The sequence below is a fragment of the Neolewinella aquimaris genome, from assembly GCF_014197245.1.
Lineage (GTDB): Bacteria > Bacteroidota > Bacteroidia > Chitinophagales > Saprospiraceae > Neolewinella > Neolewinella aquimaris.
In genome coordinates, this window is record NZ_JACIFF010000004.1 from 1 (window position 1) to 57671 (window position 57671).

The window sequence follows — 57671 nt, forward strand, 5'->3', positions numbered from 1 at the left end:
TTCGAGGATTTTTCAGGTATATACGGACGATTAGCCGAGCTCTTTGGCGTACAATTGGTCTGATTACGTGTACACCTTACCTGGGGAACTGCTGCTCCCGCCCCACGTTCGTCGAATAAGGTGGTGGATGCTAATCAATTAGCGGGGCCACGCAGTTAAGAAGAGAAAAACACTCAATGATCTCGGTTTTCCCGCTCTCCCAGGATAATATGCTCGGCTTCACCCTCGACGGTGAGGTGGATGAAGAAGGCATGCGCCGGCTGCTGATGGCCGTAGAGGCCAAGGTCGTGACCCACGGCCGCCTGCGCCTACTTGGCAACATCAAGAACGTAGGTGGCTTCCCCAGCTACCAGGCGTTCTGGAACACCATAAAGGCTAAAAAGGAGTTGCTGGACAAGATCGAGAAGTACGCCATCCTTACCGATCACGGGTGGCTGACTACCCTTTCCGGCGGCATCGACTGGATCACGCCGCGGATGGAAGTGAAGACCTTTCGCCTCGACGAGGGTGAGATAGCACACCGCTGGCTGAAGATCGACAAGGAGCCGCTGGTATCGAATGGAGTCAAGGAGATCGACCTCGGCAGCAGCCGGCTGTTAGGGCTGGCGATCGTGGGCAAGCTCAATACGGCCGATTACGACCGCATCAATGCGCTGGTAGAGGAAAAGGTCCGTCACCACGGCAAGGCCCGCATCCTGCTCGAGATCGTCAGCACGGACGGCATCAACGCCCGTACCCTCTGGGAAGACCTCAAGACAAGCATCAAGTACTATAAAGACCTAGAACGGGTGGCCATCGTGGGCGATCAAACGTGGCTCAAGACCAGCGTCAAACTAAGCGACCTTCTCACGCCCGGGCTCGACCTGGCCGCCTTTTCTACCGTAGAGCGCAACCGGGCAATTGCCTGGCTCGACTAGCCGCCTACCGGGCTTTGGCGGGTCGGATGATCAGTCGGAGGCTCTGATTGTAATTGATGTAGTTATACAGCCAGTTGAGGAAGACGAAAATCTTGTTGCGGGTCCCCAGGATCGCGAACAGGTGCACGATCAGCCACACCAACCAGGCCAGTACTCCGGCAAAGTGGAATTCGGGCTTCGGGATATCGACGACCGCCCTGCCGCGCCCGATCGTAGCCATGCTGCCCTTATCGCTGTAGTGGAACGGCTCCCACTCCTCGCCGCGTTCGTGGCGGTACCGGAGGTTCTTGGCCAGGTGTTCCCCCATTTGTATCGCTACCTGGGCCACCTGTGGGTGTCCCTGGGGGAAATCCGGCTCCTCCATGTAGGCTACGTCACCGATCGCGTAGACGCAGTCGGTACCCTTCACCCGATTGTGGCGGTCAACCGCCAGACGATTGCCGTAGGTGATGGCTTCTTCCGGTAGTCCGGGAATGGGTTGTCCCTTGATGCCCGCCGCCCAGATCACCTTCTGGGTGGCGATGGTCCGGTCGTCGTCGAAGGTTACGATCCGGCCGTCGAAGCCCGTCACCCGGCTATTCAGGAGGACCGTGACGCCCAAATCTTCGAGGTAGCGGAGCGCCTTTTCGCTGCTGTTGGCACTCATCCCTTTGAGCAGGGCATCCCCGGATTGTACCAGGTAAATGTCGAATTCCTCCTGTACAGCCAGTTCGGGGTAGTCTTTCGGGAGCACGTGCGTCTTCATCTCTGCGAGCGAGCCGGCCAGCTCCACCCCCGTGGCGCCGCCGCCGACGATTACGATGTCGACCAGTTCCTGCCGGTCGTCGTAGGCGGGGGTCGTGAGGGCATCTTCGTAGTCGTCGAGGATCGAGTTGCGCAGGTAGAGGGCTTCCGAGACCGATTTCATGGGCAGGGTACGGCGCTCGAGCTCCTCGTTTCCGTAGTAGTTGGTATCGGCGCCCGTGGCCACGATCAGGTGGTCGTAGTTGCAGTGGCCGAGGGGCGTCTGCAGTTGCTTGGCGGTGGTGTCGACGTGGGTTACTTCCGCCATGCGGATGTACAGGTCCTTGCGCCCCTGGAAGAGTTTGCGGAAGGGAAAGACGATGCTGCTCGGTTCCAGGCCCGACATGGCGACCTGGTAGAAGAGCGGTTGGAATTGGTGGTAATTGTTCTTATCGATCAGGACGACCTGGAAGTTGGCTTTGTTCAACTTGCGGGCCAGTTGCAGGCCACCGAAGCCACCGCCCACGATGACGACGCGCTCCAGTGCGCTTTCCGGAATGTTGATCTTGGTGGTTGGATCCATGCCTGCTCTAATCGGTTCCTTCCGAATAAGGTTCGCGGGCCGACGCGGCCTTCTGACCGATAATGGCGAAAAGGCATAGTTGCTTATCTTAACCGCACAATTAGCAATCAACGATTATGCCAAAACAAAGCATCTCCAATCGCCGGAGATTTCTACGCACCGCAGCCACCGCCGCTGCCGCATTCACCATCGTACCCCGCCACGTCCTCGGCGGAAAGGGTTTTAAGGCCCCGAGCGACACCCTCAACATCGCTGCCATCGGTGCCGGAGGCAAGGCCACCGGAACCCTTCAGGCGCTCATGAGTGAAAACGTCATGGCCCTCTGTGACGTCGACGACTCCCGCGCCGCCGAAACCCGCGGACGTTTTCCCAAGGCGAGCTACGACCGCGACTTCCGGGTCATGCTCGACAAGTACGGCAAGGACATCGACGCCGTAGTAGTGACCACCCCCGATCACATGCACGCGACGGCCGGCCTGGCCGCCATGAGCCTCGATAAGCACCTCTACATTGAGAAACCCCTGGCGCGTACCATCGCCGAAGTGCGGATGCTCACGGAGATGGCCAAATCCAAACCCCAACTCGTGACCCAGATGGGCAACCAGGGCGCCAGCGGGGAAGGAATCCGCAAAACCCAGGAGCTCTACGAATCCGGTGCGATCGGCGACGTACACACCATCTACGCGTGGACGAACCGCCCGATCTGGCCCCAGGGAGGTAAGGTGCCGACGACCACCGACCCCATTCCGCCCGATTTCGACTGGAACCTCTGGCTCGGCATCGCCGAAATGCGGCCCCACAATAAGGCCTACCACCCCTTCTCGTGGCGGGGCTACTGGGACTTCGGTACCGGCGCACTCGGCGATATGGGCTGTCACATCATCGATACGCCCTTCTACATTTTGGAACTCGGCTACCCCGAAAGCGCGGAGGCCAGCGTAGTGCAGGTGTACAGCCAGGACTGGGTGGCCGACTACAACCCCGGCACCGCGCCCCCGGCCTCGAAGATTCACGTCAAGTTTCCCGCACGCGGCAATAAGCCCCCCGTGGAACTGATCTGGACCGACGGCGGCATTCTCCCCGGTCGCCCCGAAGAGCTCGGCGTCGACGAACAGATGGGCGACGGCGGCAGCGGCATCATCATGGTCGGAGACAAGGGCAAGCTCATGGCCAACACCTACGGTCAGAACCCCCGCCTGCTTCCGACCTCCCGAATGGAGGAGTCAACCGTACCGGAAACCCTGCCCCGGGTCGAAACCTCCCACGAGATGGACTGGGTCAACGGCATCAAGGAAGGCTACCAGCCCAGCAGCCACCTCGGCAAGGCCGGTCCCCTGACCGAAACGATCCTCATGGGCAACCTGGCCGTACGCGGCTACGACTACCGCTTCCCGAAGGCGGACGGTACGGAGGACGAGTACGAAGTACGCGGCCGCACCAAACTGCTCTGGGACGGCGAGGAAATGAAGGTGACCAACGTCGACGAAATGAACGAATTCGTTGCGCCCACCACCATGCGCGAGTTCTAAAGCGATTACACTGGCTGAGAAGGCCGAGGGCACGGAGGATAACCTCCGTGCCCTTTTTCATTGCTTAATCAAGCATCCGCCAGCTGGCTCCCAATCGTAGTGCGGCATCCGGATAGGGATGTTCCGCCGTCAGGTAGAGGAGGCGATCCGGTGAGAGCAAGGTCTGCGCCTGAACGAACTTGACGAAGAAGCGAAACCTGGTCACCCGTAGGCTGAAAAACGGATCCACCTGTACCGAAAAATCGGTTGCCTGCCGGTCCTGCAACTGAAACTGCTGAAGTATCGGATTGTAGTAGTAGGGCTGAAAACCGGTGAAGTAGCGGACGTCGAGCCCAAGGTTGACGTTAAGCACCCCGAACCACTTACCGGCGTAGTACAGGCTGTGTTCCCCGTACACCCGGGGGAGCCGAAAGACCGACTGATCGGCCTCCTGGAGCAGGAGCCGGTTGTCGATGCGGTAGTTTCCCAGGGTAAAATTGCGCTCAGCCGTGAGCTGTACGATGCTGTTCGGACCGTCGCTCTGTACCGGCAGGCCGTCCTCGTTGAAGTAGATGTAGTTAGTCACGAGACTGTACGCCACTCCGGCCCGTATCCCGAGGAAGGGAAGCGTGTAGGCCCCCTCCAGGCGCAGCTCCAGCGTTTTGCCGAAGTCGCGGTCGTACAGTTCGCTGCCGTTCAGCAGATAGGTGCGCTGGACCAGGTCAGGGGAATAGAGCTGATTGACCGCCGATACTTCCAGTTTGCCCCCTACCCCCAAGTCGAGCGCTCCCTCAGCCGCAATGCGGTAATCTCCGATTTGGCCGACCAGGTTGAGCTGTCCGTCCACGAGCAGTTGCAGGCGATCGCTGGGCCGCAGACCGATGCTCGCCCGCGCCAGCACGATGTTGGCCGTGCTATCCCCCGTTTCCCTACCGACGCGGTGCAACTGGTGGATCAGGCCAACCTCCAGGAGGTCACGCTGCACGGTTTCCTTTCCCCCCGCCGTCGATCGTCGGAAGGTAGAGAAGCCCAGCTCGTTGCTGATGACATTGTGGGTGATGCGACTGCGCAGTCCGCGCGCGTCAAGGTTCAGCAGCGGAAAACGATTGTAAAAATTGCTGTCCAGGGCTACACGAAGGCTACTCATTCGGTAAGTCTCCTCCCGAATCTTGAGTTGGTGCTTGAGGGTGAAGGCCCGTCGCTCGCGACCCGAAAGCGTATCCATTGCCGCGCCAAACTGCAGGTATTGCGTAGCCGAAGCTTCCCGAAAGGCGTAGCGCACGTAAGTTTCCTCCAAAAAGGGAAGCTGGTTCTCTAGATTGTCGATCTCCCCGCCGGCGTCGGTCCGTGCATCGGCAATGCCGCCGTTCTGCTGATTTTCGAAGGTATTGGCCAGGTAGCTGAAGTACCCGCTGTACCGACTGCCCGGTGGCCGTACGGAGATTCCCGTTGCAACGGTGGTATTGCGCACGGCGGTCGAGGGATACTGGTCCTGGGTGCCCAGTTGGAAAATGCGGTCGTAATCGAGAAGCAGGTTCACCCCGTCGGCGAAGTTGCGGCTGAAGCGTGCCGTCAGGCGACCGTCGTTCTGTTCACTGCCCCGCAGATACCGCAGGTAGGTAAAGGGCCGCTCGAGACGGTAGAAGTCGAGTTCGTCCGCATCTACCCGGTAGAGATCGAATTGCCGCAGCCCTACCTCCAGCCCCTTACGGTGTACGGGGGTGTACCGAAGGGCGTAAGCCGCCGAACCGATTGCCCCCAGCGTCCCGTAATCGTAATCGGTCGCCCGGTCGGGTTCATATTGCTGAAATCCGTTCAGCAGACTATCCCTAAACGTTTCCTCCTGATTGGGATTATCTACCCTATAGATGAAGATCCCGAACGTATCCGGCAGGGTCTCCCGCTGGTCCTGGGGCCGCGCCCGCCGATCCGTCGCCTCGTCGTAATCCGGATCGCCGGGATCGAGCCGCCCCGTATCGCTCGGATCGATCACCTGAGCCTGTACCCCACGGTAGCAATCAGGACCGAGCACCAGCAACAACGCCAGCACCAGGCCTACCCGACACCCCCAACCCTTCCACCGATGACCTCCGTCTCTTATCATGCTCCTTACTCACGCACTGACCCTACCGATCCACCCAGAGAGTCTCCCCGAGCCACCGATCGTTGTACCCATACCCCAGCCCTAAAATACTATCCGACTAGAAGACTAACCGACCAACTTCGGATTCATCCCCATATTCGAAAATCCTCCGTCGTGGTAAAGGTTTTGCATCGTTACGTAGCGCGTATGGTCGCTGAAGAGGCTCGCACAGTACTCGCCGCAGGCGCGGGCGGTCGCGTTGCCGAGGGGCGACATCTTGTCGGCGTAGCCGAAAAATTCGTCGAAACCCTTTACGCCCTTCCCGGCGGTGGTCATGGTGGGCGACTGGCTGATGGTGTTTACGCGGACCTTATTCTTCTCGCCGAAGTGGTAGCCGAAGCTGCGGGCGAAGCTTTCGAGCAGGGCCTTGGATTCGGCCATCTCACTGTAGTCGGGGAAGGTGCGCTGGGCGGCGATGTAGCTGAGTCCCAGGATGCTGCCCCACTCGGCCATGTGATCGCCCTGGTAGAGCACCTGACACATCTTGTGAAAGCTGATCGCGCTGATGTCGAAGGTCTTCAGCATCCACTCGTGCTTGATGTCGGTGTAGCTTTTCCCCTTGCGTACGTTCAGCGACATCCCGATGGCGTGGAGTACGAAGTCGAGTTTGCCGCCGAGGATCTCCTCCGATCGCTGGAAAAGGTTTTCCAGGTCTTCCACGCTCGTCGCGTCGGCGGGAATGATCTCCGCGTTCAGCTTTTCGCCCAGTTCGTTCAGGGTTCCGAAACGCAGGGCGACGGGGGCATTGGTGAGGGTAAAGGTGGCGCCCATTTCGGCGCATACTTCGGCTACCTGCCAGGCGATGCTCTGGTCGTCGAGGGCTCCGAAAATTACGCCGCGTTTTCCGGCAAGTAGTTGGCTGCTCATGGTGGGTTGCTTTTTCTGGTGGCGGGCAAAGGTAGTAGATATACTACGCTTTTCAGTTTGCCCGGTGGACACTAACTTGAGCGTAAGTCTACCACCAAAATTTATACCATGGCAAAAGTCAGAAAAAAGCGCAAGCGTAATGCCGAATCCGCCCGGCAGACCAAACGGTTCTTCCTAATTACTGCGGCAATCGTGGGCGTTATTCTGTTCCTGATGTACCTGGTATTCTCACGAATTTGAGGCCACCCGGAGCCGCTCCGCAACCTTACCGATAACGGCAGGCAGCTGCTCCGACTCCATGATCCGATTGTGCACCACCACCGGGGTGATGAACCGGGGTACGCCCTCGCGACTGGCCGCCTGCACCCGCATATCGTACAGGTTCGCGGTCCGTACCACGTCGTAGCGGTAGCACTGCTTCTCGTTGTCGTAGGTCAGGGTGAAGTAAAATTCAAGGGGCAGGGGGCGTCCGATGAGCAGCAGTTGGGGAGCGTCCAGCATCAGGTTGTCGCCTTCCCGGGTGGGGCGAAACCGTCCGGTGAAGGAAGGGTACTCCCGAAATTCCGCCGGAATGCCGGCCGCCTTTAGCGCATCTAGGGCTTCAAACAGTTTGGTCCGGTTTACTTCCAGGGGGTCCGTTGGTCCCGACTCAGACTGGGTGGGGTGAGGGATCCAGCATCCGGCCGAGATATCCCGAAATTCCATCTGGCCAAGGGTCAATTTGTAGTCGAAGGCGGAAAAGGTGGGCGAGTAATAGCCCGGATAGTAATAGTCGTATTTCCATCGCTGGGCCAGATCCACCTCGAGTAGCATGGTGTAAATACCCAGGCTGTCCGCTGCGTAGGCCGGATCGTAAATTCCGGCTTTGGAGTAGACGACCCGCTGGCCAACGTCAAAGTAACTAAAGGCCACCAGTTTGTCGCCGTCGTAAATGCGGATCAGTTGGGTGTTAAGTACCCGCTGTCCCTCGTCGGTAATGACGTTATACTCCAAATCCGACCGCGTTTTTTCGGGATGGTGGGCCATGTAAAGCCGGTTGACCCGCAACAACTCCCCGTCGGGAATCTTGGCCCGTTCGTACACCGTCCTGAAGCGACGCTGGTTGCGGCGCATGAGCTTGCGGTGGCGTTTTTTGAAGGTAAATCCCCGGAGCGGCAACCGAATTTGCAGACAGCCGTGTAGCTCGTCGTCGTCGGTGCGCAAAAAATCGGAGGTATAGATCGATTGGCCGGTAGGTCGCCATCCGCGATCCAGGTATCCGTCCAGTTCGCCGGGCGCGATTTGCTTGGTAGGATGAATAATATGAGTGGCCAAGGGGCGGGGGGTTACTAATCGTCTGGGGCTAAACTATACTGGAGAACCCCGGAGGGTGTCCTATTTGTTTGTTAATGTACCCCTAATGTAAGTTGTATCGTCGTAAAACTGTCTTTTTCAGCACCACAAGTCCAACATCGGTAACCGACGGGCAGGTCCGCAAAGGGGGTGCCGGGCGCGATCTCGGACTCCGGTTCGCCCAGCGCGGGGTCGTAGACGCTCAGACACCGGCCGCACTGCTGCACGTCACGCCCCGGTGCCTGGCTTTCGGCCTGCGGCTTGCTCTCGATCACCTGTTCGAGTTGCTCGTTGAGCTGATCGAAGTACAGCTGACTGATCTCCACCATAAGCTCCGCCAACTCGGATCGGTCGACCCGCCTAGCGTACTCCGCATAGACCCGGGTGTTGGGATCGAAGTTGCGGGCACACTTTAGGGTATACAGTGGGCGCACCACGAATCCGTCGACGAATCCGGCACGCAGTTCCTCCCGCTCGATCACGATGCTGGTAAAGGGCACATCGCTTCCCCGACTGATGCCGAACGTGAGTCCGTAAGTGCTGATGTCCCGCCGATCGAATTCCCGCACGAGGTAGCGCTTCAGCTCGAGGGCATCACCATCGGCGACGGGCAGGTGCCAGTTCAGCTCCAGGCTACTGTGGCGGGCGTTGATGCCGAAGCGCCCGAGCAGTTTTTCCCAGCTGAGGCGCTCTCCGTCCGGGATGCCGCTGACGATGAAGCTTTTCCACGGCGTGATGCTGATCTTGCCGATCCGGTGCTCGAGACAGAGCTCGCAGGCGGCCGCCATGAAGTCGAGGGCGTACCAGTTGTTGCGCCAGTATAGCCCCAGCCAGTAGTGATCGGTGTCGAGGCGGTTCATGCCCTCGTAGTAGGGAAAGGGGCGGAAGGTAATGGCCAAGTCGCGCTGCAGGTCCCGCAGGTTGAGGTTCTCGTTTTCGTGCACGATGGCGATCACCTCCTCGAGATCTTCGGGGAGTTCCGCGGCACACAGGCTGCCCGCTACCCGGCCCAGGTCCCAGCCGTGAATGAGGGCGGGAAAGGTGCGCATCTCCGTCCATCCGGGTAGCTTGAGGTAGAGGTACCAGTAGTCTTCCTCGTCGGAGGCCACGAAGTTAAGGTGACCGGTAAAGAGGGGTACCAGCCGCTGCCGGGGATCGGTGAGATTGATCTCCAGCGGAGTGGGGAAGGAAAACTGTTCGAGGATGTAGAGGTAGGCGGAGCTGGTGAGCCAGGGCGTGGACGGAAAAATATCCGCAGCAACGTAGCTGCACATTATGTTGGCGTGGTGTCCGTTGGCCGGCGATTCCACCTGCAGGCGGGGGTACTTCCGTAGAATGTCAATCTGATCCGGACGCACCGGAAACAGAATATCCTGTCGCGAACCGAAGTGAATGCCGTCGAGCCCCAGTTCGCGGGCCAGGTCGATCACGGTGAGCAGTTCGCTGGGGGCCAGGATGCCGCCCCGGACAGAAACGCGGTGAAGGTCGGAGGTCATGTCGTTTGTAGTTGGTGGTCCAGGATGGTTTTTACTTCGGGTTTGCAGCTGCCGCAGCCGAGTCCGGCACCGGTCTGAGCCACGAGTTCGTCGAAACCATGACACCCCTTGGCGATAGCGTTGGTAAGGTTGCCTTCTCCGACGTTGTTGCAACTGCAGACCACGCGGCCCCGCAACGGCTCCCGACTGCTCCCCGAGCGCAGCAGTTCTTCCCGCCGGTCGCCAAGCTCCAGCCGGTCTTCGATGAGGGCGCGGTATTCGGCAAATTCGTTTTTATCGCCGATGAGCACCGCCCCGACGAGCCGGTCCTGGTACACGACGCACTTTTTGTAGTAGCGCCGGCTCAGATCCCGGAAGATCACCTCCTCGTAGTCGGGGTCATCGGGCGGCGGACTCACCTCGCCCAGACTGCACAGGTCGAGGTCCCGGAATTTCAGGATGTTCATCGGTACCGAGCCGCCGTAGGCGGCGGTGAGGTCGCCGGACAGGTAAGCGGCCAGTACCTGGGCCTGTTGTTCGGCCGCGGCGGTGATGCCGAAGCGCTTGCCCCGCCATTCGGCTACTTCGCCGATGGCGTGAATGTGTGGGTCGCTGGTGGTCAGCCGGTCGTCGACCTGGATACCGCCACCGCATTTCAGGCCGGCCGTGCGCCCGACCTCCAAATTGGGCCGGGTTCCGATGGCGTAGACCACCGCGTTGCATACTAGGGAAATACCGCTTTTAAACGTAACCCGCATTGCTCCTGCGTCCCCGCCCGCTTCTCCCTTCGGTATGCGGAAGATGGTGTCGACCTCGTTGCGAAAGTAGGTTTGAATGCCGCGCTCGCCCACGTCTTCCGCCAGCAAGTGACTGGCCGTTGGGTCGAGCTGCCGCTCCATGAGCCGGTTGCTGCGCTGGACGAGGGTAATGCGTACGCCGATGTCCTGCAGTGCCGCGGCAAGTTCCAATCCCAGCAAGCCGCCCCCCACGATCAGCACGTGTGCCTCCCGCGGCTGCTTGCCCAACTGTAAATAATCGCTGAGGCCATCCGCATCCTCGCGGCGGCGCATGGTGAAGACGCCCGGCAGATGAAGGGGAACGTCGCGGGGTACGAAGGGTCGGCTGCCCGTGGCGATGATGAGGCGGTCGTAAGTGTGGGCCTCCCCGGCGGCGGTGTACAGGGTGCGGTTTGCGCGATCGATGCGCTCGATTGAGGTTTCCAACTGCAGGTCGAAATCGAGGCGACGGCGCTCCTTTTCCCGCAGTTTTTCCAGCTGTTCCCAACTTAGGTGGTCGGTCACGTACTCCGGCAACAGGACGCGGTTGTAGAATGCGTGGGTCTCCTTGGAAAATACCGTGATGCGGTCGCGGGTATTCAGTTCCCGGTAGCGGGCGATGAAGCGGTAGGCAGCGGCCCCGGCTCCGATGACGAGGATATGCTCCCGGGGCTTTTGGTAGGCACGCACCCCCACGTGGCAAAACTTGAAGTTCGGTTGCTTGCTGTAGGGATCGACGGCGTCGTCGGTGAGATTATTGGCGCGCGTAAGGTCGGAACCGAGGGTTTTACCCCAGTGCATGGGCAGGAACACGACGCCCCGGCGCAGGTCGCGGGTGTAGCGGACCTTAACCCTCACCTCCCCTCTTTGCGAATGCACCACGGCAAGCTGGTCATTCTCCAGTTTCTCCGCGGCGGCGTCCAGCGGATGGATTTCGAGGTAGGGCAGGTCGATGTGTTTGCGCAGGCGAGCCACCTTGCCGGTACGCGTCATGGTATGCCACTGGTCGCGGATGCGGCCGGTAGTAAGGATTAGCGGGCGGTCGGGTGGCGCCACCGGAGGTGCATCGGCGTGGGATATGGTCGACATGAATCGCGCCCGCCCCGTCGGCGTATAGAAGCGGTGGTCGGTAAACAGGCGGGGCGTGCCCGGGTGAACGGGTGAGGGGACGGGCCACTGAAAGGTACCCTCGCGCTGCAGGCGGTCGTGGCTCAGGCCGCTGACGTCGATGCGGGTGCCGGCGGTCAGGCGGGCGTATTCGTCGTACACTTCGCTGACGTCGCGGTAGTCAAATCCAGAATACCCCATGCGGCGGGCGAAATCGATGATGATGTCCGCGTCTGGCCGTGCCTCACCGGGGGGTGCCACCAGGGGTTGGAGTAGGCTTACGCGGCGGTCGGAATTGGTCATGGTCCCGGTCTTTTCGAGCCAGCCGGCGGCGGGAAGCAGGAGGTCGGCGTAGTCGGCGGTGTCGCTGCGGTTGCTGATGTCCTGTACGACCACGAATTTCGCCCGCTTCAGGGCGGCGTCGGCCTGCAGGGCATTCGGCAGGCTCACGGAGGGGTTGGTGCAGATGATCCAGACGGCCTTCACCTTTCCGGTTTCCAGGCCGTCGAACAGCTGTGTTGCGGTCAGTCCGGGCTCCGCGGGAATTCGGTCGACCCCCCAGAAGCGGGCGATCTCCTCGCGGTCGGCGGGATTGGAAAGTACGCGGTGGGCAGCGAGCAAACTGGCCATGCCTCCCACTTCTCTTCCCCCCATGGCATTGGGTTGGCCGGTCAGGGAGAAGGGGCCGGCACCGATTTTCCCGATCTGGCCGGTGAGTAGGTGCAGGTTGATGAGGGCACCGTTCTTTTCCACCCCTACCCTGCTCTGGTTGAGGCCCATGGCCCACATGGAGAGGAAGGCGCGGGCGTCGCCGATGTAGTCGGCGGCCAGCTTAATTTCTTCCAGGGTCACGCCACAGGTTTTTGCGGCGGAGCGCAGGTGCAATGACTTCAGGATGCGCACGTAGTTTTCTCCCGCCTCGGTGTGCTGGCGGATAAACTCGAGATCCATCCGGTCCGTATCGTACAGCCGGCGCGCGATGGCGTGGTAAAGCAGCACGTCCGTACCGGGGACGATCTGTAGGTGGAGGTCGGCCAGGGCGCAGGTATCGGTACGCCGGGGGTCTACGACGATGACCTTCAGGTCGGGATAGACGGCCTTGCGGGCTTCGACGCGCCGCCAGATGATGGGGTGGCACCAGGCGGGATTGGCCCCGGCCACCAGCAGGCAGTCGGTATGATCGATGTCTTCGTAGCTCACCGGCACGGCATCCTCTCCCAACATCTTGGTGTAGGCCACGACGGCGGAACTCATGCAGAGGCGGGAATTGGTATCGATGTTGTTGGTGCCGAGGTAGCCCTTGACCAGCTTATTGACCAGGTAGTACTCTTCGGTAAGGCACTGTCCGGAGATATAGAAAGCTACGCTATCCGGTCCGTGCTCCGCGATAACCGATCGGAAGACGGCGGCCGCCCGGTCGATTGCCTGTTCCCAACTTACCCGCTGCAGGGGGTGGTCGCGGTGCAGGCGAAGCTGGGGGTAGAGGAGGCGGTCCGATTGGTCCTGTACTACGTAGTTAAGGGTTCGGCCCTTCGAGCACAACTGCCCCTGGTTGGCCGGGTGGTCGGGGTCGCCCTCGACGGTCAATCGGCCGTGCAAGTCACGGCGGGCGATGATGCCACAACCGACGCCACAGTAGGAGCAGGTGGTCTTTACTTCGGTTGCAGTGCCCATGGGGAAGGAATTAAAATACGTAGAAGCGTGACAATTATCTGGCCGTAAAGGTAGGCAAACCTAAGGAATGAAATAAAAATACTTAGTTAAATACGTATTTTATTACGTAGTTGTCTTGGAAGTACGTAGATTTGTACCATCGGACCTACAGGCAGGGCCGAGCTACTCTTCACTAGCCGCTTCTCCCTATGAAAACAATCGCCTACCTCTTCCTGCTTTTCGTCTGCAGCTCGCCCCTGCTTAGCCAGTTTAAATTGAGTGCCGAGGTGCGTCCCCGCACGGAATTCCGCAACGGCTTCAAGACCCCGCGCTCGACGGACAGCGACCCGGCCTTCTTCGTCGAGCAACGCAGTCGGCTGTACCTGGACTACGCCGAGGAGAAGTACACCTTCCGGCTTGTCTTCCAGGATGTTCGCCTGTGGGGGGAAGTACCCCAAATCTTCAAAAGCGAGAATGGAAACACCTTCCTGAGTGAAGCGTGGGGACAGTACAACGTGAGCCCCCGCTTCTCGGTCAGGGCCGGGCGTCAGGTCATCAGTTACGACAACGAGCGTATTCTGGGAGGTCTCGAATGGGCCCAGCAGGGGCGGCGCCACGATGCCCTGCTCCTCCAGTTCGAGGACGAAAAGAAGGTGAATCGCCTTCACGTCGGCCTGGCCTATAATGCCGACGACGACCGCCCCGAGCCCGTCTACCTCCAGGCACCCGCGGCAAACTTCTACTCCGTAAGCGGTAATTACAAAAGCCTGCAGTACGCTTGGTTCAACCGCACCTTCGCGGAAGAAAAAGGAACCGTGTCGCTCCTGGCCCTGAACGCGACACTGCAGAACGCCGATTCCACCCACTCCAATAAGCAAACCCTCGGCACCTACCTCAATTACCGGGCCGGCAAGTTCACCCTCACCGGCGACCTCTACGCCCAGACCGGCAGCCAGAACGGTCAATCCGTTGGCGCCCTGCTGGCGGGCTTCAGTGCCACCTACCCCACCAAAGCCACTCCCCTCACCCTCGGCGTCGAGTACATTTCCGGCAAGGACGATACCGACGAAACCGGCCGCGTCACCTCCTTCATGCCCGACTACGGCACCAACCACGCCTTCAACGGACTGATGGATTACTTCTACGTCGGCCCCGCCAACGGCACCGTAGGCGTCACCGACCTTTACCTGAAAACCAAGTGGAAGCTGGGATCCGCCGCCCTCCTCGCCCACGCTCACCACTTTCTCACGGCCTCCGAACAACTGGACGCAGCCGGCGATAAACTGTCCGCCTCCATGGGCACCGAGATCGACCTGGTGTACGTCCGCCCCCTCGCCACCGGCGTCACCCTCCACATCGGCTACTCCCACTTACTCGGTACCGAGACCCTCACCGCCCTCCGCCCCGGCAACGAAAAATCCAACAACTGGGCCTGGACCATGCTCACCTTCAAGCCCACCCTCTTTGAATCCGACGCCAAAAAGAAGAAGTAATCGTCGATAATCGTCGGCCGGTCGCGAGCTCGTCCGCCGACTAAGGTTCCCAGGCCCAACCGCCAAATAAGCCAACCCCCCGTCTTTCGGCGGACGAGGCTCGTGCCTCGCTCGGCCGACGAATAAAAACCCAAATGCTAAATCAATGAAGTACCTACTCCTACTCCTGCTCCCCCTTGCCCTCCTCCTCAACTCCTGCGGTGAAAGCAACGCCCAGACCAGCACCGTCGCCGAAGGCGCACCGAATATGGCCAAGTTTGCCGCCATCGAAAAGCCCCAGCTCACCTTTGGCTTCATCAAGCTTACGGATATGGCCCCGCTAGCGATCGCGAAGGAACTCGGCTACTTCTCCGACGAGGGACTGTACGTCACCATCGAGGCGCAGTCCAACTGGAAGAACATCCTCGACCGCGTCATCGACGGCCAGCTCGACGGAGCCCACATGCTGGCCGGACAGCCCATCGCCGCCGGAGCCGGATTCGGACGGCAAGCGAAGCTGATCACCCCCTTCAGCATGAACCTCAACGGCAATGCCATCACAGTAAGCAACGAGGTGTGGGACAAAATGAAACCCCACGTTGCCATGGACGACAGCGGCAAGCCGGCCCACCCTATCTCCGCTGCCGCCCTCGCCCCCGTGATCGAGGAGTACCGCAACGCCGGCAACCCCTTCAAAATGGGCATGGTCTTTCCCGTCTCCACCCACAACTACGAACTCCGCTACTGGCTGGCCGCGGCCGACATCAACCCCGGCTTCTACACGGCCGATAACATCCAGGGACAGGTCGACGCCGAAGTGCTCCTCTCCGTTACGCCCCCGCCCCAGATGCCCGCAACCCTCGAGGCCGGCACCATCTACGGCTACTGCGTGGGCGAACCATGGAACCAGCAGGCCGTCTTTAAGGGCATTGGCGTACCGGTCGTCACCAACACCGACATCTGGCAGAACAACCCCGAAAAAGTCTTCGCCCTCCGCGCGGATTTCGCTACCAAGTACCCCAATACCACCAAGGCCATAACTAAGGCTCTTATCCGCGCCGGCCGTTGGCTCGACGACCCCACCAATCGCGCCCGGGCCGTCGGCATCCTTTCCCGCCCCGATTACGTCGGCGCCGACTCCGTCGTCCTGGCCAACTCCATGACCGGCACCTTCGAATTCGAAAAAGGCGACAAACGCGCCATGCCCGACTTCAATGTCTTCTACAAGTACCACGCCACCTTCCCCTTCTACTCCGACGGCATCTGGTTCCTTACCCAAATGCGCCGCTGGGGCCAGATCCCCGAAGCCAAACCCGCCGACTGGTACCACGAAACCATCGCCGACATCTACCGCCCCGACCTCTGGCGCCAGGCCGCCCAGGAACTCGTCGCCGAGGGCATCCTCCCCGCCACCGACCTCCCGGACACCGACGGCTACAAGCCCCCCACCTCCGCCTTCATCGACGGCCTCCCCTACGACGGCAAAGACCCCATCGGCTACCTCAACAGCTTCAACCTCGGCAATAAGGACGGTGAATTGTAGGGGTGTTGAGTTGTTGAATTGCGCGCAACCCAACAACCCTACAACCCAACAACTCCCTCCTCAATCCTTCCCCCCCCTTCAATCCCTCACCCCTCCCCCCCTCAATCCCTTCCCCCCCATGGGCCACCCCACCACCACCCCCGTAGCACCCGCCCCCCGGGCCACCTTCGCTACCCTCGCAAAATTTCTGCCCCGCCGGGCCAAACTCGCACAACGGCTACCCGATACCGCCCGCACCCTCGGCATTTCGCTGGCTTCGATGGCGGTGTTCCTGCTCGTGTGGCAACTCAGCGCCAGCTACCTGTACGGCGTGGAGGCCGAAGCGCGCATCGAACGCACGACACAAGAGCAGGGCGGGGACGCAGGAGCGGAGATGGCAGCCTGTATCGCCTCCGGTAACGTGAGCTGTAAACCCAACACCCTGCCCTTCCCCAGCGAAGTCGTTCGGGCAGCGGGGCTTTTGCTGGCCGACCACCGGGCCATCCGGGCGAAGAAAGCGGAGTTCCAAGCCGAAACGGAAGCCGTCAATGCCGCCCGCAGTGCGCAGGGCCTGTCGGCGATCACCTATACCGGCCGTCCCTCCTTTGTTGATCAGATCGGTACCAGCCTGAAGACCGTCGTGGTCGGCTTTCTGATTTCCCTGCTGATCGCGGTTCCGCTCGGAGTCGTCATCGGACTCAACAACAACCTGCGCATCGCCTTCAACTGGATGATCCAGGTCTTCAAGCCCGTCTCACCGGTGGTGTGGCTGCTGCTGGTCTTCATGATCGTCAAGACCCTCACCCTGGGCTCCGACACCGATACGTCTTTCCTCATTTCTTCCATCAGCGTCGGGCTGTGCGCCATGTGGGCCACCCTGGTCAACACCAGCGTCGGCGTATCGTCGGTCAATAAGGACTACATCAACGTCGCCCGCGTCCTTAATCTCGGCATCGGCAAGAAGATATTCAAGGTCATACTGCCCTCCGCCATCCCGATGATCTTCACCGGCATGCGCATCACCGTCAGCGTCGCCTGGATGGTCCTCATCGCCATCGAACTGCTCGCCCAGAGTCCCGGCCTCGGCTCCTTCGTCTGGGAAGAATTCCAGAACGGCGGCTCCGACTCCAACGCCAAAATCCTCGTCGCCATGTTCGTCATCGGCCTCGTCGGCTTCCTCCTCGATCGCCTCATGTTCTACGTCCAGCGCCGCGTCTCCTTCGAAACCGTCGTCGCCTAACCCCCTCACCCCTTCAATCCCTCAATCCCTCAATCCCTCAAACCTTCACCCCCTCACCCCTCCCCCATGACCCCCATCATCCAATTCCGCAACGTCAGCCACTGGTACGGAGAGGGCGCTTCCCGCACCGAGGTACTTTCCAACATCAACCTGACGGTCACCGAAGGTGAGTTTCTGGCCATCGTCGGCTTCACCGGCTCCGGCAAGACGACCCTGGTCAACCTTATGACGGGCCTGCTGCAACCGAGCGAAGGGGAGGTGCTCTATCGCGGCAAGCCCATCACCGGCCCAGCCCCCGAGCGTGGGATCATTTTCCAGAATTATTCCCTGCTGCCCTGGTATACGGTCTACCAAAATGTGGCCCTCTCGGTTAATGAGGTGTACTCCGCCTGGACGAGCGACCAACGCGACGCCCACATCCGGAAATTCGTCGAGATGGTCGGCCTGTCCCACGCCATCGATAAGCATCCCGGTGAGCTGAGTGGTGGCATGCGGCAACGCGTCTCGATCGCCCGCGTCCTGGCCACCGATCCCGATCTGCTGCTCATGGACGAGCCCCTCGGTGCCCTCGATGCCCTCACCCGCGGCAACCTGCAGGATGAGATCCTCCGCATCTGGAGCGCCAACCAACGTACGGCAGTCCTCATCACCAACGACGTGGACGAAGGTATTTACATGGCCGATCGCATCATCCCCCTCGACCCCGGACCCGCCGCCGGCCTCGGACCGGAATTTAGCATTGCCCTAGACCGTCCGCGCGACAAGACGGCCATGAACCACGACCCTCACTTCAAGCGGGTACGCACCGACATCCTCAACTACCTCGTTGCTCTCGGTGAATCGGACCGGCCCCAACGCGACGAATCCCTCGCCCTGCCCGCAATCCAACCCATTAAACCCGGCAGCCGCAGCTTCGTGTCTAAGTGGCGCCGCGCCTAAATTTAACGCCCATGTCTACCCTGCCCCCTACCGCTCCCTTTTCCCTGCGGGACGTCGTCCTGGATTTCCGTGACCTGACCAAAATTTACCCTACCCCGACCGGGGAGTACGTCGTCCTGGAAAACCTGCAATTGCAAATCAAAAAAGAAGAGTTCGTATCCATCATCGGACACTCCGGCTGCGGCAAGACCACCCTGCTTACCATGATCGCAGGACTCAACGACATTTCCCGGGGTGAGATCCTCCTCAATGAGTTTCCCATTGACGGACCCGGTCCCGACCGCGGCGTCATCTTCCAGTCGCCCAGCCTCCTGCCCTGGATGACCGCCCTGGAGAACGTCAGGCTCGGCGTCGAACAAGTGTACCCCCACGGCACCCGGAAGCAGAGAGAAGATATTTGCAAGTATTACCTGGACAAGGTCGGTCTCGGTCAGGCGCTCCACCGCCGGGCGTCGGAGCTTAGCCAGGGCATGCAACAACGGGTGGGTATCGCGCGTGCTTTCGCCCTCAAACCCAAAATCCTATTGCTCGATGAACCCTTCGGCATGCTCGATTCCCTCACAAGGGCCGAGCTTCAGGACGTGCTGCTCGAAGTATGGGAGAAGGAAAAGATTACTGCCATCCAGATTACTCACGACGTCGACGAAGCAATCTTCCTGGCCGATCGGGTGATCATGATGACCTCCGGCCCCCGCGCACAGATTGGGGATATTCTGGAAATTGATTTTGCCCGGCCCCGGCTGCGAAAAGACATCCTGCGGCATCCCGACTACTACGGATACCGGGAACACCTGATCGGATTTTTGGAGCACTAGAGCAGTCCCAGCTCCCGGACCCGGCGATTGAGTTCGCTGCTGTTGCTCACGCCGAGCTTCTTCATCATATTGAAGCGGTGGGTTTCGACGGTACGGCGGCTCAGCTCCAACTGGTCAGCAATTTCTTGGTTAGTGGCACCCTGTAAAATGATGGGAAGAATCTGTCGCTCGCGGCGGGTCAGCACCACGTCTTCCTGAGCGGTAGCCACGGGCGTATTCCGTGATCCCTCCGGTTTCGTCAGTTGTCGAATCAGGATATTGGAGAGGTCGCCGCTGAAGTACCGGTCTCCCCCGACGATGGTGTGTACCGCCCGGAGAAATTCTTCCCGGCTGGCATCTTTGAGCAGGTACCCGAAGGCACCGGCATCGATCGACTGAAGTACGTATTCCTCGCTGTCGTGCATGGAAAGCATGAGGCAGGGGGTAGGATCTCCGTCCCGACGAAGCTTACGAACGGCATCGATCCCGTTTAGCTTGGGCATCCGGATGTCAACGATGGCTAGATCGGGCTTCACGTCCCGTATCAACTGTAGCATCTCCTCGCCGTCGTTTGCCTCACCGACAACTTCGAGGTCGGCATCGTCTTCGAGCAGCCGCCGAATACCATCGCGCACCAGCGCATGATCGTCGGCGAGGAGAATTTTAGTTGGCATAATCGGTACGGGGTCTTTAGCAGGCGACAAAATACAGGATTACCCGTTTAGCCGCTGCCGAGGGGTACGTTGATGGTGATCCGCGTACCCGTTTCGGGAGAACTGCGAATAAACAACCTCCCCCGGAGTTGGGCGATACGGTCCTCCATTGAGGCAAGTCCCAGACCGGAACCGTCGGTGCGCGACTTCACGGTTTCCGGATCGAAGCCCCGCCCATCGTCGTCTACGGTAATGCTCACCAACTCCTCACCGGCCGACAGGGTCACGAGGATGTAGTTGGCACCGGCGTACTTGATGGCGTTGTTGACGGCCTCCTGGGTGATGCGGTATAAATTGAGTTCGGCGGCGGGGGACAGCTTGGCACTAAAGTTGTCGTTTTCAAATACGACCCGTTCACCGGTAAGCCGGCTGAGCTCGCGGGCCATTCGTTCGAGGGTAGCGGCCAGTCCGTAGTCACTGAGCTCGGGCGGGCGCAGGTTAAAGGTGGCCATTCTGACGCCCCGAATGATCTCGCCGGCAAGTTCCTTGAGGCGATCCAGATCGGCGCGACTTCGCTCGGGGTCGTCCAGTTTCATACTCTCCAGACTGAACTTGAGGGCGGTCAGGTTTTGTCCGACTCCGTCGTGCAGGTCACGGGCTACCCGCAAGCGCTCCTTTTCCTGGGCCTCCGTCGTCTGCTGGGCGCGCTGCAGCACCCGCTCCTTTTCCTTGGTAATCTGTTGTTCGGTGAGGGTGCTGAGCGCATCCCGGGCCATACGGTTCTCGGTGACGTCCGTTGCTAATACGAATAGGTCGACCTCCGCTCCAGCTCGGCGCGCCGGCAGAATGCTCATCTCTAGGTAGCGTACCGCGCCGGCCCGATCCGTCAACTGCCATTCCCCACGCCAGGGAGTGACCGTGACGTTACGGAGCAATTCGGCCATCCGGATCTGCCGCCCTTCGTTGCGGTTGAGTACCTGCGCGAAGGGCCGGTTTGCCACCGAGGCTTCGGGGTCGAGGAGGTCGCGGAATTTTTTACTGAGGTGAATGATCGTCCCGTCCGCGCGCAATGACGCAAAGAGAGCCGCTTCGTCGATGGCGCTATTAAGGGCGTAAAGTTGGCGTAGCGTGGCATTTTTTTCGGTGACCGCATCCTCCGCCGCCGCACGGGCCGACTCCTGTGCCCCTCGTTCGGAGTCGATGCGCTCAAACTGTCGGCGCACAAAGTGACCGATCGGGCGAAAAATAAAGATCAGTTCGAGCAGCAAAATCCCCAGGGTGAATACGGTTAGCCACCGGTTTACCTGTTGCAAGCGATTGACCTTGCGCGTTGCCGCAACCGATAGGTGGCCCACAATGGCATCCATGCTGACCAGGAAATCTTCGGAAAGTCCGTTCACTGTATCGACACGATCTCGCGTATTCGAACTAGCTACCTGCGAGAGTACCGCAACGAGGGTATCGAGCGTACGCAGGCTATCCAAAACGGGTTGTCCGGCCAGTTCCGTTTTGAGCCACTCGTGCCGGTCCTGCCAGGCGGCTATTTCGGTGGCTACGGCAGGTTGTTCGAGCGCCACCATCTTAGCGATACGCTGACTGAGCATCCGCTGCCGTCCGGCCACGTTGATGATCTCGGCGTCCTTCTTTTGATCGATGAGGAATCCGTCGACCAGCAACAACTCCCCCACTAGCGACAGGGCAATGAGCGAGAGGGCCAACAGGTAGGCGCGGCGGAGTCGGGAGAAGATGCGGTTCTCTCCCATTGCCTACGATATTTCCATCGCCTCACCCACCATGGCACGGACGGCCGGGGGCAGGTCGGAGGCAAGGGCAGCTTCCTTACCCCGCTCCGACATTTTCCGCAGGGTCTTGTGCAGGATGTCCACCACCTTTTCGCGGGGATGCTCCGCGGCAAACTCCGCCGCGTAATACTTCAGGAACACGATGCAGATCACATCTTCCAGGGTCTGGGTATCCTCATCCCGTTTGAGGCGTTTTTTCTGCAGGAGGAACGCGACGCGGTCGAGTACTTCGTCCGTATATCCGACCGCCGAAAGGAGCTCCCTGGCCCGTTCCGCGTGAAATTTCTTCAGGTCTTCCCGCCACCGCAGGTAGCCCGTCCGGTCCATGGGGTAATCTTCCCGCGGGCTTCGCCAGCGTTCGAGGTGTTGGGCGCGGGCGGCGAGGCGCAGGGGCAAGGGGGCATCGGGAGAAAAGCGGTCCAATTCCTCCGTCATCCGGCGGGCATAGAGGAGTTCGTAGGGCACCTCGTCCCCGCCGGTCGCAACGTGACGGGGGTCGGCCGCATTGGCGGCATCGAGGGTGGCGAAAGCGGCGGCAAGTTGTTTTTGTTGATCCGGTGCAGGCATGCGGGAAAGGTACGGGCTAATCGATAAAACCGACGTACACGTCCCCCCCTTCAATTCGCACGGGAAAGACGGCTACGGGGGGGCAGTCGCCGTTGAGGTTCTCCCCGGTTTCGAGGCTAAAGGTCCGTTTGTGCAGGGGACAGGCCACCTTAGGCACGCCATCCTGCTCGCCGATGAGGCCGCGCCCCAGTACGTTTTCCAGTTTATGGGGACACAGGTTCTGGCAGGCGTACCACCGCTGGGTGCGGTTGAAGTAAAAAACGGCGATCTGACGCTGACCGTACTTGATGGTCGCGCCGGCCCCCACGGGAAACTGATCGGTGCGCCCGGCGCGGAACCAGGTAGTCACTTGATTGGGAAGGATGGTTTGGTAAGCGGTCATAGGTTCAGGATTTGGAGTTACCAGGGTTTGGGCATTTTTTGCTCCCGTAGGGCTACGAATTCGAGTTCTTCCGCTTCGTCCGTGTTGACAAAGGGGCGGAAGCGGGCCCTCAGGGCGGGATCGTTCACGGCTTCCTTCCACTCGCAGCGGTAGCCGTTCACGAGGCCCTGCATTTCGGTTTCCAGCTCCTCATTGATGCCCAGGACGTCATCGACCACTACACTCCGCAGATAGGCGATGCCGCCCTCGAGTCCCTCCAGCCACTTGGCGGTGCGGACCAGCGGGCCGGCGGTGCGCAGGTAAAACATCAGGAAGCGATCAAGGTAGCGTACGGCCGTTTGGCGATCCACCGGTCCGGCCAGTAGTTCCGCATGCTTCGGGCGGGCGCCTCCGTTGCCGCAGACGTACACGTTGTACCCTTCCTCGACGGCGATCAGGCCGAAGTCTTTCCCCCGTGCCTCGGCGCACTCCCGGATGCAGCCGCTTACCCCGCCCTTCAGTTTGTGGGGGGAGCGAAGTCCCTTGTACCGTTCTTCGATCTCGATGGCGAAGGTGACCGACTCATCCATCCCGTAACGGCACCAGGTACTGCCTACGCAGCTCTTGACGGTCCGCAACGATTTACCGTAGGCATGACCGCTTTCGAAGCCGGCCGCGATGAGTTCTTCCCAGATCGGGGGCAACTGGTCCAGGCGGGCACCGAAGAGGTCAATGCGTTGTCCGCCGGTGATCTTGGTGTACAGCCCGTACTTTTTGGCGACGGCCCCAATGGCAATCAGCTTGTCGGGCGTGATCTCGCCGGCGGGCACGCGGGGTACGACGGAGTAGGTACCGTTGCGCTGAATGTTAGCGAGGAAGCGATCGTTCGTATCCTGAATGGCGGCCTGGGGGTTTGCCGTTTCGGCGTAAACGGTGGCGAAGATGCCGGCCAGCGCCGGTTTGCACGTTTCGCATCCGTGGCCGTGGCCCAGTTCATCTAGCGCTTCGTCGTAAGTGCGCAGTTGCTTCAGCACGATCAGGTCGCGGAGTTCCTGGCGGGTGTAGGCGAAGTGTTCGCAGAGGGTGTTGCGGACCACCCTACCCTGCGACTTTAAGTAGTTCTCTACCAGGTCGGAGAGAATCGGCTTACAGCCCCCACACCCGGTTCCGGCTTTGGTGCAAGCAACCAGGTCCTTTACCGAATGAGCTTGCTCTGCTGAGAGGTGACCGCAGAGGGTACCCTTCGTGACGTTCTCGCAGGAACAAATAACCGCAGCGTCCGGAAGGTCCATGATCCCTGCACCTGCGTCCCCGCCCGAACCCCGCGTGCCGAGAATCAGGTCCTCCGGCTGGGGCGGCAGCGCCATGGCGTTTTTGTAGATCTGGTGGAGCATGTTGTAGTCCGCCGCGTCGCCGACGAGGATACCGCCCAGCAAACGACTTCCGTCGGGAGAAACATTGATGCGCTTGTAGATTCCGGCGGCTTCGTCGTGGTAGACAATGGAGCGGGCCGTACCCGGTTCCGGGAAGCACTCGCCGAAACTGGCCACGTCGGTACCGATCAGTTTGAGCTTCGTGGAGAGGTCGATTGACTCCGGCATGCACCCTCCGTCGGCGTCGGCCATAATGGTACTGAGCGACACCCGCGCCATATCGTAGCCGGGGGCCACCAGGCCGTAGATCATCTCGCGGTAGAGGGCCGCTTCCCCGATCACGAAGACATCCGGTGCGCTCGTGCGCATGTATTCATCGGCCAGAATACCGCCCCGGGGACCGACTTCAATTCCGGCCTTTCTGGCCAGCTCATCCCGCGGCCGAATGCCCGCCGAAATAATGAGTAGGTCGGCCTCCAGTTGGCTTCCGTCGCTAAAATCGAGGTGAGTGATGCAGCCGTTGCCCCCGACGGCCGAGGTAGATTTGGATAGGTGAACGCCCAATCCGAGCCCCTCCAGTGTCGACGTAAGGGTGGCGGCCCCGCCCTCGTCCAGTTGTCGGGGCATAAGCCGCGGGGCGAACTCTACTACATCTGTCGGCAGTCCCATGTCGAGGGTGGCCTTCGCCGCTTCGAGTCCGAGCAGACCGCCACCCATGACCACCGAGCGGGCTCCGGGCAACTCCCGAAGTTTGGCGGCATAGTCGAGAATGGCGTCGAGGTCTTCGATGGTGCGGTATACGAACACCCCCGATTTTTCCTTTCCCGGAATCGGCGGGACGAATGGTACGGAGCCGGTGGCGAGCACCAGGTAATCGTAGTGCATCTCGTAGCCCAGGTGGGTACCGAGTTGGCGGTTTGCCGTGTCGAGCTCGGTGACCAGTTCGCCGGTGCGGAGCTCGATCTGGTTTTCGGCGTACCACTCCCGGGTGGCGAGGGAAAGCTTGTCGGCGTCGCGGTCGGTGAAGTAGGCGCTCAGGTGGACGCGGTCGTAAGCCGGTCGCTGCTCCTCCCCGAATACGGTGAGTTGAAACGCATGACGACGCGGGTGGCGGGCGAATAGGTCGCAGAACTTGTGTCCTACCATTCCATTGCCGATGACGACGATCTGTTGCATGTGGGCGCGGCTTAGGGTTACGTAATTAACTACGTAGGCAAAAATACGTACTATTTACGTATATACGCAAGCTTTTGGGCAGAAATATCGACACCGTCCAACGGCTTAAGCCGTCGGACGGTGTCAGAAACCCGCAGAATTCCGTAGTACGTAAATACGTAGGCCACCCTTTTCACGCGATCACCCCAGCAACTCCTGCACCCGCCGCCGCTCCTCCGGGGTGTTGGCGTTGGTGAGGGGCTCAAGGTCCTCGAGGTCAACGATGGCGGTATTGCTGTTGATGAGCAACTTGCGCGGACAGGAATACCCCAAAGCCAGAAACTGCAGCAAACGCGGATACGCCCGCGGCTCGTAAATGGCCACCAGCGGCTCGGGCCACTCCCGACCGGGACCACGAACGGCGGTGGCCACGTGATCCGGCCGACGGGCGGAAATCAATTGACGTAAAGTCGGTGCTTCGAGCAGGGGCAGGTCGCAGGCGAGAACCAGCCAGGCCGCATCCGGATCAATGAGGAAGGCGGAGCAGATGGCACCGGCCGGGCCGAGCCCCAGAAAACGGTCGGTAACTACCGGTATGGGGAAACGATCGCCGTCCTCCGCCTCACGAACCGAGACGCTGGCCGCAACACCCAGATCGGCGCAGACCTTCGCCAGTCGCTCGACTTCCGTATTCCCGTCGCGGTACACGAGTTTGCTTTTGTCCTCTCCCATTCGTTCACTCCGCCCCCCGGCAAGGATCAATGCCCGCAAGCGGGGCACGGCGGCACGCAATTCGTCGGCAATGAGCGGAAGCAGCTCCCCCACCCGCTCCAGCGGGTACACCGGCGCCGCGGGCAGCCATTCGGGCAGTTCGCCACTCACGTGCACGACCGCGAACACATCGCTCAGTTGGTCCCTTCTTCGCTCCAGCGTTCCCGCCTTATTTTCGTCTACGAAGACGATCTGCCGGGCGGCCGGATAGTGGTTGCCGTTGACAAGTGCAAGATCGTACGCCTGACCCAGCAGCCGGTCGTCGAAGTCGTTCCAGGATGCGTCCGGAGCGGTAAAGTGCTTGCGGTCATAGCGCACGGATGTCGGCACGTCGGGTTCGTGGTGCTCGCCGGTGACCAGCAGACAGCGGAAGTCGCGCGAGAGCGAATCGGCCCACGCCCGCATCAATTTTTCCATGCGTTCGCAAGTAGAACCGACGAGGGCAAATTCGGTACGGGCGTAATTTCCCAGGGCGGGGCGGGCGATTTTCGGGTGCTTCTGGTGCATGGCGGCCGGAGTTAGAGGAGGCGGAGGGGTAAGTATGGAAAACTTTCGCCGGCGGGAAAGTTGGATCGGTCGGCGGAAAGCACGGCAAATCCGTCGGTACGGAGCAGACTTACGAGGTCTCCACTGCCACTGCCGACCACCGGTCGGGCGCTCAGCACTTCGGTAGAAGCATCGACCGTTACGGATAAAAACAGCGTAAGGGCGGGCAAAAAGCTTACCTCCTCGGCCAGGCCAACGGCATATTTGTCATCCGCTACTCCCAGTTGTCGCCGCAACCACGGTCCGACGTACGCCACCGCACCTACTAGGCTCGACACCGGATTTCCGGGCAGGGCAAACACCATAGCGTCCGCATTGCGGCCTACCCACAGGGGTTTTCCCGGTCGCTGGGCCACGCGGTGGAAGAGTCGTTCGATGCCGGCCGCGGCCAGCCAGTCGGGCACGTGATCCAGCTTGCCCTTCGATACGCCACCGCTGAGGAGGAGCAGGTCGTGGCGATCGATCAGGTTGCGGAGTTTTTCCTGTCCCCGGTCGGCGGCATCGGGCAGGTGGTCCAGGGTGGGCTCGATGCCGACGGACCGGAAAAGTCCCGCCAGCTGGTGCACGTTGGAACTGCGGATCTGGTGATCGAGGGGCGTGCGGTCTACCGGTACCACCTCGTCTCCGGTAGAGGCGATCGCGACGCGGGGCAGGCGACCCACTTTTACCTGTGCCACGCCGTAGGTGGCAAGTATCGCCAGTTCCGCCGGCCCGATCTTTCGCCCCGCTTCCATCATCAGGTCACCAGCCACGGCATCCTTGGCCCTCCGGTGAATGCTATTGCCGTCCGTAACCCCCTCCGGCAACCGGAAGTCCTGTCCGTCTTTTTCGAGGTCCTCGTAGCGGATCACCGTGGTGGTGCCGGGTGGCAGGGGCGCGCCCGTCATGACTTCCACGCACTGCGTTTTATCGCGCAGGACTTGGGGGGCGGTACCCGCGGGAGCAAGGTGGGAAACCGAAAAGCGACGCTGACCGGCGGCATACGCGGTGTAATCCACGGCAATGCCGTCCATGGCCACGCGGTCGAAAGGGGGCTGGTCGCGGTCGGCGTGCACTTCCTGGCGTAGGACGCGGCCGGTCGCCCGGTCGAGGGGGACGGTTTCGGTGCCCCAGTCGAAGGATTGCTGCAGGACAAGGTCGAGGGCGGCGCTGTAGTGGATCATGGGGGTAAGGTAGGCTACTCGGCGTGCAAGGTATCCACTTTGGTTACGCGGCGTGCAACGCCTCGACCTCAGAGGTAGCGGCTGACGATTTCCGCTGCACGCTCCTGCACTTCCGTGTCCCTCACCAGTCCGGGTGCGTGCCAGGGCTTCACGCGAGCGTCGATCACGACCGGACCCCGGCAGCCCCAGTGCTTGTGCTCGGTGAAGGCGTCGATGCCGTGTACGTCGTGACTCGGGTTGCTGCGGGTGAAGGTGGCCCAGACGAAATTGGAGAAGTCGGCGGCGAGGAAGTCGCTGTCGTCGCAGAGGATGAGGAGGGGGTGGGTGAGGGAGTGAAGGAGTGAAGGGGTGGAGGAGTGAAGGAATGAAGGGGTGGATTCCAGCCGTTTGACATCTTCGTAGCTATTCTTGTCATTGAAGGGGGGCGCTTCGATGGCCAGGATGCCCGGGGCGACCATGCGGGGGTTGCCGAAGCCTGCGGGTAGCTGCAGCTGATCGGGGATTTCGGTGGCCAGCTCCCGTCGTTTTTCGCCGCGACAGGCCCAGATGAGTTTGGAGCCCGCGTTCCAGCCGGAGCCGGAGTAGTCCAGGGTATCGATGGTGGTGCGGGTCTGGAAGTGGAGGTCGCGGGTGGGGTCGAAGCGTTCGAGTAGGTGCTGAAAGAAGGCCGGTTGGTCGTTGGCGTCGAGATCGGGGTTGTCCTCTTCGGCGACGATGAGGCAGTACTTGGCGAGGCTCGTCTGTCCCGAGCCCAGAATGCGGTTGGCCTGGGTGATAATTTCTTCCGGCACCCGCTCGCGGAAGGGCATGTAGCGTTCCGATCCGATGGCCAGGAGGAGGGGGTGAACGCCCGCTTCGTCGACCGCATTGATCTGGCGGATGCCGGGAAATTCACCCGGAGTGAGCTCCTTGACGATCTTGTGGATGAGGTAGCCAAAGTTGGAATCCTCCGCCGGCGGGCGCCCCACGACCGTGAAGTGCCACAGCGGGTCCCTGCGGTGCCAGACGGCCTCTACGTCCATGACCGGAAAGTCGTGCTGTAGGGAATAGTAGCCCAGGTGATCGCCGAAGGGCCCTTCCGGTTTTTTCTCTCCCTTGCGAATGGTGCCGGTGATCACGAAGTCGGCGTCGGCGGAGAGCAGGTGATCGCCGTCCCAGGCATATCCGAAGCGGCGGCCGGCCAGCATTCCGGCGAAGGTCATTTCGCTCAGTCCCTCGGGCAGCGGCATGATGGCGCAGAAGGCGTGGCTCGGCGGTCCGCCCACGAAAATCGAGCAGCGGAAGGGCTCGTCCGACTTCAGGTACTCGGTGTGGTGCACGCCGATGCCGCGGTGCAACTGGTAGTGGAGACCAATTTCTTCGTTCGGCCGGTAGTCGTTGCCGGTGAGCTGGATGCGGTACATGCCGATGTTGCTCTGCATCACTTTTTTGCTGCCGGGTGGCAGCGTACACACCTGGGGCAGGGTCACGAAAGCACCGCCGTCCATGGGCCACGATTTGATGAGCGGCAGCTGGTCGATCGTCGTTTTAGCGTACTGGACGGCGGGGCGCAGGTGCCGGCGCGGGAAGGCGGAGAGCGCAGTAAATGGGCTTCCAACGTAGCGCAGCGGGTTCTTTGCGAAGTTGGCGGGGTCGGCCTTGAGCTCTACGACCTTTTTGACCCGCGGCAGGGTATCGCGGAAGAGGAAATCGGTGCGCTCCCGGGTGCCGTAGAGGTTGGAGAGGGCCTGAAAGGGACTGCCCTTCACGCGCTCGTAGAGGACGGCCGGGCCGCCGGCAGCGAATACCTGGCGGTGGATCTCGGCCATTTCCAGGTCGGGGTCGACGGTTTCGGTGATGCGGATCAACTGACCCGTGCGTTCGAGGTCGGCGGCGGCGGCGCGGAGGGAGGCGTACATGCCTGCAACAATGAGGGGGGAGCGGATTTGGTTGCGAGGGGGAGGATGCTTCCCGAAGACCCGGCCTAAAAAAGCCAACCCCCGGCCTAACGGGCCGGGGGCATTTGGGATCTGAGAGACACTTTAAAAAAACACTAATCCAATCTAAAAATTCTATAGGCTGATCATAAATCTACCGCACTTACACCAAATTGGAGCACTTTGGATTTACCCGCACGGAAAAAATCCGGCACTTTTGGCGCGTCGCACACTGGGCGCGGAACCGTTTAAAGTCCGTTACCTACCTTTTCGGCGCCAACGGACACCGCTTACAGTACTTTCCCTTCTTCAGGTATTTTTCGCAGCATTTCTTCTTTTTCCCTTTTTTCTCCTTCTTTTTCTTTCCCATGCTTCCCATAACCCGCCAGCGCATCAACCTGTGGTCATCACCGCGTAATATTAGTACGGCAATTATGTACGCCTTTGCCCAGCGGTCGGACACCCACGTCGTCGATGAGCCCCTCTACGCCCACTACCTGCTCCACCAGCCTACCGAAGCCAGTCATCCGGGCCGAGAAACCGTGCTGGCCAATCAATCGGGAGACGGCCGGGAAGTGGTGCGACAGATGCTACACGAGGACTACGGAAAGCCGACGGTCGTATTCAAGCAGATGACCCACCACCTGGTCGACCTTCCCCTGGATTTTCTGGACGAGATGACCAATGTCCTGCTGATCCGTGATCCCCGTGAGATCCTGGCCTCCTTTTCCCAGGTCATCGAACGGGTTACCGCGGAGGACATCGGCTTACCCCAGCAGGCCCGGCTTTTTGCCCATTTGCACGGCACCCGCGGCCCCGCCACCGTGGTTGACAGCCGCCGTTTGCTGGAAAATCCGGCGGGCGTTCTCGAAAAACTTTGTCACCGTCTCGCACTTCCCTACGACCCGGCCATGCTCAGTTGGCCCCCGGGCCCCAAACCCTACGACGGCAGCTGGGCCGAGCACTGGTACGCCGGCGTTCACGGGAGTACGGGCTTCCGGGCATACCGGCCCAAACCCATCCGACTTTCCCCGGCGCTGAACGATATTGCGGAGCAGTGTCGACCCATTTACACAGAACTGCTTGCCCACGCACTTTAGGAAATTAGCTATGCTACAAGGATTTAACCCCGCCAACAAGGACATCCAGGTTTACATCGACGGCGAACTGCTGCACCGCGACGAGGCGAAAATCAGTGTCTTCGACAGCAGCGTACAGGGCGGTGATGCCGTCTGGGAAGGACTGCGGGTGTACGACGGCCGGGTGTTCTCGCTGAATGCTCACCTAGACCGACTCTTTGACTCCGCCCACGCGCTGTGGTTTCAGGGTGTACCGCCCCGGGAAACCGTCGTGGAAGCTATTCGTCAGACGCTCGAAGCCAACGACATGCACGACGACGTTCACATCCGGCTCACCCTTACCCGCGGCCGTAAGATCACCTCCGGCATGGATCCCCGTCTCAACCAGGCGGGCTGCACGCTGATCGTACTGGCCGAGCACAAGCCCCCGGTATATCCCGAATCGATCACCCTGGCGACCAGCTCCGTACGGCGCAACAGTCCGATGAGCGTCGACTCCAAGATCCACCACAACAACCTGATCAACAACATTATGGCCAAGATCGAAGCCAACCAGGCGGGGGCGGATGCCGGATTGATGCTCGATAAGGACGGTTTCGTGTCGGAAGCCAATGGCGTCAACGTTTTCCTCATCCGTCGCGGAAAAGTACGGACCCCCTGGGCGGATTACTGTCTGCCGGGCATCACCCGCGCTACGGTGATTCGGCTGTGCAACGCCCACGGCATTCCCTGCGAGGAAGCCCGCCTCTCCCCCAGCGAATTTTACGTGGCCGACGAGGTCTTCACCACCGGCACCATGGGCGAGCTGACGAGAGTACGGGCCATCGACGGGCGGGAAATCGTGAATAAGTACGGGGGGTCGGTACTGGAGCAGGTGCAGGAGATGTTTCGGGAGCTGACGCGGTCGGCGGGGACGCGGTTGGTGTGATGGGGTAGGACGAGCGGCCTTTGGTCCGAGACTTTTTTTAAACGCAGATTTAGGCAGATTTTTTTCGCGGATTTTCGCAGATTCAGGCAAAGCATAAGGTAGAGCGGCCTTTGATCCGAGACACTTCACCACGGATGGCCACTGATTTTCACGGATTTTTGTCCTCCGCCGAATGCTTCGGCTGGCGCCATAAAGCGGTAGCTGAAGTTCGTCGGCCGATTAGGGCTGTTTGGGAGACAGGTCGTGCGGTGGCTGGTCCGGTACATTGACCGCGGATCACGTAAAAGTCGCAGATTACGTCGCGGGTTCGAATCCAGCGGCTTCCGATTCGAGTCATAGAGCACAGTTGCCTACTGCATTGAGTAAATGCTTAGTAGTCTGCGGAACTTCGTATACTTGGTAGCTCAAGTCGAATCCGCACCATGCACCGAAACCCCCGGAAATCGAACTCCCTTTTGCCCTGGTTAGCCGTAGCGGTGTCGCTGCTTTGGATGACCGGCTGCGGTAGGGGTACCGAGGAGGACTGGATCGCCGCGGTTCCGGATCAGCCGGATTTTACTTATGACGTCAAGCCTATTTTGTCCGATCGCTGCTTTACCTGCCACGGTCCGGATCCGACAAAGCAGAAGGCCGGACTCGCCCTGCATACCGCGGAGGGTGCTTTCGCGGAGCTGTCCGATAGTCCCGGACGTTTTGCCATCGTACCCGGAGATCCCGCGGCAAGTGAAGTGTACCGGCGCATCACCAGCGAGCGGGCAGATATGGTCATGCCCCCACCAGAGAGCCACCTGACTACGGACGCTTACGAGCGCGAAGTGATTCGGCGGTGGATCGAGCAGGGGGCGACCTACCAGCCCCACTGGGCGTTTACGGCACCGCAGCCGGTTGCCGTGCCGGAGGTGGACGATGCAAATAATTGGGCCCGGAGTCCGATCGATAAATTTGTACTCGCGACCCTGAAGAGAAAGGGGATGGAGCCCAGTCCTGAAGCGGATAAATCCACCCTCCTGCGTCGGGTGACCTTTGACCTCACCGGCCTGCCGCCGACCCCGGAGGAGATCGAAGCCTTTCTGGCGGACAATTCCCCGGACGCCTACGATAAAGTGGTCGACCGGCTGCTCGCTTCCCCCCACTACGGCGAGCGGATGGCCTCCATCTGGTTGGATCTGAGCCGCTACGCCGACAGTCACGGGTACCAGGACGACCGTCCGCGCACCATGTGGCCCTGGCGCGACTGGGTCGTAAGTGCCTACAACCAAAACCTGAATTACCGCGACTTCGTCACCTGGCAACTGGCCGGCGACCTGCTGCCCGACGCGACCTACGCCCAACGGCTAGCTACCGGCTTCAACCGCAACCACCCCATCACCCAGGAGGGCGGGATCATCCCGGAAGAGTACCTGGCCGAATACGCCAGCGACCGTACCCACGTCTTCGGCACCGCTTTCCTCGGCCTTACTGTGGAGTGCGCCAAGTGCCATACCCATAAGTACGATCCGATCCTCCACACCGACTACTACCAGCTCACCGCCTTCTTCAACAACATCAACGAGCGGGGTGCGGCCAACGGCTACTACGACGAAGCCCCCGTACCGAATATGCCGATCGAGGATCCCGCACTAGTGGAGCGGATGGACGGGGTAAAGCAGTACATCGCACGGTTGGAAAGCACCCAGCGGGAACTGGAGCAGTCCCGCGGTGTGCCGACCGTACATGCACCGGAGGAGTCAGCGGCGGAACTCCTGGACCGGGGGCTGATCGCCCACTACCGCCTCGATGACAACCGGGGAAAACGCACCCTTGCTACGGTGCCGGAAGATGGGATCGGCTGGATGAACTACAACCTGCCACCAACTTTTGCGGACGTCAAGGTAACTGAGGGGAAGAGCGGCGATGCCCTGGCGTTTGACGGAGAAAACTACGTCTCCCTCGGCCTGGTCGGCGATTTCGAGCACCACCAGCCCTTCTCCGCGACCGTCTGGATCAAGCACAACGGGCGGGGTGATTCGCGCGCGATCTTCGGCAAGCGCATGGACGAACTGCGGCATAATGGCTACGACCTGGTACTCACCGGAAACAACAAACTGGCCTTCCGCCTGGCGGGTTACTGGTGGCAACCGGACCAGTATCCTGAGGGCCTCGAAGCCGTGGAGGTGCAGAGTGTAGCTTCCGTCCCCGCCGGTTCCTGGCAGCAGGTGTCGGTCACTTACGACGGCTCCGGGCGGGCGGACGGCATTCAGCTATACCTGGGCGGACGAGCGCAGGAGCAACGAACCTTGGTCGATAACCTGCGGGGCAACACCATCCTGAACGGCAACCACTTTTCTCTGGGCAACTGGAACCAACGCGGAAAAATAAAGGGAGCGCTGGGCGGCTTTGCCGGCGGCGCGATCGACGAACTGCGGCTGTACGACCGTGAGCTTAGTCCGGTGGAAATAGCACTACTGGCCCGGACGACCACTCCCGAAGACTACCCGGAAGGCCCGCTTTCCCTGGATCGGTTTGCACCCGCGTCCGCGCATAAACATAAGCTGCTGCACTATTCGGACGTGTACCGCCGCAATGTGGAGCTGCTGGATAGCCTACGGGCGGTGGATCAAAGCCTGCCCTCCGTCATGGTGATGGAAGAACGCGACACGGTGGCCCCGACCTACCTGCGACTGCGGGGGGAATACGACAAGCTTGGAGAGCGGGTCGAGCGCAAAGCACCGAGTGCCCTGCCTCCCCTACCGGACGACGCGCCGAAGAACCGCCTCGGACTGGCGCAGTGGCTGTTCTCCGAAGAGCACCCCCTCACCGCACGGGTTGCCGTGAACCGATTGTGGCAGCAAATTTTCGGCCGCGGACTCGTCAAAACCGCCGACGACTTCGGCAACCAGGGGGAGCTGCCCACTCACCCGGAACTGCTGGACTATTTGGCCCTCGAATACCGCGACGGGGGGTGGGATACAAAAGCGATGCTGCGAACGATGGTGCTCTCCAGCACCTACCGGCAGAGCGGACACCTACGTCCCGGCGACCGCGAACGGGACACCGAAAACAAGTGGCTGGCGCGCGGACCGGCCGGCAAACTCACCGCCGAAATGCTGCGTGACCAGGCGCTTGCCGCCAGCGGACTACTCAACGACGAGATCGGCGGAAAGTGGGTAAAGCCGTACCAACCCAAGGGGCTCTGGAACGAAATGGCCTCCGAGATTGGGGAGCCCGTCTACCGTCCGAGCCGGGGATCCGACCTGTTTCGTCGCAGCCTCTACACCTACTTCAAACGCACCATCCCGCCCCCGGATATGCTCACGATGGACGCCGCCGAGCGGACCGTCTGTACGGTGAAACGACAGGAAACGAGCACACCGCTGCAGGCCCTAGTGATCCTGAATTCGAAGCTGTACCAGGAAGCCTCGCAGCACCTGGCGCAGAAGCTCCTGACCGAAGAAGCCGACGATAACGCACTAATTGAGCGCGCCTTTCAACGCATTGTCTCGCGCCCGCCCCGGGCGGAGGAGCAGGCCATCCTGAACGAAATGCTGGAGGAGAACATATCTTATTTTTCTTCCGATTCGAACGACGCCGACGAGCTGGTCGCCGCGAGCCTGGTCGTAAGTGCCATCTTTAACCTCGACGAAGCCCAGCGAAAGTGAGCCGCGCCCAAATCATCGAACCATGCTACTAGATCCTACCGATGAGGCCAGATTACGGATGAACCGCCGCCACTTTTTCGGCCGGGCCAGCCTGGGTTTGGGGTCACTGGCTATGGGTACCCTGCTGGGCTGTAGCAAGGAAAAAACCGCCCTCCTTCAGTCTGCGGATCCGACCTCCCGCCTCCACCTGCCGCGCATTGCAAAGCGGGTGATTTATCTCTTTCAGTCGGGCGGGCCGAGTCAGTACGAGCTCTTCGACCACAAACCACTGCTGCGCGAACGGCAGGGCGAGGAGCTGCCCGAAAGCGTCCGCGGCGACCAGCGGCTCACCGGTATGACCTCCGGCCAGGGCAGCAAACCGATGGCCGGCTCGCTCTTCGACTTCCAGCAGCACGGCGAAAGTCGGGCCTGGGTGAGCGAACTGATGCCCCATACGGCAGCCATCGCCGATGACCTCTGCTTCATCAAAACGATGCATACGGAGGCCATCAACCACGACCCGGCCATCACCTTCTTTCAGACCGGCAGTCAGCAGGCGGGACGACCGAGCATCGGCTCGTGGATGAGTTACGGACTGGGCAGCGACAACGAGAACATGCCCGCCTTCACGGTACTGCTGAGCCGGGGCGCCCAGCGGCCCCAACCCATTTACTCGCGGCTGTGGGGCAACGGCTTCCTGCCCTCCCTGCACCAGGGCGTGCAGTTCCGTAGCGGCAAGGATCCCGTCCTCTACCTTCGCGACCCCCAGGGCGTAGACCGCAACACCCGCCGCCGCTTCCTCGACGGACTCGCCAAACTGAACGAGCTACGCCTCGAGGACTTCGGTGACCCCGAGATCGACAGCCGCATCAGCCAGTACGAAATGGCCTACCGGATGCAAACCTCCGTCCCCGAGGTGATGGACCTCTCCGACGAGCCCGACGAAGTATTCGAGCTGTACGGCGAGGACGCCCGCAAGCCCGGCACCTACGCCGCCAACTGCCTCCTGGCCCGCCGCATGGCCGAACGGGACGTGAAATTCATCCAGCTCTATCACCTCGGTTGGGACCAGCACAGCGACCTGCCCCGCGAGCTCGCCAGTCAGGCCCGCGACACCGACCAAGCCTCCGCCGCCCTCGTGACCGACCTCAAACGCCGCGGCCTCCTGGAGGACACCCTCGTGATCTGGGGCGGTGAATTCGGCCGCACCAACTTCAGTCAGGGCAGCCTCACCGCCACCAACTACGGCCGCGACCACCACCCCCGCTGCTTCACCATCTGGATGGCCGGTGCCGGCGTCAAACCCGGCATCAGCTACGGCCAGACCGACGAACTGGGCTACAACATCGTAGAAAACCCCGTCCACGTCCATGACTTCCAGGCCACCCTCCTCCACCTCACCGGCGTCGACCACGAGCGCCTCACCTTCAAGCACCAGGGCCGGCGGTACCGGCTTACGGATGTGCACGGGGAGGTGGTGAAGGATGTGCTGGTGTGAGGGAGAGGCTTCTACTGCGCTAGTCGGCCGACGAACTTCAGCTATCGCTTGTGCCGATAGCCGAAGCATTCGGCGGACGACAACAATCCGTGTCAAATCCGTGGCCATCCGTGGTGAAAAAAAGAGTCTCGGACCAAAGGCCGCTCAATCTAGAGCATAGTCTAGTCGGCCGACGAACTTCAGCCATCGCTCAGCGCGATAGCCGAAGCATTCGGCGGACGACTATTTCAGTGTCAGTGAATATACATCCGTTCGCCGGTCCCGCAGATTGTGCACGCTGCCGTGCTCGTGGAGTTCCTTGAGCAGATCGAGGTCGACGTCGGCCACCAGGATCATCTCCGTATTGGGAGTGGCTTCCGCTTTGACGCCGTTGCTGGGGAAGGCGAAGTCGCAGGGCGTAAAGACCATCGACTGGGCATACTGGATGTCCATGTTGTGCACCTTCGGCAGGTTGCCGACCGAACCGGCGATGGCTACGTAGCACTCGTTCTCGATGGCGCGGGCCTGGGCGCAGTGGCGGACCCGGCTGTAGCCATTCTGGGTGTCGGTGAGGAAGGGAACGAAGAGGATATCTACGTCCTGCTCGGCCAGTAGGCGGGGCAGTTCGGGGAACTCGACGTCGTAGCAGATCAGGATGCCGATCTTGCCGCAGTCGGTATCGAAGGCGCGCAACTGGGTGCCGCCGACCATGCCCCAGACCTTGGCCTCATCGGGGGTCACGTGCAGCTTGTAGAACTTCTCCACTGAGCCGTCGCGCTTGCAGAGGTAGCCGACGTTGTAGAGCTTGCCGTCCTCCACCGAGGGCATGGAGCCGGTGATGATGTTGATGTTGTAGGAGATGCTGAACTCCGAGAACTTCTTCACGAGGGGCTCTGTGAACTCCGCCAGTTTGCGGATGGCTTCCGGTTCGGGGAGGTCGTTGTAATCCGCCATCAGCGGCGCATTGAAGAACTCCGGGAACAGGGCGAAATCCGAGCGGTAGGCCGCTACAGCATCTACGAAGTACTCCGCGTGCTCGAGCAATTCCTCGACGCTCCGGTAGGGCCGCATCTGCCACTGGACGAGTCCGAGGCGCACGACGCTCTTGTCGGTGCCCACCTTGCGGGTCGGGGCGGTGTAGAGTACGTTGTTCCACATCAGCAGCGCGGCGTATTCCTTGCTTTCAAGGTCGCCCTCGAGGTAGTTCTTCATGATCTTCTTGACCACGAAGTCGTTGGCAAACTGGAAATTCAGGACGGGGTCGTGGATGTCTTTCGACTTCACCCGGTCGATGTACTGCTTGGGCGTCAGCTTGTCGGCGTACTCGTAGTACTTCGGCAGGCGGCCGCCGAACATGATGCCTTCCAGGTTCCACTCCTCACAGAGCTCCTTGCGGTAGTCGTACATGCGCCGGCCGAGACGAAGGCCGCGAAACTGGGGCGCTACGAAGACGTCTACTCCGTAGAGGATATTTCCCTCCGGGTCGTGGGTATCAAAGGTGTACTTGCCGGTAATTTCCTCGTAGGTATGGCTGTCCGTGAACTTGGAATAGTCCACGATGATCGACAGGGCACAGCCGGCGAGTTGTCCGTTGATGTGGATAGCGACCTGCCCCTCCGGAAACCGTTCGATCAATTGCTGAATCTCGCCCCGCGACCAGGCCGCGTCGGGCAGCATGGCGTAGGCCTTCTCCATAATGGCCCGCAGCTGCTTGTATTCCCGGATCGTGAGGTATTTCAACTCCACCTTCTCGATTTCGGGGTGGACGAGGGGAGACGCTACTTCCGGGGTATTGGGACTGGCCATAGGGGGATTGGTATTCGATTGGGGTAAAGGGAGAGAACGCGGGGGACGGGCACCGGGTTTGGTAGCGATGGCTTCCGCGTCTGCATTGCTCCTTTGATAGCGTGTCAGCTCCTGCGCTTCGCCGCCCGAATCGAAGTGCGCCTTGCCGTATACGTTGTAGGGCCGTCCGGAGCCAGCCAAGTACAATGCGGCCTCCGGCCGCGCTGAACTCTACGTCCACCAATCCCCTGCTACTCCCCGTTCTCCCCTATCCGATCCGCCCCCGTAAACAACACGTACGCATTATACCCCGGAACAAGCAACACCCACAGCGACCGACCCGCCGCCCGCACCCGATTGACGCATACGGTAATCACCAAGTATACATACGCCAAATAAAACCACGGATACAAGTAGGAGGCAAACGTGATCGGCGGGTGCCCGAACAGTAATCCATCGCCATGTCGTCTGAGGTTCGCCAGGATAGCGAGCAGCGTAGGCACCCCGAAGAATATGAGTGCGGGAGTAATCAATAACAAGAGGGCAAAGGCGGGAAAATATTCGCGGCTGATGTACCGCCGCGGGTTGTAGAGATCCTCGGCGTAGATACCCGGAGACGGGCGGGGGGGTGTGGGCATGCGGGTGGAGTGGTGGGGTACAGTAATTAAACGTAGGGTGGGTACCGAGATTATTAAATGCCACCCAAATGTCAGCGAGTGTACGTGATAACGCCCAATTCCCGTAACTTATGGGAACACCACCTCCCCGAATCTCATAAACGCGTAAAGCCACCACCGTGCAGCAGCGAACTCTCTGGTTAATTTTCATTGCCTTTGCCGTGCTGTCGATGGTCGCGGCCGGGCTGTACGTTGTATTTACGCCTACGCCCGATCCGCCGGCCGATGGGTGTTCCGAGTGCATCATTTACAAGGCCTTCGACGCGGAGGAACACCTCAATGCCGCGGCGTTCAGGAAGAGCCTGGATTCGAAAGTGGAGGCGGAGGTCGAGTTAAAGGTGAGCGATCAGGTCAGTACGGAGCTGTCCTCCGGCCACACGCTGGGGGTATCCGAGGGACAGGTGACCCGAACCTACAATTCCATACTTGCCGGAAACACCACCACTACTCAGCACGCCAACCTTTACCGGGCGGTGGCCTGCGCCTTCGATCAACTGTACTGTCGCAGCCAGGTGCTCACCGCCGCGGAGAAGGAGCGGAAGCGGGAGGGCGTATTGCGGGATTACGCCGTCGAGATTTATGCCCTGCTTGACCAGGACAATCCCCTCCTAGCCGGGGGGTCGCCCGCCGAGTCGGACACCGAGCAGCCGACTCCATCGGAGCCCGAGCCCGAGATACCGGTGCCCGCCGAGCCATCGCCTATCGATCCGCGTACGTCCGTTACGCGTTCGTCCCTGGATACCGCCAGCGTGGTGCGCGCCACCGAGCCGTCGTTACAGCCCGATCGCCCGACTGTCACCCGGGCACGACGACCGCGCATGGCGGAACCGACGCGCTCTCCGGAGGTGATCTTATCGGCCAGGAGGGAGACTGCCGACCGCCCTACCCTATCGCCAATGAGCTCTTCCTACCTTCCGGGCACTCAGGTTTACGACATTGTGCTCTTCGCCCCCAACGACGCCAGCGCAGCGCTGGTCGGTGGGCTGACCGAACAGCTCGAATCCGAGGGACTCACCGTTGGCAGTGACGTATTTTACGCAGAATTCATGACGCGATTCCGGCGTCATATTGCCGCGGGTGACTGGTCCTTCTTACCGGAACTCCAACTGGCCGACCGCGTCCACTGCCTCTGCCGCGTCCTCCCCGGCGAGCTCACCGCACAACCCAATTTTCGGGGAGGCGAGGTCTTTACTACGGTGACCGGTCTGGTGACGATCGAACTGGTTGATGTTCGTACCGGGCAAATTTTGGACAAGGAGACCATCACCGCTACGGGCCGGGGGAAGAAGGTGGATCGGGTGGCGGCGGAGGAGGATTGGGTGCGGGCGGTTGTGGGGAGTATGGCTTTTCGGGGGATGGGGTTTGGGGGGTGTGGGGGGTAGGAGCGGTAAGATGCGGCCTCCCCGATAGCTATCGGGGTGGAAGCATAAGGCGGTCTCCGACCGCGCTGTCGCACAAATGTGAAGCCTTTTCTATTCAGTCACCATGGGCGTCGCCATTACGCGTTTCCCCCACATCCTGAAATCCAGATGGTTTACTTCATGTCATTATTAGGTAGGTGCAAACTAGAAGGCAGCCGATGGCCAAAGTATTTCGACAGGGGATTTCCTGACAAGGCAAGCTGCTAAAGAATAACTATGCCTATGTTTGTCGGACATGGTTGAAGTATGAGTGAAACGGAAAAATTGATTCAACTCTTGGTCCAATTTCGTGATGACAGGGATTGGGAGCAATTCCATAATACCAAGGATTTAGCCGTCGCACTTAACATTGAAGCTGCTGAGTTGCTGGAATTGTTCCTTTGGAAGGACGCCAATGAAGCAGATAGAGACCGAGTTGCAGAGGAACTGGCTGATGTATTTGCCTATGCGCTATTGCTAGCCGATAAATATGACCTAGATGTTGTCGATATCGTTGAGAGAAAAGTACAACAGAACAGGATAAAATATCCGGTGGATAAAGCGAAGGGGTCTGCGAAGAAGTACGACGAGCTATGAGTTTACCATTTGAATTTCAAGTTGAGGTAGGAGACTTCAATTCTTCATATCTCAAGGAACTTGCGGTGAAAAGGTACGCAAGAGACCAATGGCCATTAGTTTATATTCTGAGCGATGGGAGGGAGAAGCAAGCATACGTAGGAGAAACTACGGATGTATTATCTCGTATGGACGTTCATCAAAAACACGCCAGAAAGCAATCCTTGACTACCGTCCACTTGATTTGGAGTGACTATTTCAACAAATCAGCGGCGTTAGATATTGAGTCAAGCCTAATTCAATATATGTCAGCTGACGGCGTGTTTAAACTAATGAATGGCAATCTAGGCATTGCAAACCACACTTATTACCAAAAGGCGGAATACTGGCAGACTTTCACATTCATTTGGGATAAATTGCTAGCAGAAGGTCTTGCTAAACATTCCCTTAAAGTTATTGACAACTCCGATGTTTTTAAATACTCACCTTACAAAGCACTGTCTAAAGAGCAAAGCTTAGGTTTACTTAATATTTTGAAAGTCTTGGCGAATGATACAGGTGACAACATAATAGTTCGTGGAGGGGCTGGTACCGGTAAATCAATACTGGCCATATTTATTTTTAAGCTGCTAAAGGCTCCAATCAGTAATTTGGACTATCAGGAATTTGGCGAATTTGAACAGGAGGTAGTCAAGTTGGTAACCACTATAAAAAGTAGATATAAAAACTTACACATGGGGCTGGTAGTGCCCATGACCTCTTTTCGTAAAACGCTTAAAAAAATTTTTAAGGGCATAGGGGGACTTACCGCGAGTATGGTTATTGGACCTTCAGAAACTGCTAAGCGCCCATACGATATTTTGATTGTTGACGAGGCTCACCGCCTGAGAAAGCGGAAAGGCCTAACAAGTTTTGGAGCGTATGATGCTGTAAATAAAAGGTTGGGCCTCGGCAAGTATAAGCATACGGAACTTGACTGGGTTTTAAAACAATCCCAAAAAGCAGTTTTCTTCTACGATGTTGGGCAGTCAATCAGGCCGTCAGACGTAGACACGGAAGATTTTGACAGGCTTAAATCTCAAAAAACCACAGTCGTACAGACGTTGAAATCGCAAATGCGATGTAGGGGAGGTAATGGGTACATCAACTTCGTAGATAATTTGTTGAGGAATGGCTCGAAAAGAAATCTAACTGCTTTTGAAAACTCTAATTACGATCTAAAACTATTCACTTCTCTCAAGGCCATGATTGAGGCAACAAGCGAGAACGAATCTAACTATGGTCTTAGCCGCTTGGTAGCGGGGTTCAGCTGGCGATGGGTGTCCAAAGACCAAACCAAGGATTACTACGCGCCCTACGATATTTATGAAGATGGAGTTAGTCTAAAATGGAATAGCACAAATGAGGATTGGATTAACTCTCCCGGAGCAATTGATGAAGCAGGATGCATCCACACCACTCAAGGGTACGATCTAAATTATGTAAGTGTCATCTTCGGATATGAAATTGGATATAACTCTAACACCGAGGAAATAGTATTTTGGAAGGACCGATACAAAGATCCAAAAGGAAAGAGCGGGGTGGAGGACGAAGAGTTACTGAAGAATTATGTACTCAACATTTACCGGACTATAATGCAGAGAGGAATTCTCGGTGCCTACGTATACGTCTGCGACCCTGCTTTGCGGGAGTACATGTCCCGCTACATCCCGTTAGCTATCTCCGAAACCCCCATTGAGAAACCCATTATTCCACTTCCTGCTCATCGGGTCGTCCCCTTCGAAAACAGCGTCCCCCTATACAGCATGAAGGCCGCCGCGGGAGGCTTCGGTCCGGTTGAAGCGGTTGAAGAGGAAGACTGGATCACTGTCCCCTCTCGGTATACACTGGACACCGACTGTTTTGCCTGCCGCGTAGTGGGAGAATCAATGAATCAAGTTATCCCGAATGGAAGCATTTGTTTGTTTCGCCGTTACAAAGGTGGATCCCGAAGCGGGAAAATATTCTTGGTTGAGCTAAATGCTTTTACGGACGCGGAGGCTGGCTCTGCCTATACGGTTAAGGAATACCGAAGTAAAAAGGTCCATAACGATGAGAACTGGGGGCACCGGAGTATTTCACTACACCCCCGTTCACATGGCTCATCTTTTCAACCCCTTGAGCTGACTGAGGAGTCTGCTTCAGAAATGCGGGTAATCGGGGAGTTTACTGCAGTACTAGGGAAGTGACATTCGGGCCGGTCGTATGGAGTTTACCCAGTTCCTAGCGGCTCCATCACCAAGTCGTCGATAAACTCACTTGCCGTACCCGCACAACTGATCCAAAGTAGACACTTTTGCCCGGAACTATTCGGGCGGCGGCGCGCAGGTGCGATATTTTTTGCTGAAAGAACGGACAATTTAGGTCAATGCGTCTCAAACGTGTTGAGTACCGTACCCATTTTTATGGAACAGTAGATTTCAAACAGGGCCAGTTGATCGGGATCGGAAATCGGCAACATGGCAATTTCTTGCTGGAGCAACCAATTCTGTACATGGCCAATCTTTTCGCAGTCCGGGTCGAAGTCTTCCCGTCCGCCGTCGTACTCGTTGTAGAGCGTCCGGGCAATCTTATAGGCCATGGAGGCGGAAAAATGACTCTTGCCGTTTACGTGCTGTTTGAGTCGACCCAGTACGCCACGCGAAATGCCGGCATAAAACGGCTTCCCATCGTGGTACCAAACGTAGATACCCCGGAAGTCGTCGGCCTCATTTGGGAACCAGTCCTCATGACCATCGTCGATGAGCAGCTTGCGGGCGGCGCTTTTGCCCTTACGGAAACCGACGAGATCCTCGATCGCGTAGGCGTGCTGGTGCTCCAGCTTTTTGATGTCCCGGGCAAACTGGACCTGTAGTTCGTCGTAGTCGGCTTCCCCCTTTCGCTCCCCGAGAACCAAATCGGAGATAGCCTGGGATGAGAGTCTGTTTTTAGTCATGCTTCTGTTGGTGTTTGCTTAAAGAGATGTTGCGCACTTTGTAGTGCGGTAGCAATATTTTGAGTGATGGAATGGATGTTCTCTCCATTCGATGGTAGAAGGTCGTTTGCCTGAAGATTAACGTTCAGGCTTCCTGCAGTTTTGGATTTCCTGTACTTCCCGCTTGCTTTCAGTTTGATGGCATCGCCAAATGTTTCTGTGAGTTCTTGCTGGAATAGCCGTAGCTGTTTTTCCTTCACTTCAGCGCTGGTTTCCTTCCAGAAAAACATGAGTTTAAAATTGAGCAATCCGTTGCTGTTTATCTCACAGTAGCGGCCGCCCCCGGGTGTCTGATCGGTCGGCTGGATGAAGTTCATGATAGTATCGGCGTTGGCGCCATACTTGTAAACGCTCGCCCGATAGCCTAGCTTGTTTACTTCATGGCGGTCGAGTAGTCCCCGCCTAATTCTTCCAAGCCGCATGAGTGGTAACAAGCCCCTACGGTCTCCGCTATCGGCTTCAACTTCATCTTCCTCCGTGTCCGCCTCCGCCTGCTCCCCTGGAAAGCAATTCTTCCGTAGACTAAGTTCCTTTTCCAGACTCCAACGCCATTGTTTGAACAGTTCGTCGGCCGGCAATTCTATGGATTGGGTGGCTTCTACGAAGCGCTCAAGTCCGCAGTGCTTCCATACTTTACCACAGCTGTCAAAGTCCTTTTCGTATTCCCCCGTACCCAGGGTGATGAAGGCACAGCGTGGGTTCTCACCGTGAGCCATTTTGTGGCGCAGGGTGTAGAGTTCGGTTTGCCGCATGTGGCTGATTTCGTCGCCGTAGCCGGAGAAATATTTAGCTCTGACATCGGACTCCATACATTTCCACTTCTCCAGGTCCTGCTTACCAAGCTTTTTCCAGCCTTCCGCATCGTCCACCTTCATTTCCAGCAGGAAGAGAGGCTTATCCTGCTCATCCAGCAGGGCGAGATCGATGTTTTCGTATTCCAGTTTAGGGGTCAGGTACGTTCCAGAGGGAATTTCCGCCAGTCCTAAACCTTTGATTAAGCTCTGCAATGGGGCCTCGTTATCGGCCTGCCACAGTTCGGCGAGATATGCGATCATGCCGCTATGGGTGCGGCCGTGATTGTAGTTGAGCCGGAAGAAGTTAGGGGCTGAAGTTCGGTCTGTGATTTGGGGCAAAGGAGAGTGGTTGATCATAAACGTATTGCTAAACATACAATATATCTTCGGATGCCGAACTTGAACGGTATTGAGACTAGACGATCTGCGAAACATTACGCGCGTATCGTACGGTAGCGTTAAGGTGATGCAGGCAGACAATAGGGCACCTCCGCTACGGTTGATTTGACAATATCCTTTAACTAAAGCATGAAGCAACATCCTGCCACCGGCAGCCCACACCGACCTATTGATAATAATGTGTACGCCTACGATAGTAGCCGCAATCCCCGACACATTTCGGAAGTAGATAGCGGTAAAAAAGGCTACCACTGCATGGGTTGTAGTTGGGAGATGATTGCCCGCAAGGGTGCGATCCGTGATCATCATTTCGCGCATGCTCCGCGAAATTGGGACGATAAGGGAGCGTGTACCTACTCGGACGAAACGTACCGTCATAAATTGGCAAAAGAAATTTTGCAACGAACGAAAAAAATACGGGTTCCTGCCGTCTACGTCTTTTCGGATGACGGGAAAAAAGCGGCTGAGCTATGTCCGGCTAGGACCGTTACCTCTACCACGGTACGCAACGAAATTCAGTTTTACGAGGACAAGGACGGGGAGGTTAAATGGGGCCGTGGGGTAAACTTCAACACAGAGGGGGTAGACTTCATCATCCAGCCAGACGTCACCTTCTTCAATGAGCAAGGTGAGCCCATTCTCCTGATTGAGCTGATGGCTACGCATAAGGTTGACGCCCAGAAGATCGCCAAGATCCGACGACTCGGTTTAGATACCGTCGAGGTCAGGATACCTAAGGATAGCCCGGAATCCATCGAAAAAGTATTTACCGTCACCGAAGAAACCGAGTGGCTCTACAACCATCAACAAGCTGAAGCCTATGCCAACGGAGTACACTTTCCCCAGGGAACTGATCATGGAATACCACCGGTTGCAGAATTCCAAAGAGCCGTTTTTCAAGCAGGCGAGACTTACACCTGCCGAAGTTTCCAGCTTAGAGACCTTATACGCGGACTTAGAAAGTGCGTGGCAGGAGAACGATATCGCGCAGTTAAACAAGCAGCTACAGGAGAACTATCAAATGTTGAAGAGCGAAGAGCGGGACTTGGACAGCGCCTTAAAGACCATAGAAGCGCAGTGCGAGATCGACTTCAAAGAACACATGCAGCAAAAACAGATCGAATTGCAGCAGAAACAACAACTGTATCGAGAGCGATCGAAGACTGTGAACGCCGCTATAGACGATTGGAAAATAGATATAGAAAAAAGAGAGAAGAGCTTGACGCTGAACAAGCAGATTATCAATCAGCAGATACAGAACGAGTTGAAGAGCTTAGGGGAAAGGTGGAGTCGGTACGACTCGAACTGCGAAACCTTCGGACCTGGCAGGGAGAGGATGGCGAACCTCTTCCGAAAGCTCAGCGAGCTGTCGCAAGTTTCGAAACTAAAATCGAAGAAACTGAACGAGCTATCCAAGCAGAACGAGGCTTTGCGGAAGCGGAATCAGTTCGAATTAAACAAGAAATGGATGGAGCTTACCGCGCCATACAGGAGGGCGATTTCACAAAGCATAAAGGAATTGCCTCCATCTGTGCGAGAGCTGATGGCCAACGGCGGGTATTATCAGATTACGCGGAAGCACAAGGCCGTCTTAGCCGACTTAAAAAGCTTAGAGAAATACTTAATTCGGGAATGTGGAAAAAATAACGTGAGCCTAGCCGAACTGGAGCAATATCTTGACGCTCGGTTTCCCCCCTCATTCTCCAACACCACGCACCATCCAACATGAACTTCAATCACCTCCTTTGCCTGCTCCTATTCTTCCTCTGCTTTGATTCCTCCGAGATAGTGGCCCAGCACGTCCAACCACCTGTTGCCGCTCCGATGTGCAGCGAAATTACTCCGGCCGACGCGGAAGAGGCCGCGACCTGCACCGGGGCGGCGAACTGTAAGGCGTGCAAGAATTGCAAGTACTGCAAGCATTGCAGCCAAAAGAACAAGAGCTGTGGGTTGTGTAAGCGCACGGCTGCAACTGAGGTTCCTGAGCCCCATTCTGGCCTGCCGGCCGTAGTAGCTGACCAGCCGCGCCAGTAAGTCTGCTGCCAGTTACCTTGGCTATTCCACCCAATCATTGCACCCGCGCGCCGCCGCCCTTGTTACCGTAATAGGCACTGTCATCCCTGGGATCGGCGACTGAGCCCGACACCTCTGGCGCTTCTACTAAAAGATTCGCGAGGAAGCTACGGCCGTATTGCCGAGCTAGCAGCAGGCCACCATTCCCGTAGGATGGGTAACGGGCCTCTTCTATTACTTCGAAAGGGGAATATGCACTACTGCCTACCGGGGGAAGGAATCTAAGCTGAACAAATCAACGGGTGGCCGACCTGTTCGGAAAGGTATAGGGATAGTGGAGTAGAGATTGTAAAGGTCTTACGGGGAGCATGTCTATTATCCTCTTCATTGACCCCGGCAAGATGCCGGGAACCACTACGGTTCCTGGCTTTTAGCCGCGGTACTGGTTCGTGGCGTCCCGCCGCGGTAAGCATCAATAAATCGGACAATAAACCGGCAGAAGCATATTCACTGACTCTAAATTGGTGTATATCATCACCCTTAGTGACCCCGGCAAGATGCCGGGAACCACCACGGCTCGTGGCTTCTAGCCGCGGTACTGGTTCGTGGCGTCCCGCCGCGGTAAGCATCAATAAACCGGCAGAAGCATATTCACTGACTCTATAAATTGGTGTATATCATCACCCTTAGTGACCCCGGCAAGATGCCGGGAACCACTACGGTTCGTGGCGTCCCGCCGCGGTCATTATGGGTGAGTTTAATCTTAACCCGTAATGAGCCCCGGCAGGATGCCGGGAACCACTACGGTTCGTAGCTTCTAGCCGCGGTCAGTGTGGGTGAGTTCACTCCTGACCCGTGATGAGCCCCGGCAAGATGCCGGGAACCAACAAGCCCCCATCTCAACAGGTTCAACCTAGAAGGGCTCACCCTCGGCATGTATACCCCTACAAGCTGCCGATAACCACCCCCAAACCCCCAAGCTCCCAAACACTCCGTACTTTACTCGTATGCCGCGATACGTAAATCCGCCGAACCCATTCCGCCGCCTCAGGTCAGTGATCCTGCTAGCCGCCCTACTTCTTTCGGCTAGTGCCAGCGCCCAAAAAGCATACAACGTACTCTTCATCATCGCCGACGACCTGACCGCTACGGCAGTCTCCAGCTACGGGAGCGAGGTCTGTCAGACCCCCAATATCGACCGACTGGCCGCCGAGGGCGTAAAGTATACCCGCGCCTACTGCCAGTATCCGGTGTGCGGACCTTCGCGGGCCTCCCTGCTCGGGGGCTACTATCCGACGGCGACGGAAACCTACGGCTACGTCAGTGGGCGGGAGCAAATCGGTGAAGAACGCCATACCTGGCCGCAGGCCTTTCGGGAAGCGGGTTACCATACCGCCCGGGTGAGTAAGATCTTTCACATGGGCGTCCCGATCCACATCGAGGAGGGAAGCGACGGGGCCGACGATCCGGCGTCCTGGGACGAAACCTACAACAGCCAGGCCGCGGAGTGGCAAACGCCGGGAGCGGCCGAACTGGTGCAGGGCAATCCGGACGGCACGATCGAGCGGAAGGGCGGCAACGTGATGACCATCGTCCGGGCCGAGGGAGACGACCTGGTCCACGCCGACGGAAAGACCGCCGAACGGGCCAGTGAGCTGCTGCGGACGAAGCGGGACGAGCCCTTCTTCCTCGCGGTGGGTATGGTGCGTCCCCATGTTCCCTTCGTTGCGCCATCCGCCTACTTCGATCCCTACCCCTACGCGCAGATTGACCTGCCCGAGAAGGTGCCCGGCGACTGGGACGACATCCCCGAACCCGGCATCAACTACGTGACCAGTCAGAACGGACAGATGAGTCTGGAACAGCAGCAAAAGGCCGTGGCCGCCTACTACGCCTCGGTCACCTTCATGGACGCCCAGGTGGGCAAGGTGCTGCGGACGCTTGAGGAGGAGGGCCTGGCCGACAGCACCATCGTGATCTTTACTTCCGACCACGGATTTCACCTCGGGGAGCACGACTTCTGGATGAAGGTCTCCCTGCACGAGGAATCGGTGCGGGTACCGCTCATCATCCGGGTGCCGGGTAAGGACCCCGCCGTCTGCAACTCCTTCGTCGAACTCCTCGATCTGTACCCTACGGTGGCCGAACTGGCGGGTGTCCCCCACTCCGACCACCTGCAGGGCAAAAGCCTGGTCGGGACCCTCGACGATCCCGGTCACGCGGTGAGGGATATGGCCTTTTCGGTTTCGTTAGGCGGAAATGCGCTGCTCGTCAGGACCGCCAACTGGGCCTACATCCAGTACGGTGAAGGAGAGGATGCCGAGATGGAACTCTTTGATATGGACCGCGATCCCCAACAGTTCACCAACCTGGCCTATGACCCCGCCTACGCCGACACCCTCGCGGAGATGCAGCAGCGCCTGCGGGAAAAGCTGCAGGAGGTGCGGACGAACGACCTGGACATCGACTACCACTAGCACTATGTTAAAGCGGGGGCTTATTAATTTGCTGGAGCACCCTCACAACCCACTGCACTATGAGACTTCGCCTTGTTTGCCTGTTGCTGTTACCCTTCACCCTGATGGCCCAGACGACCGTCACGGAGAACGTCATCCTGATCACCATGGACGGTCTGCGCTGGCAGGAGCTCTTCGGTGGGGCGGTAGACTCCATGATCGCCAACGAGGCCCTGACGCACGACCGCGATCGCATGACGGAAAGTTACCTCGTTGAAACGGCGGAAGCACGCCGCCGGCGCCTGATGCCTTTTTTCTGGGACACGCTCGCCCCGCAGGGCATGGTGTTCGGGAACCGGTGGAAGGACAACAAGGTCGATTGTCGCAACCCCTACTGGTTCTCCTACCCGGGCTACAACGAAATCCTCACGGGACGCGCCGACCCGGCCATCAACAGCAACGACAAGGAGTGGAACCCCAACGTCACGGTACTGGAGTGGCTCAACCAGCAGGAAGCGCTCACCGGCCGGGTGGCTGCCTTCGGCAGTTGGGACGTCTTCGACTACATCGTAAACGAACGGCGGAGCGGCATCCCCGTTAACAGCGGTTTCGACCTGGCCGAAGGCAACGACCTCACGGAACGCGAACGCTTTCTGAACAAGCTGCAAGAACAAGCTCCCCGGCTCTGGGGCAGCGTACGCCCCGACATGTTCACCCACAACTTCCTCCTGGAAACCCTCCGCAAGGATCATCCCCGGGTCGCCTTCATCAGCTACGGCGAGACGGACGATTTCGCCCACGACGGCAGCTACAATCGCTACCTCGACGCCGCCCACGCAACCGACGCCATGTGGCGCGACCTCTGGACCTTCCTCCAAACCGATCCCCAGTACGCGGGAAAAACGACCCTGGTTATCACCACCGACCATGGCCGCGGCGACAGTCCCATGGAAAAGTGGAAAGGACACGGCGACGGCGCCCCCGGATCGGACGCCATCTGGCTGGCCGTGATCGGCCCCGACACGCCAAACCACGGCGAGGTAACCACCAACCAACAACTCCATCAGGATCAAATAGCCCGCACCCTCGCCCGACTGCTGGGCTACGATTACCCCGGGCCGGGTGGTGGTGAGGTCGGTGAGGTCGTGCCCGGCGTGATGGAGAGTGGTCGGCGTTAGGGCTGGTACAAACCCGCATGACCCCGGCAACCAACACGGTTCGTGGCGCCCCGCCGCGGCTCCCGGTTCGTGGCGTCTCGCCGCGGTACTGGTTCGTGGCGTCTCGCCGCGGTACTGGTTCGTGCCGTCCCGCCGCGTTCACTTTAACCCACAGAAAAAAGGCGCAATCACCGACCGCGCCTTTTCCCAGTGAAGTCACTCCACCCCTTAATGCACCACCACCTTTCTGGAGGCACTAAACCCAGGTGATTCCAGGCGGTAGAAGTAGATGCCAGCCGGCAATTCGCTCAGGTCGACGGTCTGCTGATTGATGCCGGCCGCGTAGTCGTTGCGCAGGGCGGGCCGTAGCTGTCGGCCGTTCAGGTCGAGGATGGTGATCTCAACTTCCTCCTGCACCGGAATGCGGAAGGAGATGGTAAGCCGACCGGTGGTCGGATTCGGAGCGGCACCGAGTAATTCGTAGCCAGCGGGCACCGGATCGTAAGCCGAAGTGCTCATGCTCAGGTAGGGGTACGGTTCGTCGATGTTGCCGACCAGCAGGTCCGGAGCGAAGGGGATCGGATCGCCGTCGGCGGTGTACTCCCGGTCGGTTTCGGTATTCAGGATGCGGAAGGTGATCTCGTGGTCAAAATCCTCTGCGTTGCCGTGGACCAGCAGGAAGGTGCGGTGAGCCTTGACCGAAGGACAGTATTCCAGACTGCCCCGGCCGCGCACCTCGCCGTCGACGAATGCCACCACGTCGAGCGGACTGTAGGTCGCTTCGTCGAGGACCGACAGGTCGAAGGTGCCCACTACGCTCAGGTTATGCTCGTACTCACCGGGCGTTACGTCGTAACCGGAACTTTTCGGCGTGGGGAAGCTGATGGTGCCCGACCTGGCCAGGTGGAGTTTGTACCCACTTCCGGGTACGAACTGACTAAGGTTACCCACCCAGCCGGCGGCCGCATCGTTGTAAACGGAGAAGGTGCGCTGCCCCTTGAGCTGATCGCCCGCGGAGGCATTGAGTCCGTCGAGGACGTCGTTCACCGATCGCTGTTCCAGCTGCGGATACCCGATCCAGTTCCACTGTCGGCTCACCGCGACGTCAATGGGCGTCGGGCTCGGAAGACCGACGACCTTCAGCGTATCGGGATGAGTACTGAGGTGAACCAGGTAGCCCTCACCCAATTCGAGGGTTTTGAGGTTGCCGTTCCAGCTCTTGCCCGCCTCGTGGGAAGTCATGTTGCTCTGGCTCTTGACCACTACGTCGTTGGTGGTCTGATCGCCAACGATGCTGCCCAGCAGGTGCTCGCGGGTCATATCGTCGGTCTGCACGTTCAGCGAGACCCAGTTCCAGCCCACATTTAAAGGGATGACCTGGAAGACGCCCTCGGGATGCAGGATCAGCGGCTGCTCCGGCGAGCCCTGGGAGGTACCCGTCACGAAGGTCAGTCGCTCCACCGCCCCGTACTCCACCCCGTTGAGGGCGTGCCAGAAGCGGAAGGTAATCTCCTCGCCGTTGTTCCCGCCCACGTCGTTGCTGTAAATGGTGAGGAAGGCACGGTAGAGGTCGAGGGAGGGGACATATTCGATATTCGTCACTCCACGGATCTCGCCGTTGACGAAGGCGCCGACGAGGTCGCGTTCATCGGTGGAAAGTAGATCATCGGTGCCATCGAGACTGAAGGTGGTCACCAGCGTCATGCTGTGCTGGAATTCGGTCGGGTCGAAGGGCCAGTACACGGGTTTGGCCACCAGTTCTACCCTCACTTCGGTGGGTATGGCCTCACCGTCGACCAGGGCTACGATGGTTCCGGTGTAAATGCCCGGCGTCAGTTCGGGATCGAGATCGAATTTGATCACCTCATCGCCGTTCGGTAGGATGGTCCCGTTGATCCGCCTCGGACTCAGCCAGTCTGGATAGGTGACTACTCCGGAAGTATCCTGTTGGTCGAGCGTAAAGGGCTTTGACAGCAGGGAGTTGTTCTTCAGTACTGCTTCGACGACGTGCGTCTCTCCGGCGTTCCCGGTATAGGTGACCGGCGAGGGATCCCAGAACACGGGGCGGGAATTGACCTTGAAGGACCAGTCGGTAGCGTACTTCTGTACGTTTCCGTTCAGGTCCATTAGGCTGTCAACGTGGGCGTTGAGTACGACGCCGGCGAGGTCGGGCCGGTCGGTGAGCGGGGGATTAGTCTGCAGGATGATCTTGTCGCCACTGCAGCTTACGGTCACCGGTATGTCGGCGTCGGTATCCGCCCGGGTCAGTCGGAAGACGGGATTGTTGCCCACGGCGGGGAAGGCGCAGTCGACCGGTTTATCGAAGGTGACGGAGATCTCCCCGCCCGGACGCAGGAAGCCGTCGCTCGGCTGCGGGTACCCGAAGGGTGCGAGACTCTTGCGGTCGACGATGCCGCGCTTTTCGCTGGAGTAGGTGACGCCCTCCGATCCGCAGTAGGCCACCGCCCGGAAGGTGTAGGCTCCGTCCGGGAAGTTGGTCACGTTGAGGAGGTAATCGTAGTTTGCCCCCTGCAATTGGTCCTTTGCAACGTTGAGGATTTCGGCATACCCTTCACCCTCCCGGCGCACTTCCAGGCTGACCGATTCGAATTTTTCATTATTCAGATCATATCCCGACAGTGTCGTTTTCATCAGTGCCGGAGAGGCCGCATTGACCACCCAGTTATTGAAGGGGTAGCGCAGGCTGATGTTGGTGCATTCCGTGGAGAAATTCAGGAGCTGGATGTAGGCAGTATCGGCGTTTCGCAGTACGCCATTGTCCTGCCACAACTCGTATTCACAGGGGGGGTACACCATGATACCGATATCCTGATAATTACTGGCGCGCGGGCCGCGCTGGACGTCCAGCGCTAAGTCAAGCGTCTGTCCGTACTCCAGGAAGAAGGAAGCCGGGCTGTTGTTGATCCGGTGCCCACCCAGGAAGAGTATAGCTCCGTCGGGGTTCGTGGTACTTACCGTACGGACGTGGTATTCCCTGGTCTCCCGGCTTTGGCTCCAGTTGGTGATCCGGCAGGAAAATTTGGCGGTACCGTCTGCGGGTACGTCCTCGCGCTCGGGAAACGGAATCTGGATGGTGGTGCTATCACGGCCCTGGGTACCCGGTTCCTGGGGGCAACTCGAAGTACCGAGTTTGAGGTTAAACGCGGGCACGTCGTAGCTGGTGTCTCGCAAAATGTCAACGCTGAAAAAGTCGCCGATGTCGTTGTCCTCCAGGATGTAGCCTACCTTACGGGTATTGGTGGTCTCCGACCCCGTATTATTGGTGGTGGAGAAGCGAAACCGACCCGTAAGGCCCAGTGAGCTCTCGAACCAGATGCCCCCGACGTTGTCGATCTTCGCACCGATGGCGAATTCCGTATTCACGAAGCGGGTGTACTCGTAGGAAACGCTCGATGATCCGCTGGACTCCCAGTCCTCGGCGTAGGATGCCCCCGCGCTGAAACTGATGTTCTCCTGGAATACGGCGTTCTCCCCCCGGGCGGTGTCGTTCTTGGCCAGGATGTTCTCCCAGGAGAGACTGTCCATGATCAGGTTGTTGATCTGCGTCTGCTCTACTATGTCAAGCGTAATGAAGTCCCTGTTGTCCTGCAGGTTGGCGCGTATGACGCCGTAGGTCGGGAGCAGGACGTTTCGGATGTGCTGCTCCGTGTAAATGAAGGTGGTAGCAAAGGTGTTATCCGCCATGGCCGGGATGATATCGACCAGTGCCTTACAACTGTCCTCGTTGTAGGAAAGTGACTCCGAGAGTGAAAATTCCTGGTTAAAGGCGGCACCGACGTAGACGTCGCCGTCGTGACCGGTGATGTTCTCCAGATCCGACGTCTTGAAGGTCTCGTTGAAGGTCATGCTGGTTTTGATGCCCTCCCGGTTGAAATTATCACGCCCTGCCTCGGCGGAAAAGCGAATAATAGTACCAAAACCGTGGCCGCTAAAGGGCGTCTTGAATTTGGCACCCAGCAGCAGGTCGACAAATCCGCCCGCGGCACCGCCGACTTCGGTTTCAACAGTGGTAAAGGCCTCGATGGTAGTCCCCTTTTCGACGAAGGCATAGCTGTTGTCTCCCGGAGGATCGTGCAGGATCAGCATGGGAATATCCGGCGTGCGGCTGATGAAGGTCGGCGTATTCGCCTTCACCCCCTCCACCAGGGCCCATAATTCAATGGGTTGGGACTCCGCGAAATCCACTTCCGGAATCACGTAGAGCAGTTTTTGGTAATCCCGTTCCCCACCGTTGGTGGCCAGGTTCGGCGCACCGGGCTCGATGGTGTAGATGACCTGCCCGTTCTTGATCGGCAGGCGGATGGCCTCGCCCCCGCGGTCGGAGATGAAGTCGTAGATTTTGACGAAGCCCGTGTCGAGGTAGCAATCCACGTCCACGTCCTCACGTATTTCCAGTGTAATGGTGTAGGCCTCCCCTTGCTCCATGATGTACTCCAGATCGGATCCGGGACTTGCGCAAGCCGGCACCTTCGCCACCTCGTGCAGGTTGTCCGTGATGATCAGCGGTGCCCGGTAGATGAAGCGCGCCTGTGGCTCCACATCGGCTCGGAGGGTATCGAAAGAACCCGCAAGCACGGTATCGGCCGGCTGGATGATGATGATGGAGTCGTTTCTCAGCGTATCGATGATCGCCGGCGTGATGGTGGTCGTCTCATTTTCGGTGATCAGCTCGGAAGTGTCGCGGACGGTCAGGTCGACGATGAGCGGTTTGTTTCCGATTTGACCATAGACGTTGGTACTGGCCACCTCGGTTACCCGCACCCGGTAGGCCCGGGCGGGCAGGTTGTAAAGGGTCAGTACACCACTCTCGGGTATGGGATGCACGACGTTGTAGCAGAATGGGTCACTTGAGGAAACCGTCACCTTGGTCGCTGTTCCGAGGCTGGTGTTGCAACTTCCCTGTACCACGATGCGCAAGGAATCGGTGGTGGTGTTCTCGAAGTCGATGTCGATCACGTCACCTTCCACCAGGATCGAGGAAGGGTTGGTCACCGCTCCGCTGGGTACGAAGGTGTGGTGCAGGAAGACCGGGGTGACGGAGTAAGTCCCCTCGTCCTGAATGGAGAAGCTCCAGTTGCCGTTGTTGTCGGTACGGATGCCGTAATCCGCACTGTCGATCAGGATCTTAACCTCGGGTACGCCACACTCGGGTCCCTGCCCCTGATAAGCCGGATAGTGTACCTTTCCCGCCACGGTAAAGACCGTCTCGTCGGTAAAATCTACCCCGCTGAGCGTCTTGGCGTTCACGTCCAGTATGCGGGTTAGCTGCACGGGCTTGAAGGCATGGGTGACGCTGGTACCGATCTTTTCGGGCTCAACCCGAAAGGACGCCTGCTCGTGGTAGTAAATGTCGCGGATCTCGTAGTAGCCGTCGATATCCGTCGTGGCGCAGTAGCTCTGCACGTCACAGGTCACCGGATAGGCCGCCCCGCCGGCGGGTATGGACTCGGTCAGTTTCACCGATATGTCTACGCCACTTACTCCGGCCCCGAGGGTGGAGCGCACGTAGCCTTTGATGACGCCGTCCGGACGACTGTAGCCCACATCGCTTAACGCCAGGGCCGTTCCCCCGATGGGGATGAGGTGGTAAGTGTAAGCGAAACCGGGAATGGCGTCCTGATCGTTGTAGCCCTCGGCATTCTTGCTCAGGACGACGAGTTCTTCCCGCACCTCCACGCTATTCTCATCCAGGTACGAGCGCTCCAGGCGAATTTCCTCCGCCACATTGGACATATTGGCCCACTCCAGCCGCACGGAGTTGTAGCGCGTCCCGTCGCTGGCGTTCAGGAAGGGCTGGTAGGAGGAGCCCTTATCCGTCACCGGGTCGGATTCATGACCGCCCCAACCACCGGCGCGGGTCGTCACTTCGTAAGTGTAGGTTTTGTTGGGTTCGATGTTTTCGTCCTCAAAGCTGGTCTGGGTTCCCGGAAGCGTATGGAGAAGCTCGCCATCGCGGTAAACCTGATACCGATGCAAATTGGTGGGAATGTCGGTCGTGCGGGTCCAGCTAACCACAATCTTATCGTCAAAGGCACCGTCGGTGGCCGACAAATTCCCCGGCTTGCGAATGGGCTCGGTAGAACCGGTGATGGCTCCAAGGCTGCCGGACGCGTCACCGCGGGATTCTTCGTAACAGGTGAAGGTGGTTGCACAGGTAACAAAGGCCTTGCTGCCGGAATAGACCGCACGGGGATAAAAATCGCCCTTCTGTCCCGGCCCGAAACCATAATCATAGGAACCGGTTATCGTGCTGCTGGCCGGGGAAAACCGAAAGTAGTTGTTGCCGCTACGAAAACTTTCGCGGGCAACAATGATCTCCCGCTGCGGCTCGCTACAGTCGCAGGCCACTCCGGCCGGAGCAATGTTCTGGTAGCTGAAGCGGATGTAGTAGTCGCTCGTAGCCTGGGAGACACAGAAGCGGTGAACGCTGCTGGAAGTGCCGAACCCGCTTGCCAGTTCCGCACACTCGGGAAAGTACCCCGCCTGGGCCGTAGCAACGGCTGATAACCCCACCGACAGGCAGAGGAAAAGAAACGTACGGTAGAGGTATAACATGGGACTGAGTTGTTCCCCCATAGCGGGTCTGCCAATTGCCGGACGGCAAAAGTTGCGGAGGGGTAAGTGTGTGGAAAAGAGGGGAAAGGTGGGCGCCGAAAACGGCTGGGGTTGCCCAAAAGTAATTATTTATTGTGTTTAGACAAGTTTTTAGAACTTTATTTTCCAAACCTTGTGGAAAACAAACTATATCCTGATAATTACTACCCCTTTCTCAGAAAAAACCCTTGCGTCTGATCTACTCTGCTTCCGCTGCCAACTTCTCGAGTACTTCCCGAAACTCCTCCGTATCGTAATCCGCCATTCCACGGTGGCTGAGTAGCACCTCACCCGCCGGTCCCAGCACGTAGGTGGTCGGCAAAGTAG

Annotated in this window: 38 protein-coding genes (1 of these 38 running past the window's edge); 18 read left to right on the forward strand and 20 right to left on the reverse strand. The window is 59.0% G+C overall.

Annotation, left to right across the window (positions count from 1 at the left end; translation table 11 throughout):
• Nucleotides 1–176 precede the first annotated feature (176 nt).
• The gene (locus GGR28_RS08750) at nt 177–917 is read left to right on the forward strand and encodes a SpoIIAA family protein (RefSeq protein WP_183495407.1); all 741 of its coding nucleotides are present in this window, start codon (nt 177–179) and stop codon (nt 915–917) included.
• Between the two features lie 4 nt (nt 918–921).
• Here GGR28_RS08750 and GGR28_RS08755 read toward each other — a convergent pair whose 3' ends face one another.
• Entirely contained in the window at nt 922–2223 is a 1302-nt protein-coding gene (locus tag GGR28_RS08755; RefSeq protein ID WP_183495408.1) for an NAD(P)/FAD-dependent oxidoreductase, read from the reverse strand.
• Between the two features lie 116 nt (nt 2224–2339).
• On the opposite strand from GGR28_RS08755, the gene GGR28_RS08760 reads away from it, so the two are divergent.
• Nucleotides 2340–3752, forward strand: coding sequence for a Gfo/Idh/MocA family protein (locus GGR28_RS08760; RefSeq protein ID WP_183495409.1), 1413 nt, complete (start codon nt 2340–2342; stop codon nt 3750–3752).
• Between the two features lie 64 nt (nt 3753–3816).
• Here the strand turns inward: GGR28_RS08760 and GGR28_RS08765 are convergent, their stop codons facing one another.
• Nucleotides 3817–5835: a putative porin gene (locus tag GGR28_RS08765; protein ID WP_183495410.1), complete on the reverse strand. Its 2019-nt coding sequence runs from the start codon at nt 5833–5835 to the stop codon at nt 3817–3819.
• A 105-nt stretch (nt 5836–5940) separates the two neighbouring features.
• Nucleotides 5941–6741: an enoyl-ACP reductase FabI gene (locus GGR28_RS08770; protein ID WP_183495411.1), complete on the reverse strand. Its 801-nt coding sequence runs from the start codon at nt 6739–6741 to the stop codon at nt 5941–5943.
• Nucleotides 6742–6849: 108 nt separating this feature from the next.
• Here GGR28_RS08770 and GGR28_RS19190 point away from each other — a divergent pair, with 108 nt between their 5' ends.
• On the forward strand, nt 6850–6981 hold the full coding sequence (locus GGR28_RS19190) for a hypothetical protein (protein WP_262890757.1): 132 nt from the start codon (nt 6850–6852) through the stop codon (nt 6979–6981).
• On the opposite strand, the gene GGR28_RS08775 is transcribed toward GGR28_RS19190, so the two are convergent.
• The 3 genes from GGR28_RS08775 to GGR28_RS08785 form a co-directional block, all read right to left on the reverse strand.
• The gene (locus GGR28_RS08775) at nt 6970–8055 is read right to left on the reverse strand and encodes a hypothetical protein (RefSeq protein WP_183495412.1); all 1086 of its coding nucleotides are present in this window, start codon (nt 8053–8055) and stop codon (nt 6970–6972) included. The genes GGR28_RS19190 and GGR28_RS08775 overlap by 12 nt on opposite strands.
• Before the next feature lie 71 nt (nt 8056–8126).
• Nucleotides 8127–9569 (reverse strand): rubredoxin, encoded by a 1443-nt coding sequence (locus GGR28_RS19075; protein WP_183495413.1) that lies wholly within the window; start codon nt 9567–9569, stop codon nt 8127–8129.
• On the reverse strand, nt 9566–13105 hold the full coding sequence (locus GGR28_RS08785) for a nitrate reductase (protein ID WP_183495414.1): 3540 nt from the start codon (nt 13103–13105) through the stop codon (nt 9566–9568). The genes GGR28_RS19075 and GGR28_RS08785 overlap by 4 nt, the downstream gene beginning before the upstream one ends.
• Before the next feature lie 188 nt (nt 13106–13293).
• On the opposite strand from GGR28_RS08785, the gene GGR28_RS08790 reads away from it, so the two are divergent.
• The 5 genes from GGR28_RS08790 to GGR28_RS08810 all read left to right on the forward strand — a co-directional run bounded on the left by GGR28_RS08790 (nt 13294) and on the right by GGR28_RS08810 (nt 19072).
• On the forward strand, nt 13294–14577 hold the full coding sequence (locus GGR28_RS08790; protein WP_183495415.1) for an alginate export family protein: 1284 nt from the start codon (nt 13294–13296) through the stop codon (nt 14575–14577).
• 145 nt (nt 14578–14722) lie between these two features.
• Nucleotides 14723–16099 carry a CmpA/NrtA family ABC transporter substrate-binding protein gene (locus tag GGR28_RS08795; RefSeq protein WP_183495416.1) on the forward strand — a complete coding sequence of 459 codons (1377 nt, stop codon included), beginning with the start codon at nt 14723–14725 and terminating at the stop codon, nt 16097–16099.
• 118 nt (nt 16100–16217) lie between these two features.
• Complete coding sequence (locus tag GGR28_RS08800; RefSeq protein ID WP_183495417.1) at nt 16218–17318, forward strand: ABC transporter permease; 1101 nt, start codon at nt 16218–16220, stop codon at nt 17316–17318.
• A gap of 66 nt (nt 17319–17384) precedes the next feature.
• Nucleotides 17385–18257 carry an ABC transporter ATP-binding protein gene (locus GGR28_RS08805; protein WP_183495418.1) on the forward strand — a complete coding sequence of 291 codons (873 nt, stop codon included), beginning with the start codon at nt 17385–17387 and terminating at the stop codon, nt 18255–18257.
• An 11-nt stretch (nt 18258–18268) separates the two neighbouring features.
• Nucleotides 18269–19072 (forward strand): ABC transporter ATP-binding protein, encoded by an 804-nt coding sequence (locus GGR28_RS08810; protein ID WP_183495419.1) that lies wholly within the window; start codon nt 18269–18271, stop codon nt 19070–19072.
• Here the strand turns inward: GGR28_RS08810 and GGR28_RS08815 are convergent.
• From GGR28_RS08815 to GGR28_RS08850, 8 genes are all read right to left on the reverse strand, one after another.
• Nucleotides 19069–19725 carry a response regulator gene (locus GGR28_RS08815; protein ID WP_183495420.1) on the reverse strand — a complete coding sequence of 219 codons (657 nt, stop codon included), beginning with the start codon at nt 19723–19725 and terminating at the stop codon, nt 19069–19071. The genes GGR28_RS08810 and GGR28_RS08815 overlap by 4 nt on opposite strands.
• 47 nt (nt 19726–19772) lie before the next feature.
• Nucleotides 19773–21467 (reverse strand): ATP-binding protein, encoded by a 1695-nt coding sequence (locus GGR28_RS08820; protein WP_183495421.1) that lies wholly within the window; start codon nt 21465–21467, stop codon nt 19773–19775.
• Between the two features lie 3 nt (nt 21468–21470).
• Nucleotides 21471–22073, reverse strand: a complete 603-nt coding sequence (locus tag GGR28_RS08825; protein ID WP_183495422.1) for a DUF4202 domain-containing protein — start codon at nt 22071–22073, stop codon at nt 21471–21473.
• Between the two features lie 16 nt (nt 22074–22089).
• On the reverse strand, nt 22090–22455 hold the full coding sequence (gene nirD, locus GGR28_RS08830) for a nitrite reductase small subunit NirD (protein ID WP_183495423.1): 366 nt from the start codon (nt 22453–22455) through the stop codon (nt 22090–22092).
• A 17-nt stretch (nt 22456–22472) separates the two neighbouring features.
• Nucleotides 22473–24983 carry a nitrite reductase large subunit NirB gene (nirB, locus tag GGR28_RS08835; protein ID WP_183495424.1) on the reverse strand — a complete coding sequence of 837 codons (2511 nt, stop codon included), beginning with the start codon at nt 24981–24983 and terminating at the stop codon, nt 22473–22475.
• Nucleotides 24984–25163: 180 nt separating this feature from the next.
• Nucleotides 25164–26240, reverse strand: coding sequence for an NTP transferase domain-containing protein (locus tag GGR28_RS08840; protein WP_183495425.1), 1077 nt, complete (start codon nt 26238–26240; stop codon nt 25164–25166).
• Nucleotides 26241–26251: 11 nt separating this feature from the next.
• The gene (locus GGR28_RS08845; RefSeq protein ID WP_183495426.1) at nt 26252–27442 is read right to left on the reverse strand and encodes a molybdopterin molybdotransferase MoeA; all 1191 of its coding nucleotides are present in this window, start codon (nt 27440–27442) and stop codon (nt 26252–26254) included.
• 68 nt (nt 27443–27510) lie between these two features.
• A complete protein-coding gene (locus GGR28_RS08850) occupies nt 27511–29340 on the reverse strand; it encodes a UbiD family decarboxylase (protein WP_183495427.1) in 1830 nt (609 codons plus the stop codon).
• Between the two features lie 386 nt (nt 29341–29726).
• Between GGR28_RS08850 and GGR28_RS08855 the strand changes: the two genes are divergently transcribed.
• The 4 genes from GGR28_RS08855 to GGR28_RS08870 all read left to right on the forward strand — a co-directional run bounded on the left by GGR28_RS08855 (nt 29727) and on the right by GGR28_RS08870 (nt 36480).
• Nucleotides 29727–30458 (forward strand): sulfotransferase-like domain-containing protein, encoded by a 732-nt coding sequence (locus GGR28_RS08855; protein ID WP_221233848.1) that lies wholly within the window; start codon nt 29727–29729, stop codon nt 30456–30458.
• 10 nt (nt 30459–30468) lie between these two features.
• Entirely contained in the window at nt 30469–31365 is an 897-nt protein-coding gene (locus GGR28_RS08860; protein ID WP_183495428.1) for an aminotransferase class IV, read from the forward strand.
• 455 nt (nt 31366–31820) lie between these two features.
• Nucleotides 31821–35003 (forward strand): DUF1553 domain-containing protein, encoded by a 3183-nt coding sequence (locus GGR28_RS08865; protein ID WP_221233849.1) that lies wholly within the window; start codon nt 31821–31823, stop codon nt 35001–35003.
• 22 nt (nt 35004–35025) lie between these two features.
• Nucleotides 35026–36480, forward strand: a complete 1455-nt coding sequence (locus GGR28_RS08870) for a DUF1501 domain-containing protein (protein WP_183495430.1) — start codon at nt 35026–35028, stop codon at nt 36478–36480.
• A gap of 222 nt (nt 36481–36702) precedes the next feature.
• Here GGR28_RS08870 and GGR28_RS08875 read toward each other — a convergent pair whose 3' ends face one another.
• Nucleotides 36703–38265, reverse strand: coding sequence for a carbon-nitrogen hydrolase family protein (locus GGR28_RS08875; RefSeq protein ID WP_183495431.1), 1563 nt, complete (start codon nt 38263–38265; stop codon nt 36703–36705).
• A 230-nt stretch (nt 38266–38495) separates the two neighbouring features.
• Nucleotides 38496–38882: a hypothetical protein gene (locus GGR28_RS08880; RefSeq protein WP_183495432.1), complete on the reverse strand. Its 387-nt coding sequence runs from the start codon at nt 38880–38882 to the stop codon at nt 38496–38498.
• 158 nt (nt 38883–39040) lie between these two features.
• Here GGR28_RS08880 and GGR28_RS08885 point away from each other — a divergent pair, with 158 nt between their 5' ends.
• From GGR28_RS08885 to GGR28_RS08895, 3 genes are all read left to right on the forward strand, one after another.
• The gene (locus GGR28_RS08885; RefSeq protein WP_183495433.1) at nt 39041–40303 is read left to right on the forward strand and encodes a hypothetical protein; all 1263 of its coding nucleotides are present in this window, start codon (nt 39041–39043) and stop codon (nt 40301–40303) included.
• Nucleotides 40304–40588: 285 nt separating this feature from the next.
• On the forward strand, nt 40589–40918 hold the full coding sequence (locus GGR28_RS08890; protein WP_183495434.1) for a nucleotide pyrophosphohydrolase: 330 nt from the start codon (nt 40589–40591) through the stop codon (nt 40916–40918).
• Nucleotides 40915–43125: a DNA/RNA helicase domain-containing protein gene (locus GGR28_RS08895; protein WP_183495435.1), complete on the forward strand. Its 2211-nt coding sequence runs from the start codon at nt 40915–40917 to the stop codon at nt 43123–43125. Before GGR28_RS08890 ends, GGR28_RS08895 begins: the two co-directional genes overlap by 4 nt.
• A 176-nt stretch (nt 43126–43301) precedes the next feature.
• Here GGR28_RS08895 and GGR28_RS08900 read toward each other — a convergent pair whose 3' ends face one another.
• Together GGR28_RS08900 and GGR28_RS08905 are read right to left on the reverse strand one after the other, a co-directional pair.
• Nucleotides 43302–43871, reverse strand: coding sequence for a GIY-YIG nuclease family protein (locus tag GGR28_RS08900; protein WP_183495436.1), 570 nt, complete (start codon nt 43869–43871; stop codon nt 43302–43304).
• Nucleotides 43868–45061, reverse strand: coding sequence for a hypothetical protein (locus tag GGR28_RS08905; protein ID WP_183495437.1), 1194 nt, complete (start codon nt 45059–45061; stop codon nt 43868–43870). Before GGR28_RS08905 ends, GGR28_RS08900 begins: the two co-directional genes overlap by 4 nt.
• Before the next feature lie 171 nt (nt 45062–45232).
• On the opposite strand from GGR28_RS08905, the gene GGR28_RS08910 reads away from it, so the two are divergent.
• The 3 genes from GGR28_RS08910 to GGR28_RS08920 all read left to right on the forward strand — a co-directional run bounded on the left by GGR28_RS08910 (nt 45233) and on the right by GGR28_RS08920 (nt 50750).
• Nucleotides 45233–46750 carry a coiled-coil domain-containing protein gene (locus GGR28_RS08910; protein ID WP_183495438.1) on the forward strand — a complete coding sequence of 506 codons (1518 nt, stop codon included), beginning with the start codon at nt 45233–45235 and terminating at the stop codon, nt 46748–46750.
• Nucleotides 46751–48123: 1373 nt separating this feature from the next.
• Nucleotides 48124–49593, forward strand: a complete 1470-nt coding sequence (locus tag GGR28_RS08915) for a sulfatase (RefSeq protein WP_183495439.1) — start codon at nt 48124–48126, stop codon at nt 49591–49593.
• 59 nt (nt 49594–49652) lie between these two features.
• Complete coding sequence (locus tag GGR28_RS08920) at nt 49653–50750, forward strand: alkaline phosphatase family protein (protein ID WP_183495440.1); 1098 nt, start codon at nt 49653–49655, stop codon at nt 50748–50750.
• Between the two features lie 207 nt (nt 50751–50957).
• Here GGR28_RS08920 and GGR28_RS08925 read toward each other — a convergent pair whose 3' ends face one another.
• On the reverse strand, nt 50958–57305 hold the full coding sequence (locus GGR28_RS08925) for a T9SS type A sorting domain-containing protein (protein ID WP_183495441.1): 6348 nt from the start codon (nt 57303–57305) through the stop codon (nt 50958–50960).
• 238 nt (nt 57306–57543) lie between these two features.
• Nucleotides 57544–57671: the 3' end of a TlpA family protein disulfide reductase gene (locus GGR28_RS08930; protein WP_183495442.1), read on the reverse strand. The gene runs 493 nt beyond the window's last position; 128 of the gene's 621 nt are visible here — the last part of the coding sequence; its start codon lies off the right edge, out of view; it ends in the stop codon at nt 57544–57546.

What these genes read in the sequence shown, in the direction of transcription:
- GGR28_RS08750 (WP_183495407.1), top strand. Translation starts at nt 177, where the DNA reads ATGATCTCGGTTTTCCCGCTCTCCCAGGATAATATGCTCGGCTTCACC.
- GGR28_RS08755 (WP_183495408.1), bottom strand. Translation starts at nt 2,223, where the DNA reads ATGGATCCAACCACCAAGATCAACATTCCGGAAAGCGCACTGGAGCGC.
- GGR28_RS08760 (WP_183495409.1), top strand. Translation starts at nt 2,340, where the DNA reads ATGCCAAAACAAAGCATCTCCAATCGCCGGAGATTTCTACGCACCGCA.
- GGR28_RS08765 (WP_183495410.1), bottom strand. Translation starts at nt 5,835, where the DNA reads ATGATAAGAGACGGAGGTCATCGGTGGAAGGGTTGGGGGTGTCGGGTA.
- GGR28_RS08770 (WP_183495411.1), bottom strand. Translation starts at nt 6,741, where the DNA reads ATGAGCAGCCAACTACTTGCCGGAAAACGCGGCGTAATTTTCGGAGCC.
- GGR28_RS19190 (WP_262890757.1), top strand. Translation starts at nt 6,850, where the DNA reads ATGGCAAAAGTCAGAAAAAAGCGCAAGCGTAATGCCGAATCCGCCCGG.
- GGR28_RS19075 (WP_183495413.1), bottom strand. Translation starts at nt 9,569, where the DNA reads ATGACCTCCGACCTTCACCGCGTTTCTGTCCGGGGCGGCATCCTGGCC.
- GGR28_RS08785 (WP_183495414.1), bottom strand. Translation starts at nt 13,105, where the DNA reads ATGGGCACTGCAACCGAAGTAAAGACCACCTGCTCCTACTGTGGCGTC.
- GGR28_RS08790 (WP_183495415.1), top strand. Translation starts at nt 13,294, where the DNA reads ATGAAAACAATCGCCTACCTCTTCCTGCTTTTCGTCTGCAGCTCGCCC.
- GGR28_RS08795 (WP_183495416.1), top strand. Translation starts at nt 14,723, where the DNA reads ATGAAGTACCTACTCCTACTCCTGCTCCCCCTTGCCCTCCTCCTCAAC.
- GGR28_RS08800 (WP_183495417.1), top strand. Translation starts at nt 16,218, where the DNA reads ATGGGCCACCCCACCACCACCCCCGTAGCACCCGCCCCCCGGGCCACC.
- GGR28_RS08805 (WP_183495418.1), top strand. Translation starts at nt 17,385, where the DNA reads ATGACCCCCATCATCCAATTCCGCAACGTCAGCCACTGGTACGGAGAG.
- GGR28_RS08810 (WP_183495419.1), top strand. Translation starts at nt 18,269, where the DNA reads ATGTCTACCCTGCCCCCTACCGCTCCCTTTTCCCTGCGGGACGTCGTC.
- GGR28_RS08815 (WP_183495420.1), bottom strand. Translation starts at nt 19,725, where the DNA reads ATGCCAACTAAAATTCTCCTCGCCGACGATCATGCGCTGGTGCGCGAT.
- GGR28_RS08820 (WP_183495421.1), bottom strand. Translation starts at nt 21,467, where the DNA reads ATGGGAGAGAACCGCATCTTCTCCCGACTCCGCCGCGCCTACCTGTTG.
- GGR28_RS08825 (WP_183495422.1), bottom strand. Translation starts at nt 22,073, where the DNA reads ATGCCTGCACCGGATCAACAAAAACAACTTGCCGCCGCTTTCGCCACC.
- nirD (WP_183495423.1), bottom strand. Translation starts at nt 22,455, where the DNA reads ATGACCGCTTACCAAACCATCCTTCCCAATCAAGTGACTACCTGGTTC.
- nirB (WP_183495424.1), bottom strand. Translation starts at nt 24,983, where the DNA reads ATGCAACAGATCGTCGTCATCGGCAATGGAATGGTAGGACACAAGTTC.
- GGR28_RS08840 (WP_183495425.1), bottom strand. Translation starts at nt 26,240, where the DNA reads ATGCACCAGAAGCACCCGAAAATCGCCCGCCCCGCCCTGGGAAATTAC.
- GGR28_RS08845 (WP_183495426.1), bottom strand. Translation starts at nt 27,442, where the DNA reads ATGATCCACTACAGCGCCGCCCTCGACCTTGTCCTGCAGCAATCCTTC.
- GGR28_RS08850 (WP_183495427.1), bottom strand. Translation starts at nt 29,340, where the DNA reads ATGTACGCCTCCCTCCGCGCCGCCGCCGCCGACCTCGAACGCACGGGT.
- GGR28_RS08855 (WP_221233848.1), top strand. Translation starts at nt 29,727, where the DNA reads ATGCTTCCCATAACCCGCCAGCGCATCAACCTGTGGTCATCACCGCGT.
- GGR28_RS08860 (WP_183495428.1), top strand. Translation starts at nt 30,469, where the DNA reads ATGCTACAAGGATTTAACCCCGCCAACAAGGACATCCAGGTTTACATC.
- GGR28_RS08870 (WP_183495430.1), top strand. Translation starts at nt 35,026, where the DNA reads ATGCTACTAGATCCTACCGATGAGGCCAGATTACGGATGAACCGCCGC.
- GGR28_RS08875 (WP_183495431.1), bottom strand. Translation starts at nt 38,265, where the DNA reads ATGGCCAGTCCCAATACCCCGGAAGTAGCGTCTCCCCTCGTCCACCCC.
- GGR28_RS08880 (WP_183495432.1), bottom strand. Translation starts at nt 38,882, where the DNA reads ATGCCCACACCCCCCCGCCCGTCTCCGGGTATCTACGCCGAGGATCTC.
- GGR28_RS08890 (WP_183495434.1), top strand. Translation starts at nt 40,589, where the DNA reads ATGAGTGAAACGGAAAAATTGATTCAACTCTTGGTCCAATTTCGTGAT.
- GGR28_RS08895 (WP_183495435.1), top strand. Translation starts at nt 40,915, where the DNA reads ATGAGTTTACCATTTGAATTTCAAGTTGAGGTAGGAGACTTCAATTCT.
- GGR28_RS08900 (WP_183495436.1), bottom strand. Translation starts at nt 43,871, where the DNA reads ATGACTAAAAACAGACTCTCATCCCAGGCTATCTCCGATTTGGTTCTC.
- GGR28_RS08905 (WP_183495437.1), bottom strand. Translation starts at nt 45,061, where the DNA reads ATGATCAACCACTCTCCTTTGCCCCAAATCACAGACCGAACTTCAGCC.
- GGR28_RS08910 (WP_183495438.1), top strand. Translation starts at nt 45,233, where the DNA reads ATGAAGCAACATCCTGCCACCGGCAGCCCACACCGACCTATTGATAAT.
- GGR28_RS08915 (WP_183495439.1), top strand. Translation starts at nt 48,124, where the DNA reads ATGCCGCGATACGTAAATCCGCCGAACCCATTCCGCCGCCTCAGGTCA.
- GGR28_RS08920 (WP_183495440.1), top strand. Translation starts at nt 49,653, where the DNA reads ATGAGACTTCGCCTTGTTTGCCTGTTGCTGTTACCCTTCACCCTGATG.
- GGR28_RS08925 (WP_183495441.1), bottom strand. Translation starts at nt 57,305, where the DNA reads ATGTTATACCTCTACCGTACGTTTCTTTTCCTCTGCCTGTCGGTGGGG.